The sequence below is a fragment of the Nocardia spumae genome (genome assembly GCF_020733635.1).
GTDB lineage: Bacteria > Actinomycetota > Actinomycetes > Mycobacteriales > Mycobacteriaceae > Nocardia > Nocardia spumae.
This window is the reverse complement of sequence record NZ_JAJFZL010000001.1, coordinates 1095136-1152806: the sequence shown is the minus strand read 5'-3', so window position 1 is coordinate 1152806 and position 57671 is coordinate 1095136. Positions and strand designations below refer to the sequence as shown.

Annotated in this window: 19 protein-coding genes (2 of these 19 only partly in view); 11 read left to right on the top strand and 8 right to left on the bottom strand. The window is 68.6% G+C overall.

Annotation, left to right across the window (positions count from 1 at the left end; genetic code table 11):
- The 3 genes in view from LKD76_RS04725 to LKD76_RS04715 are tightly spaced (at most 36 nt apart) and all read left to right on the top strand, a layout consistent with a single transcriptional unit that may run on beyond the window.
- Positions 1-7159 carry the 3' end of an amidase family protein gene (locus tag LKD76_RS04725; RefSeq protein WP_227985501.1) on the top strand. It extends 28172 nt beyond the left edge of the window, so the window shows 7159 of its 35331 coding nt (coding positions 28173-35331); its start codon lies off the left edge, out of view; its stop codon occupies positions 7157-7159.
- 36 nt (positions 7160-7195) lie between these two features.
- Positions 7196-7441, top strand: a complete 246-nt coding sequence (locus LKD76_RS04720) for a DUF2630 family protein (RefSeq protein ID WP_227979719.1) — start codon at positions 7196-7198, stop codon at positions 7439-7441.
- A 16-nt stretch (positions 7442-7457) separates the two neighbouring features.
- Positions 7458-8963 (top strand): carboxylesterase/lipase family protein, encoded by a 1506-nt coding sequence (locus LKD76_RS04715; protein WP_227979717.1) that lies wholly within the window; start codon positions 7458-7460, stop codon positions 8961-8963.
- 4 nt (positions 8964-8967) lie between these two features.
- Here the strand turns inward: LKD76_RS04715 and LKD76_RS04710 are convergent, their stop codons facing one another.
- The 3 genes from LKD76_RS04710 to cobF all read right to left on the bottom strand — a co-directional run bounded on the left by LKD76_RS04710 (position 8968) and on the right by cobF (position 11711).
- Positions 8968-9834, bottom strand: coding sequence for an Fpg/Nei family DNA glycosylase (locus LKD76_RS04710; RefSeq protein ID WP_227979716.1), 867 nt, complete (start codon positions 9832-9834; stop codon positions 8968-8970).
- 55 nt (positions 9835-9889) lie between these two features.
- On the bottom strand, positions 9890-10840 hold the full coding sequence (locus LKD76_RS04705; protein WP_227979714.1) for a hypothetical protein: 951 nt from the start codon (positions 10838-10840) through the stop codon (positions 9890-9892).
- A gap of 118 nt (positions 10841-10958) precedes the next feature.
- Positions 10959-11711, bottom strand: a complete 753-nt coding sequence (cobF, locus tag LKD76_RS04700) for a precorrin-6A synthase (deacetylating) (protein ID WP_227979712.1) — start codon at positions 11709-11711, stop codon at positions 10959-10961.
- A gap of 20 nt (positions 11712-11731) precedes the next feature.
- Between cobF and LKD76_RS04695 the strand changes: the two genes are divergently transcribed.
- The 7 genes from LKD76_RS04695 to LKD76_RS04665 all read left to right on the top strand — a co-directional run bounded on the left by LKD76_RS04695 (position 11732) and on the right by LKD76_RS04665 (position 16891).
- Positions 11732-12595, top strand: a complete 864-nt coding sequence (locus LKD76_RS04695) for a thymidylate synthase (protein ID WP_227979710.1) — start codon at positions 11732-11734, stop codon at positions 12593-12595.
- Positions 12592-13098: a dihydrofolate reductase gene (locus LKD76_RS04690; RefSeq protein WP_227979709.1), complete on the top strand. Its 507-nt coding sequence runs from the start codon at positions 12592-12594 to the stop codon at positions 13096-13098. The genes LKD76_RS04695 and LKD76_RS04690 overlap by 4 nt, the downstream gene beginning before the upstream one ends.
- A 141-nt stretch (positions 13099-13239) precedes the next feature.
- A complete protein-coding gene (locus tag LKD76_RS04685; protein ID WP_227979707.1) occupies positions 13240-13566 on the top strand; it encodes a cupin domain-containing protein in 327 nt (108 codons plus the stop codon).
- Between the two features lie 92 nt (positions 13567-13658).
- A complete protein-coding gene (locus LKD76_RS04680) occupies positions 13659-14705 on the top strand; it encodes a Dyp-type peroxidase (protein WP_227979706.1) in 1047 nt (348 codons plus the stop codon).
- A gap of 74 nt (positions 14706-14779) precedes the next feature.
- Positions 14780-15580, top strand: coding sequence for a family 1 encapsulin nanocompartment shell protein (locus tag LKD76_RS04675; RefSeq protein ID WP_227979704.1), 801 nt, complete (start codon positions 14780-14782; stop codon positions 15578-15580).
- A 253-nt stretch (positions 15581-15833) separates the two neighbouring features.
- Positions 15834-16430 carry a hypothetical protein gene (locus LKD76_RS04670; RefSeq protein WP_227979702.1) on the top strand — a complete coding sequence of 199 codons (597 nt, stop codon included), beginning with the start codon at positions 15834-15836 and terminating at the stop codon, positions 16428-16430.
- Between the two features lie 62 nt (positions 16431-16492).
- On the top strand, positions 16493-16891 hold the full coding sequence (locus tag LKD76_RS04665; protein WP_227979700.1) for an NUDIX hydrolase: 399 nt from the start codon (positions 16493-16495) through the stop codon (positions 16889-16891).
- A 16-nt stretch (positions 16892-16907) separates the two neighbouring features.
- Here LKD76_RS04665 and LKD76_RS04660 read toward each other — a convergent pair whose 3' ends face one another.
- Together LKD76_RS04660 and LKD76_RS04655 are read right to left on the bottom strand one after the other, a co-directional pair.
- The gene (locus LKD76_RS04660; RefSeq protein WP_227979699.1) at positions 16908-18650 is read right to left on the bottom strand and encodes an MFS transporter; all 1743 of its coding nucleotides are present in this window, start codon (positions 18648-18650) and stop codon (positions 16908-16910) included.
- 157 nt (positions 18651-18807) lie between these two features.
- Positions 18808-19287 (bottom strand): MarR family winged helix-turn-helix transcriptional regulator, encoded by a 480-nt coding sequence (locus LKD76_RS04655; protein WP_227979697.1) that lies wholly within the window; start codon positions 19285-19287, stop codon positions 18808-18810.
- Between the two features lie 103 nt (positions 19288-19390).
- Between LKD76_RS04655 and LKD76_RS04650 the strand changes: the two genes are divergently transcribed.
- The gene (locus LKD76_RS04650; protein ID WP_227979696.1) at positions 19391-20506 is read left to right on the top strand and encodes a GDSL-type esterase/lipase family protein; all 1116 of its coding nucleotides are present in this window, start codon (positions 19391-19393) and stop codon (positions 20504-20506) included.
- A gap of 13 nt (positions 20507-20519) precedes the next feature.
- Here LKD76_RS04650 and LKD76_RS04645 read toward each other — a convergent pair whose 3' ends face one another.
- The 3 genes from LKD76_RS04645 to LKD76_RS04635 form a co-directional block, all read right to left on the bottom strand.
- A complete protein-coding gene (locus LKD76_RS04645) occupies positions 20520-22097 on the bottom strand; it encodes a hypothetical protein (RefSeq protein WP_227979695.1) in 1578 nt (525 codons plus the stop codon).
- A complete protein-coding gene (locus LKD76_RS04640; RefSeq protein ID WP_227979694.1) occupies positions 22082-22849 on the bottom strand; it encodes an ABC transporter ATP-binding protein in 768 nt (255 codons plus the stop codon). Before LKD76_RS04640 ends, LKD76_RS04645 begins: the two co-directional genes overlap by 16 nt.
- A gap of 158 nt (positions 22850-23007) precedes the next feature.
- A protein-coding gene (locus LKD76_RS04635; RefSeq protein ID WP_227979693.1) for a non-ribosomal peptide synthase/polyketide synthase crosses the window boundary here: on the bottom strand, positions 23008-57671 show its 3' portion. 15820 nt of this gene lie beyond the right edge of the window; 34664 of the gene's 50484 nt are visible here — the last part of the coding sequence; the start codon falls outside the window, past its right edge — the gene reads right to left on this strand; its stop codon occupies positions 23008-23010.

Sequence of the window (57671 nt, the reverse complement as noted above, 5' to 3'; positions counted from 1 at the left end):
CGACCAGCTACGGCCCCGGATGCCCGGAGAAATGATCGTCATCTACAAGTTCCGGACGATGCCGATCAGCGAACGGGAGCAACCCAGCGGCCGCGGCACCGCGGCACGTGCCAGCGCCATCGGCCGAGCCACGCGGGACCTGTCGCTGGACGAGCTTCCGCAGTACGCGTATATCGCGATGGTCGCCGCCCGTCCGATACTCCAGGTCGATCGCGACCTGACACGACCATTCCTGACACCAGGTGAGTTCGAGTATTTCGATTCGATTCCCCGAGACGGGGTGTACGGGCTGAACTATCCGGGCTGCCGAGTACTGGAGCGAGAAGCACCGGCGTACTTCCGAGCGCGGTATGCCGGTGACAGCCTGCTACCCCAGATCGCCTGCCGGCCGGTGTACGACCGCTTCCTGAACCACTGGATCGAGCCGTATCAACGTCGGCACGCCATGCGATTGCGCGATGGATTCCAGGGCGCGGCCTCGTCGCCGGAGAATCGAGTTGCCCAGTGGTTCACCTCGGTCGTCGCGGACACACTGGTCGCGCCACCCGACGCCGCCCCTGACATTCTCGACCGCGCGCTGCGCGCGCACCTGCGCCGCCGCACCGGCACATCGGCGCCCGCCGACGATACGCTCTGGCGGTTCGTGTCGACGACGAAGGAGTTGCTCGCCGGCGACTACGACTTCGGTCACTACCTGCGACGCCGCGAGCACCCGGAAACCGAGGGTTATGCCCGGACCGTCCGCACGGTGGTCCTGCACCGCCATCCAGCGGCGGCGGTCGCCCGTGTGCCGTTCCTCGCCAACGTCATCGACGCGTTTCCCCCCGACCGGGCCGTCGATCGTCGGCCGTCCGGGTCCAACGGCCCGCGGCCAGGTCCGGTGGCCACGTTCGCCCCCGAATTCGATCCGGCGGTGCTCGACCGCCCCGCCCGCGCTACCGACCAGCGACCGATCGGCCACGTCCCCGCGGAACCGCAGTGGGCCATGGGATTCCACCACCGCCCGGACGGACAACCATGGCAAGCACCGAAGGCTCCGGCCGGCGCACCCCGACCAGCGAAGCAGCCTTCCACGCAGCCCATCCGCGAGGCGGATGCCGAACAGCAGCTCGACCGCGAGGCCGCCGCACGAGAACCCGGACAACCGGCGACATCTCGCCGCCCGTCCGGCACTGTCGAGCAGGCACGTCGGTTACACGACACGTTTGCGAAAGTTGTGCTGGGACAGATTGTTCCGCGCGCACATGGCGATCGAGACCTCGTGCGGGACGTCCTGCGGGAAACGTTCCTGCGCTTGGCCGGAGAGGTGGCCGAGCGGGGCGCGGCCGCTGGCACCGCGGCACGCGCTCTGGCCATCGCGGTGGAGGCATTCGAATTCGAGGAATTCCGGCGCGGCTTCCCCGATTTCCGGAGCCGGATCGCCGCCGCGGCAACGAACAGGGCGGCCGCCGCCGCATTGACCCGCGCCGACGCACGCCGGATGTGGCAAGCGATCGCCGGGCTCCGTCCGAACGAGCGCCGAGCGGTTCTGTTGCGGTACTCCGGGATGAGGTTCCTGTCGCTCGTCGAGGTGATGAACTGCGCCGAAGCCGATGCCGAAAGCATGCTGAAACGCGGCGTCGGTCAGGTCTCGGCGGCATTACCGCCTGCCGAATCCCTCGCATCCGAGGAAAATTCGCCCCAGCGGGTCACGCTGGCGGATGTCGCGGCGGCTGCCGGGGTCTCGATCACCACCGTCCACTTAGCGGTGAACGACCGGCAGGTATCGAACATCTCGGCGGAGACGAAGCAGCGGGTCCGCGCCATCGCCGCAGACCTCGGCTATCCACTCGACAACGACACGGTGCCGAGGGCCGACGGTGTTCAGGAGCGCGCAACGCAACTGGATCTCGCCGAGGCCACCGGCATGGGCGTCGACCAGGTGAACCGCGCGCTGGCCGGCAAGACGAAGGACTCCACTCGCGAAGTGGTCGAGGCAGCGGCCGCCGCGATCGGCTATCACCGACGCACCGGGGCGGCCGGCGCGAAGCGCGTCACGCTGGACGACGTAGCGCGCCACGCGAACACCAGCCGGACGACGGCAAGCCGGGTGATACGCAACGAGCCGGTGCCGCCGGACATCACAGCTCGCGTCATGGCCGCGATCGCCGAGACCGGCTACGAGGCAAGCGTCTATCACCGCCGCGCATCCCCCGCGGCCCCGGGTCCCGAACACGACCCCGGCACGTCCGGGCCCGATCCGACCCCGGCTCCCAATACTTCCGCGCCGGAGGCGAATCCGGCGCCGGCGATGGCGCTCGGGATCGGCGACGCGGGAAATGTGCACCCGGCAACCGCGGGCGTCACCGAACTCGTGGATCTGATGAATCGTGGACTGATCACCAGCGAGTGGCTCACCCGTTGGTATATGGCGCGCATCGAAGCCGTCGATCCTCAGCTGCACGCGGTCGCCGCGCTCAACGACCGCGCGATAGCCGAGGCTCGTGCCGCGGATGCCCGGCGCCGCGCCGGCGGCCCGCACGGACCGCTGCTGGGGATCCCGGTTCTGGTCAAGGCGAATATCGATCTGGCCGGTACGCCGACGACAGCCGGCACGGTGGCCCTCGCCCGATCCGTCCCCGCCGCCGACGCATGGCTGATACAGCGCCTGCGCGCGGCCGGGGCGGTCATCCTCGGAACCACCAACATGACCGAGCTGGCCAACTTCGTGGACTCTTCGATGCCCCTCGGCTACAGCTCGATACTGGGCGACGAAGTGGTCAGTGCCTACCACCCGACATGGGATGTGGGTGGTTCCAGTTGCGGCTCCGCTGTGGCGGCGTCGGCGGGACTGGCACCGCTCGCCATCGGCACCCAGACCTTCGGATCCATCATTCACCCGTCCATCGCGAACTCGCTGGTGGGGATGAAACCAACGGTCGGACTGATATCCCGGACCGGGATCGTCCCTCTCGCGAACTGCCAGGACACCGCCGGTCCGATGACAAAGACGGTCAGCGACGGGGCAGTTCTACTGACTGCCATGACGGGCATCGATCCGGACGATCCCGCCACGGCACGAAATCCACTGGCAGGCCATGACTTCACCCTGGATCTGAACCCGGACGCGCTCCGGGGAGCTCGAATAGGAGTGCTGTCGAACATGATTCCCGCCGAAGAATCGGCGGAACGGCCGCTGTGGGATGCGGCGATCGCGACGTTGCGGGCACAGGGCGCGACCGTCGTTCCTGTCACGCTCGACACCGAGCTGAGCGAGTCCAGCGTGCTGGTCTACGAATTCAAACGGGATTTCAATACCTACCTGTCGCGGCTACCGGACTCTCCGATCGGCTCGCTCGCCGATCTGATCGAGTTCCACAACGCTCATCCGGAGCAGACATTGCGGTACGGCCAGGGCCAGTTGCTGGCAGCACAGGCGATCGATCTCAGCCCCGGCAGCCCCGACACCGCGAAGTATCTGACGGACCGAGCGCGGGATATCGCCGAAACCAAAGGCCGGATCGACCCGCTGATGGCTCAGCACGACCTCACGGCATTGGTGTCCTGGAACACGTGGTGGTTCGGCGGCGACCGAGCCGGCTATCCCTGTTTCACTGTTCCCGCCGGGTACCGTGCGACCGACGGGAAACCCTTCAACCTGACCTTTGTCGGCCAGTCTTGGAGCGAGCCGACCCTGATCGGGTACGCCTATTCCTACGAGCAAGCGAGCCGGCTGCGTCAAGCTCCGCCCGAGCAGGTCGAGGGCGTGCGAAAGCCCAGTGGCGGACAGCTCGGCGCCCCCTCCTTCGGATCGGTACCCGAATCACCGCTGAGCGACGGCATACGACTGCGCGCCCACCGCCGCGACATCGAACAGCTCCCGCTCGTGCACATGGCCGGTGAACACGGATTCGGTCCGGGCACGCACCGGTTCTCCGGCACACTCACCGCCACGGACCTCCACATACTCGATCGCCTCGCGGCGGGATGGGATATGTCCGCCATCGCATCGGAGCTCGGTATGACGCCGTCGGCGGCACAGTTCGCCGGACGCCGTATCCGCCGGTACCTCAGCTATAGGCGCCGCGCCGGACACACGGCCGACCAGCCGGCCGAAGACTCGGCAGCGTTCACCCTGCCGAATCCCGAGTCGGCGACATCGCCCGAGGAAGGTCAGTTCCTCGAGTGGTGCCGCGATCGGCTGTCGGCCGAGAGCGGACAGCCGCAACAGGGCGTGACCCACTACGCGGAGATGCGGCGATTGGAACAGTCCCAGATCGATCGCTGGCTCGCGCGTGCCGGACTCGAACCTGCGATGTTCGAGGCCCCCGGCAGTGCCCGGTTCCCGAGGCCCGGTGCCGATCCGACCCAGTGGCACCGCGGCGTCCGCCGATATCTGGCGCTGACCGCGAAGGATATGGACGGGCTGATCGACGCACCGGCCGGGACGTGGGCAGCGGCCGAGCAGGGCGGGCTGCTCGAGACGACGCAGGTCCGGGCGCTACTACGCCGCGTCCCGGGAGCGCGCGATGCGTACCGCGCAGTTGCCCGCCACTATCCGGATCTGCTCACCGAGAGCGGTGCGCCGAAATATCCGGAGGGGCACCCCGGACTCGGAGAGTTTGTTGTGAGTTTCGGGGACTCGCACAGCTGGACGACAAGTCGGCTTGCCGCGGCGATCGCAACAGATAAAGCCCGGATCCGCGAATGGTGTAACGGCCGGAGACCTGCCCCGGGCATCGCAGCCCGTGTATCGGAATCGATCTCACGATACCTTCCGATAACTTACGCTGAAGTCGCCGAATGTTATGGATATCCGATGTCGACGATCAGATATCCCAGCTTCACCTCGACACGCTCTTTCGGTGAGTTCTCCCGCGTCTTCCGGTACCTGAACAATCTGACGGCACCGGAGGCTGCCCGAATCTTCGGCGCACCGACGACTTTCGTCCGGAAACAGGAGACCGAACAGCAGATAGCGAGTTACGACTTGATCATGGTGCGCGCCTATCGGCGCGGCTTGCATCACGCGGGATCGTGGAATGACATGGCCCGCTCCTGGGGGTTCCTGCACCCATTGGATCCCATGTCCGACGCCCCTCCCGAACCGGTATACGACGATATTCATCAATGGTTGCGCGCGCTGCGGATCCACGCCGGCCTGACCACCAGACAGCTGGAATCCCGCACCGGGATACCACGAGTACAGCTACAGGGCTACGAAGACGGCCGGATACCGAACCTGGTGCGATTGCGGAAGTTGCGAGACGCCTTCGGGATGGAAAACGCTACGCTGCGATCCGCACTCAACCGCTATTGCTTGCGATTCGGCCCTGCCCTGAACGACCGAGACGCACAGCTCGCCTGGGAACTGATTGCCACTGAGCCCGGCTCCGCCGAGGAGCGAGCCGCAGTGCGGCGTTTCACCGAACGTTTCGTGTGGGTCGCGCAGGCGGCAGCGAGGACATGCAAGATCCCGGGTCACCAGTACGACGATTTGGTCCAAGCGGCCGCCGAGGCGATCACTCGCGGAGCCTACAAATGGGTTCCCTCCGGAGATTTCACGCCTTATGCATGGTTCAAGGCAGTCAATGAGCTGCGGAAGTTGAGCTATGCAAGCCGATACCCGAACCTCGATGCCGCGTCCCGGATACGCCTCGGCATCGTCAATTCCTATATCAAGCGTCGCCGCGACGAGACAGGCGCCGAGCCCGATAACGACGAAATCGCGGCCGCGGTCCGCATACCGGTCGCGGAGGTTGCCGAACTCCGCGAAATCCATCCACACGGGGCGGTCTCGTTCGACTCTCCGGCGGAAGAGGGCTCCCGGCCGATCGGCGACAAGATCCCCGACAATTCCGGGACCTTCGACCGTCCCGAGGATGTCGATCGTGACGAAGCATACGAATGGGACACGCGGTTCCTCGCCGATCTGCGACGTTCACTCGCACTCATGCCGGATCCCGAACTGGCGGAGCGGATCGTCATGCTGCGCCTCGGCGAGGCGATCACACCGCAGGAAGTCATCGCCCGCCTGCGGCTCGATATGACCATCGAGGAGATCGACCGAATAGCCGCATCAGCCTTGGAGGATATGCGGCAACGGTTCCCCGACCCGGAAATCGAAGAGCATCCCCGAACCCGGAACGAGATCGAGCGGCGAATACCCGAGAGCGCCGGTCGCACCGCCCGGCCCGGAATCTACCGACCCCGAATATCGTCGGAAGAGGCCCGAGAACTGTGCGAGCAGGTCCGGAATCGAGAGCCGAATTTCGATGGCACCGACAACAAAGTCTATCGAGTTGACACACGTTCGGGCCCAGCGGTGCTCAGAGTAGCAAAAGAAGAACTGCACGAGAGTTTCCTGAAGAAATGGATGCCCGAGAACACAGCCATAGAATACGCACACGAGTGCGGTGTGCGAACCCCCGAAATCCTCTACGCTGGAGTCGACCCCACCACGGGCCACGAATTCACAATAATGCAATATATTGACGGCGAAACACCGGCCAGTGACGCTCCCGACCTGATCGATTGGTTGCCCGATCTCATGGGCCAGGTTCAATTGACGTCGGCACACCCCCTTCCGAAAGACTTGAGGATGGACATTCCAACGTGGCAGCAGCTGGTGATCCAACGTGCCGACAGCGCGTATCACAGCCTGCCGCAAGATCAGATGTCGAGGCTCCGGGAGATCAGGGTCGGCCCATTGTCGGAATATATTCAGCCGGATTCCGGTCGCGCCGGCGAACCGGTGATCTTCGCACACAACGACCTTTATAATTCGAACATTCGAATCGATTCTCGCGGGAAGATATGGATTCTCGATTGGGAATGCGCCGGCCCCAGCGACCCGCTCTATAACGCATCGTTCTTCCTCGAGCGTATGTGGGGAATGGAGGAGGCGACCCGCGCTCGGGCCACTGCGATGTGGATCGAGCGGTCTTCGCCCGCGAATCCTGCCGTCGATCCCGAAGCGGTGCTTCGCGTATACAGAATGCTGGCAGACTGGAGAGGAACGGTAATGAGCGCTGAGGAACTGCCTCGCACAGTCCGCGCGGACCCGGCCACCATGGAGAGCTGGGTCGACCTGTTCCACATGCGGTCTTCTCGGCAATCCAATTTTCTCGACTATTCACGGGACGAACTGCGCGCACGACTCAGCCGATGGGTCGGATGACCACCCGACCTACCTCTCCCGCCGTACCATGGCCTCATGACCGAACAGGACATCCTCGCCCATATCCAGGACCTGGTGAAGCAGGAACATCAGCTGCGGTCCAAGGCCACCAGCGGAGAGCTCGACCCGGAGGCCGAGCGTGCGAAGTTGGCCGATCTCGAGGTGATGCTGGATCAGTGCTGGGATCTGCTGCGGCAGCGTCGCGCGCGGATCGACCAGGGCGCGAATCCGGACGAGGCCCAGGCCAACCCCGTCAAGCAGGTCGAAGGGTATCTGCAGTAACGGTTACCATCGGTCAATGGTTGACATCACGACCGCCGACGGCGTTGTCCGCGGTCTCCGCCGGCGTCGGATCGCACAGTGGCGATCCATCCCGTATGCCGCACCGCCGGTAGGTGACCTGCGTTTCCGGGCTCCGCAGCCGGTGGAGAGCTGGTCGGGCGTGCGCCCGGCCACCGAGTACGGTTTCGCGGCGATGCAGCAGCGCGACGGCGCCCGGATCGGGCCCCGGCAGCCACAGCCCACCAGCGAGGATTGCCTGACGCTCAATGTCACGGCACCCGCGGAGCCGGCCACCGCGCCCCGGCCGGTCATGGTGTTCATCCACGGCGGCGGATACGTACTGGGCACCTCGGCGCTGCGGCTGTATTCGGGCGCCCGGCTGGCCCTGCGCGGCGACGTGATCGTGGTGTCGCTGAATTATCGGCTGGGCGCTTTCGGCTATGTCGATTTCAGCGAGTTCTCGACCGCGACACGGCCTTTCGAGTCCAACCTGGGGCTGCGCGATCAGGTGGCGGCGCTGCAGTGGGTGCAGCGCAATATCGCGGCGTTCGGCGGCGATCCGAACAATGTCACCGTCTTCGGCGAATCGGCCGGAGCGCATGCGGTGGTGAGCCTGCTGGCCACACCCGCCGCGGCCGGGCTCTTCCATCGCGGTATCGCCCAGAGCGCGCCGGCGGACTGGTCGCTGACCTCGGCGGCGGCCCGGGTTTTCGCCCGGCGCTGTCTCGACAATCTCGGCGCTACGCCGGATCGGGCCGTCGAAGCCCTGACCACGGCCGGCTCCAACGACATCCGCAAGGCCGCCGATCGCGCGATCGGCGAGGTGCTGTGGCAGCAGCCGGGCAGCTTCCCCGCGGCCCCGGTCGTCGACGGCGAATTCCTGCCGCTGGATCCGATCGAGGCGATCAGCACCGGGCAGGCCCATGCCGTCCCGCTGATCATCGGCACCAATCGCGATGAGGCGACGCTGTTCAAACGCTACGATCGGTCCCTGCCCACCACCGCCGGCCAACTCCACGTCGCGCTGTCGCGCTGCGGTGATGCCGAGATCGAGAAGCGTGTCGTGGCAGCCTATCCCGGTTATCCCGATCGGCGGGTGGCGGTGCGCATGGGCGGTGACTTCGTCTTCTGGCGGCCCACCATCGAGGTGCTGGAGGGCCACAGCCGCCACGCTCCGACCTACGCCTACCGCCTCGACTTCGCCCCGCGCGCAGTCCATCTCGCGGGTTTCGGCGCCACGCACGCCTTGGATCTGATTCCGGTGTTCGGCGGGGTGGACAGCGCCATCGGGCGCGGGCTCACCACGCTCGGCGGGTATCGGGACTTCCTGCAGGTGCAGCGCGAATTCCAGGACAACTGGCTGTCGTTCGCGCGCAAGGGGCAGCCGTTGCCGTCCTGGCCGCAGTACACCGAGCAGCGCCGCAATACCCGGATCATCGACAGTCCCGCCCGGGTGGAGGTCGATCCGAATCAGAGCAAACGCCTTGCCTGGCAAGGGGTTCGGGTTCCGGCGCTGGTCTGACCGGTTATTTGAGCAACCGGGACATCCGCCGGTCGGCGAGGATCTTGCCGCCGGTCTGGCAGGTGGGGCAGTACTGGAAGGATTTGTCGGCGTAGGCGACCTCGCGGACGGTGTCACCACAGACCGGGCACGGCAGCCCGGTCCGCGCGTGCACCTGCATACCCGAGCGCTTCTCCCCCTTGAGCCGGGCCGCGTCCTGGCCGACGGACCGGGTGATCGCATCGGTGAGGATGTCTCGCATCGCCCGATACAGCTCGGCGGACGCATCCGGACCCAGGGTGGACGCGGTGGCGAACGGGGAAAGCCTTGCGGCGTGCAGGATCTCGTCGGAGTAGGCATTGCCGATCCCGGCCAGCACCGTCTGATCGGCCAGCACTGTCTTCAACCGCTGCGAGGTTCCGGCCAGTAGTTCGGCGAACCGGTCTTCGGAGACCTCGAGTGCGTCGGGGCCCAGCCGCGCGATCCCGGGAACCGACCGCGGGTCGGCGGTGATCCAGACCGCGAGCCGCTTCTTGGTTCCGGCCTCGGTGAGATCGAAGGCCGGGGTAGCGCCTTCCGGGGTGAAGAAGTGGACGCGCAGGGCCAGCGGTCCCTTACCCGGTTTCGGTGGTGCCGCGCCGGGTTCGTCGATCCAGCGCAGCCAGCCGCCACGCGACAGATGGGTGATCAGCCACAGCCCGTCGCAATCGAGACCGAGATGTTTACCCCAATGCCCGGCACCGGTGACGTCGCGGCCGGACAGCGCGGTCACCGGCGGGTCGAATGTCTTCAGCACACTCAGTGCCGCGACATCGACCCGCCCGACGACCGCGCCGACGGCATGCTCGACCAGAAACTGTTCGAGCGCCACGATCTCCGGCAACTCGGGCACTCCCGCAGCTTACCGGCGAGCACCGACAATCCGGCGGCTCGCGCCGCGCGGCGTACTACACCGCGGCGGGAGCCGTCTGCTGCGGTGCGGCGACACCGGGGGCGACCGCGCCCTCGATCGCGCCCACTCCGGCGCCGATCGCGGCGCCCGCGGCCGCGGCCGGTGCCGCGATCACGGCGTAACCGATGGCGGCGCCGACAATCGGCATCACGACCAGGCCCGCGGGCAGGAACGGGACACCGGCGATCAGTCCGGCGACACCGCCGATCAGCGCGCTGGTGGATGCGATCGGGCTGCTGACGATGTTGCCGACACTGGAACCGATCACGGCGCCGCCGAGAGTGTCCGCGGCGATACGATCCGACCGCGACGGCTCGAATCCGGCGGAGTCCAATCCCTGCGCCAGCCCGGCCTCGGTCTGCGCCGCGGAATCGTTGATCTGCGCGGTGAGCTGCGGATCGAGGAAATCGGGCCGCGGTGTCACGACCGAACCGATCCGGATCGTATTGTCGGGCGCCTTGATCGGCGCTACGGCCGGCGCCATATGTCCGAGGTCGGGCATATGCAGCGCGCTGGGATCGACCGGGGCCGGTGCGGCGAGATCGGGAACCGCGCGAGTGCCGTTCACCACGTTACGGCCCGATCCGGCGCCGGCCGCCGCCACCGCGGGATTCGCCGCCGGGGCGGGCTGAGCGTCGGCGATCGGCGCGACCGACGGATCGGCGGCCGACGCCGGACGGAACTGCCGCGGCCCCGGGGCGGTGGCCTGCGCGAGGGCCTGCGCGGCCGCGCCGAGCGGATCGGGCTGCGACAGGATCTGAGTGGCGGTGGCCAGCGCGGCATCCAGTGACGCTGCGCCGGGCTGGGCGGCCGGCGCGTCGGGCGCTTCCGCCCCCGCGGGTGCCGTCTGCCATAGCGCCACGCTCAGTGGCAGAGCGCCGATGACCAGTAGAGATCCACCGCGCTTGTACCACTGTCCCGATGTCGCCGAGTGCCGCCCTGCCATGAACAACCTCCAAGTCGGATACCGATTCGATGACAGTTATTCGCACCGGACGGTGGTATGGATCACATCGAGATCGATATATTCCGGAGAAGACGAATTCCCGCGGGGATGTCGGCGACTAAACCGCCCGGCGCAGCAGATAGATATCCATGATCCAGCCTTTGTCCGCGCGCAGTTCGTCGCGCCGCCGCACGATCGAATCCGCCACCGCGCGCAGCGGGCCCTCGATGAGCGTTTCGTCCGGCATGCCCAGATAGGCGCCCCACCAGATATGCAGATCGTCATCGGGCAGGTGCGTGAACGAGCATTCCCCGTCGAGCATCACGACCGTCGCTCCGTCCGCGGCCGCTCCCTCGGACCGCAATCGGCGACCGGTGGTGATGTGCACCGGTTCACCGATCTCGTGCAGTACCACCCGATGGGCGGCGGCGAGCGCCTGAGCGCTGGTCACGCCCGGAATCACCGTGTACTCGAATTGCGCGCCCCCGTCGAGGACGCGCTGCACCATGCGCAGGGTGCTGTCGTAGAGCGACGGATCGCCCCAGACCAGGATTCCGCCGATCCCGGCTGTGCCGTCGAAGGCATCGGCCAGCAGCCCGGCCCGGCGCCGGTGCCAGTCGGCGACCACCTCGCGGTAGTCATCGGCGTCGTCGACGCGACGATCGCGGGGCGGATCGGCGATCTCGATCACCCGGTGCGCGGGATCGGCGTATTCGGCCAGCATGGCGGCGCGAACCTCGGCCAACTCCCGTTTGCGCTCGCCCTTGCCGATGACGAAGAACGTCTCGACCTGCCGGATCGCCTCGATCGCCTGCACCGTCAACTGCCGGGGATGGCCGGCGCCGATTCCGATCACATAGAGCTTTCGCACGGTGACTAAGCTTGCCAGTCATGGACGGCGCACCAACCAACCCCACCGCTTCCGGTGCGCACACCACCGGCGGCGTCGAATCCGGGAGACCGGACACACAATACGAGGACCTGTTGCGACTGGTCCTCGAGCACGGCACTCCGAAGGCGGATCGCACCGGGACCGGCACCCGGTCGGTCTTCGGTCACCAGCTGCGCTACGACCTGTCGGCGGGATTTCCGCTGATCACCACGAAGAAAGTGCATCTGAAATCGATCGTGTACGAACTGCTGTGGTTCTTGCGCGGCGATTCCAATATCGAATGGCTGCACGAACACGGCGTGACCATCTGGGATGAATGGGCCGATCGGCACGGCGAACTCGGCCCGGTGTACGGGGTGCAGTGGCGTAGCTGGCCGACCCCCGACGGCAATCACATCGATCAGATCTCCGAGGTGCTGCATACGCTGCGCACCGATCCGGATTCGCGGCGCATCATCGTTTCCGCGTGGAATGTCGCCGAACTGGACAAAATGGCGCTGGCACCGTGCCACGCCTTCTTCCAATTCCATGTGGCCGACGGCAGATTGTCTTGTCAGTTGTATCAACGCAGCGCGGATCTGTTTCTGGGTGTGCCGTTCAATATCGCCAGTTACGCGCTGCTGACCCATATGGTCGCGCAGCAGACCGAACTCGAACCGGGCGATTTCATCTGGACCGGTGGCGATTGCCATATTTACGACAATCACGACAATCAGGTGCGGGAACAACTGACCCGTGACCCGTATCCGTTCCCTCGGCTGCATCTGCGGCCCGCGCCGACGCTGTTCGATTACGCCTTCGAAGATGTCGAAGTACTCGGCTACCGCCACCATCCGGCGATCAAGGCACCGGTGGCGGTATGAGCCGGGTCGGATTGATCTGGGCACAGACGGCCGCCGGAGTGATCGGCGCCGACAACACCATCCCCTGGCGGGTGCCCGAGGATATGGCGCATTTCCGAATGGTCACCGGGACGCATCCGGTACTGATGGGACGGCGCACGTGGGATTCACTGCCCGCGAGGTTCCGGCCCCTGCCCGGCCGGCGCAATATCGTCATCACCCGCCAACCGGACTGGTCGGCGCCCGGAGCCGAACGCGCCGATTCGATCCCGAACGCGATCGCACTGGCCGGCGCCGAGACCGTCTGGATCATCGGCGGTGGCGAAATCTATCGCGAGGCAATGGATTACGCGACCGATCTGATGGTGACCGATATCGATGCCGAGATCTCCGGCGATGCGTACGCGCCCGCGATCGAGGGTGATTGGCGCGTCGAGAGCTCGCCGTGGGCGCAGTCGCGTACGGGGCTGCGCTACCGCATCCGGCGCTTCGCCCGCGACAGCGCACCCGCTACCGTCGGCTGATCCGGCGCTCGGGCGGCACGGCAGGTATCGAACCCGAATCGCATCGGCGAAACGCCCGACCGTGCGAGATGGGTCCGGCATACTCACCGATATCCAGCCTGTGACCAGAGCCCGATCCGGCGGAACCGCGAGAGGCAGATCATGGATAAGAAATCGCTGACGGCGGTGGCTCGCCAGCAGCTGAAAATCGCCGCATCCGCCACGAGTGGACGTAGTTCGCAGACCATCTACGGTGGCCACACCCACAGCCTGCGCCAGACCGTGATCGCGCTGACCGCCGGACAGAGCCTGGCCGAACACGAAACCCAGAGCGAGGCCACGCTCCAGGTCCTCACCGGAACTCTGATCATGATCAGCGGCACCAACGAGTGGAAGGGATCACCGGGCGATCTGCTGGTGATTCCCTCGGCGCGGCACAGCGTGAAGGCGATCGACGATGCGGCATTCCTGCTGACCGTTGCGAAATGAGCCCGCTCGGCCACCGGAGGTAGGGCGCCCGGGCACCGCCGGCCGCCGACCGTGCGCGCGGACTGTCGGCCGGGCACCGTACCCTGTTGATCATGGGTGAGCCGCAGCCGATCCTCGATCCGCTCTCGCGTGCCGCGACCTTCCTCGTCGCCACCATCGACGAGGGCGGCGAGCAGGCGGTTCGCGATTTCCTCGCCGATCTCGCCGGTTTGCGCCGGTCGGTCGGATTCCGGGTGCCGGATGCGCACCTGAGCTGCGTCACCAGCATCTCCTCCACGGCCTGGGACCGGCTCTTCGCCGGCCCGAAACCCGCTGAACTGCACGAATTCCCGGGATACGCGGGTGAGCGCCATCAGGCCCCGGCTACCCCGGGCGATCTGCTCTTCCACATCAAGAGCGATATGCCGGATGCCTGCTTCGAGCTGGCGATGGTGATCGACTCGCGCCTGCGTGGCGCGGCCACGATCATCGACGAGACGGTCGGGTTCCGCTACTTCGAGCAGCGCGATCTGCTCGGATTCGTCGACGGCACCGAGAATCCCGAGGGTTCCGACGCCGTGGCCGCGGCCCTGATCGGCGACGAAGATCCCGAATTCGCCGGTGGCAGTTACGTTATCGTGCAGAAGTACCTGCACGATCTGGACGCGTGGAGTGCGCTGACGGTCGAGGAGCAGCAGCTTGTCATCGGCCGCACCAAACTCGAGGATCTGGAGCTGTCCGACGAGGACAAACCCGCCGATTCCCATGTCGCGGTGAACACCCTCGTCGACCCCGACGGCACCGAGCGGCAGATCCTGCGCGCCAATATGCCTTTCGGCAGCGTGCGCGAGGGCGAGTTCGGCACGTACTACATCGCGTACGCGGCCACGCCGGATGTCACCGAACGCATGCTGGTGCGGATGTTCCTCGGCAGCGACGAGGCGCCCTACGACCGCATTCTGGACTTCTCCACCGCCATCACCGGCACCCTGTTCTTCACCCCGCCCGTCGGGTTCTTCGACGAACTCCCGGATGCCCCCGTCCGGAACCGGGAACAGGACCTCGTGGACGAGGCATCCGGTGTGGCAGAGCTGTCCGCGCCCGCGCCGCCCGGCGACGGCTCCCTCGGAATCGGCACCTTGAGAAGAACTCCGGGATGAGCGGTCAGGCCCCGTAGGAGGCGGCCCGCGTCACCACGTAGGGCCCAGAGCTCGTACCGAGAAAGGACACAGCAATGAACAATCTGCACCGCGAACTCGCGCCGATCACCTCCGAAGCGTGGTCGGCCATCGAGGAGGAGGCGACGCGCACCTTCCGGCGTCATATCGCCGGGCGCCGGGTGGTGGACCTGTCGGGTCCGCACGGCACCGACTACTCCGCGGTCGGATTGGGTCGAACCACCGTGATCGACGCTCCGGACAAGGATGTGCAGGCTCGGCAGCGGCTCGTCGCACCGCTGGTCGAGCTGCGGGTGCCGTTCACCCTGTCCCGGAACGAACTCGACGATGTCGAACGCGGCGCCCAGGATGCCGATCTGGACCCGGTCAAGGATGCGGCCAGGAAGATCGCCTTCGCCGAGGACCGCGCGGTCTTCGAGGGCTACCCGGCCGCCGGTATCACCGGTATCCGGGCGTCGGTCTCCAACGCCCCGGTCACCGTCCCGAGCGAGACGCGGCTGATCCCCGAGGCGATCGCGCAGGCATTGAGCAAACTGCGTCTGGCCGGTGTGGACGGTCCGTATTCGGTACTGCTGAGCGCCGAGCTGTACACCGCCGTCAGTGAGACCTCCGACCACGGCCATCCGATCCGCACGCACATCGAGCGCCTGATCCCCGAGGGCGAGATCATCTGGGCGCCGGCCATCGACGGCGCGTTCGTGCTGACCACGCGTGGCGGGGACTTCGATCTGCAATTGGGCCAGGACCTGTCGATCGGCTATCTGTCCCACGATGCCGAGACCGTGCAGCTGTACTTCCAGGAAAGCCTGACCTTCCTGGTCTACACCGCCGAGGCGGCGGTCCCGCTGCGCGGCTGAGCCGGGTCGCACCGCCCGGCGCGCGCCGCGCCGGCCCGCACTCGCCGTATCCGCCGCACCTGGCGGATGGACAACGGTGGCGGAATCGGTACCGTGGACGCGAGATATCGGCGGGTGCACCGCACCGTGTAGATGTGGTGCACCGCACCGTGTAGATGTGGTGCACCGCACCGTGTAATTCGGGAGGCGGCGTGGACGACAGCGCACTGCCCGCTGTGGCGGACCGGGCGCCGGCAGGCGCGCGGGCGCGACGATGAGCGACGAGGTGACGCCCACACCGGGCGAACGATCCGATATCGCGCGCCTGCCCGACGATCCGCCGCGTCCGGTGCGGGCCGGAGTCGTCACCGGCCGCCGGACTCTGGCGTACGGTGCACTCGCCGCCGGGGCCGTACTGGTGATCTGCGGCGCGATGGTGGCACTGTTCGGCTGGGGGCGGATCTTCACCGGTCTGCTCATCGGTGTGGTCGCGGCGGTCGCCCTGCTGGTGGCCTTGTTCGGCCGCGATGTTGTGGTCCTCACCGATCGTGCGATCTACCGCCGGACCCCGTGGGCCGAATCCCGCCTGGAGTGGGATCGGGTGGTGGCCGGACGGTTCGCCCTCGACGAGCGGGCCCGCTGGTCGCTCGCGCTCGATCTGACCGGGGGCGAGGACGGCCATGACGAACTGGTGTTGCTGAACATCCCGCCGGTCGAGCATCCGGTGTCGAACGCCTACGAACACCGCAAGTGCGAGCAGGTCGCCCAGGTTCGACGCATGCTGCGGCATAAGCGAATCCCGGTCACCCTGCTGCCCGAGATCGCCACAGCACTGCACGAACACTGGAAACTCGCGCCCGCCGCCCGATGACGCGCCGCGGCGGGCGCCGCCGGTCCCCCACCATCCATCCCGATTGTGAAGGCGTCTTCCCGATGATCCGCACCGCCGCGCTGGCTCACGTTCGCGATCGCCGTCTGCTGCAGGCACGGTCGTCCGGTAAGGACGTGTTCTACATGGCGGGCGGGAAGATCGATCCGGGCGAGTCACCCGTGCAGGCGCTGTATCGCGAGGTCCGCGAGGAACTCGGCGTCGATGTGTCGGCCCACGACGAACTCGGCGTCTTCGAATGCGAGGCCTACGGCCACGCGCCCGGCACCGCCCTGCACATGACCTGCTTCACCGCCGATCTGACCGGTGAGCCCACACCGACGAGCGAGATCGCCGAACTGCGTTATTTCACCGTCGGCGAGTACGCGGCCATGTCACATGTCGCACCCGGCTCCATGCTGGTCTTCCGCCGGTTGCACGAACTCGATCTGATCGACTGGTAGCGGCCCCGCGAGCTCGCTAGGTCAGCCCCGGATCGGACCGGATCGCCTCGCCTGCCCGCGTCTGCGTATCGCCGGTCACCGCGCCGGCCGCTGTGCCGGGCGGCTGCCCGTCCTCCGGGCCCGGGCCACCCACCGGCTCCGGAGCGCGGTCGAGCTCCATGGGGATCCGGGTGGATGCCAGCAGTGCGAACAGCAGCACCACCGCGGCGCTGAGCAGGGCGACCCTGGTCGCGTCGGCGAATCCGGCGGCCAAAGCATCGGTGACCGCGGCCGGCGCGTGCTGGTTGCGCAGACCGGTGATCGCGCCACCGGCCGAATCACGGGTCGCCTCGGTCACGGTGTCGGCGGCACGCGGGACCAGTCCTCGCACCGTGGCGAGCCGATCGGGCAGGAAGTGGCCGAGCGCGATGGAGAGCGCGCCGCCGAGCACCGCCACACCGAGGGCCGCGCCGGCGTGCCGGGCCGTCAGCGTGATCGCCGAACTCGCGTCCGAGGCCGCTGCCGGGGCGGCGACCGACAGCCGGCCGGTCAGCGGCGGGGTTGCCAGGCCGATGCCGATCCCGTAGCAGGCGAGCAGGATGGCCGGGACCCAGACCGAAGTCGTCGCGGTGAGCGCGAAGGCCGTCACCGCGATCGTGATCACCGCGATCGCCAGCCCGACCCGCACTCGCCACACCGGATGCAGAGGCCGTGCCGAGCCGATACTCATCAGACCCGCCACCAGGGCGGCGCCGGTCAGCCCCGCGAGGACGAAACCGGTTCGCAGCGTGGACAACCCGAGGCTGTTCACCAGATACAACGGCAGTGCGAACAACACTCCGAACTGCGCGAGCGAGACCAGGAACATGGCGGCGTCGCCCCATCGGCGCGGATCGCGCACTCGCGAGAAGTCCACCAGCGCAGCGTGTTCCACCTTCACCCGGTGGCGTTCCCAGAACACGAACAACACCAGGAGCAGGACGCCCACGACGAGGACGAGGGGCATCGGAGAGGTCGACGCGCGCATCGACCAGGTCGTCCCGATCACCGTGAACTCGCGACGCGGCGGTCCCCACCCGTAGTGCTGAGCCTCGATGAGCGCGTAGACCACCAGCGCGAACCCGGCCGTGGCGAGTAGCCAGCCGTCCACATCGACCCCGGACGCCTGTGTGCCGATGCGGGTTTCGGGAATCGCCAGCAACGTCCCGACCAGCACCACTACACCGATCGGGATATTGATCAGAAATATCCACGGCCAGGTGAACGAGTCGGTGAACCAGCCGCCCAGCAGCGCGCCGGCGACCGCGCCCGTGGCCAGCGCCACGCCCCAGACCGTGAAGGCCACCGCCCGATCCCGGCCGCGGAATACCGCCGCCACCGTCGACAACGATCCGGCGAGTACGGCCGCGGCCCCCAGGCCCTGCACGAAGCGGCCCCAGATCAGCGGGCTCGGCGTATCCGCGGACGCGGCGAGCGCGCTGCCGCCGACGAAGACCACCACACCGAGCCCCAGGATCGCGCGACGGCCGAAACGATCGCCGAGGCGCGTCAGCACGATCAGCAGCACCGCGACCACGATCGAATACACGCAGAAGACCCACTGCGCTTGGGTGAAGTCCAATCCCACGTCGGCGATGATCGTGGGTAGCGCGACTCCGACGATGGTGCCGTCCAGCGTCACCATGGCCACGCCCAGCGCGACGACCGCGATGATCAGCCCGCGTCTGGCACCGGCGGGCGGCGAAAGAACTTCAGCGTCTGTTCGAACGTGATCAGCCATGCGCCGCTCCCGTCGTCGACCCGGTTTTGCTGGGAAGTAACCGGTACCGATCGAGTCTACGAGTCGAACCGGGCGAATCTCGGCAATAGCGACAGGGCGATATGGGACCGTGCGATGATCGCGAGCATTCGGCTACCCAACACGCGGGCGACCGGGATCAGTCGCTGACTCGGCCCGCCTCCGGGAAGGTGGCGTCGCGGATGATCCGCAGGCCGGCGATCAGTGCCTCACACTGTTCGGGCGTGAGCCGGCCGTAGAACCAGGTGTCGAGGATCTTCAGATATTCCGGCAGCACCTTCGCCAGCCGGGCCGCACCGGCCGCGGTCAGCGCGGCGTAGGAGCTGCGCCGATCGTTCGGATCGGGCTGACGACGGGCGAATCCGTTGCGCTCGAGCCGATCCACCAACCGGGTCACGCCACTGGTGGACAGCTGAGCCTGGTCGGCCAGATCGGTCATGCGCAGACGCTTGCCGGGCGAGCGGCTCAGCCGCATGAGCGCCGCGAAATCCAGTAGCGACAGGCCGTTCGCGGACCAGCTGGGCTCGAGCTTGCGGCGGATCCCACTGGTCGCCTCGAACAGTATCCCGATATCGCCGAGCCGGGGGTCGTCGAAAACGTCGTCGTTGATGTGGTCCACCCGTTCACCCTACAGCGAAGTTGTTGCGCGGATAGTTGACATGAGGAACATCTTCCATATTATTGCTGCGAGGATATTCCTCGCAGCAACTAAAGGAGACGTCATGACCAGCACCTGGCTCGCCGGATTCCGTTCCGCGATCATCAGCCCCTACGAGCAGTTCCAGCTGACCGAACCGCGCGGATTCAGCGACGCGACCGTGCGGCAGGTGCTGCACATGGCCGGCGGCGGGCGGCAGCTGCGGGTCCGGCTGAGCAATCGGTACGGACGGGATCCACTGGATATCGGCGCGGCCCGTATCGCCCTGCGCAAGTCGGGCTCCACCCCGATCGCCGAGACCGACACGGTGGTGCGCTTCGGCGGTGCCGAACGGGTACGCATCCCCGCGGGCGGCGAATTGATCAGCGATATCGTCGATCTCGCGGTCGACGGCGGTGACGATCTGCTGCTGAGTCTGTACCTCCCGGGCGATACCGGACTCGCCACCTTCTCCCATCAGCCGATGGAGATCGGCTACGTGGCCGCCGGTGATCGGACCGCGGATCTCGAACTGCCCGAGGCCGAGGAGGTGGCCTCACGCTTCTACGTGACCGGCATCGATGTGCTCGCCGAGACCGATACCCCGGTGGTGGTGGCCTTCGGCGATTCCTGGTTCGAGGGCACGGGGACCACCGTCGGCGCGAACCACCGCTCGATCGATGAGCTGAACGCGCTGCTGTCGCGGGGCTGGGTGGTCAATCAGGGCATCGGCGGCAACCAGTTGCTCACCGATGAGGTCGGCGAGCACGCACTGGGCCGATTCGACCGCGATGTGCTCGAGGTTCCCGGTGTCACCGATGTGGTGGTCAATCTGGGGATCAATGATCTGGCGCTGGGCGAACCGGCCGCCGTCGGCGATCTGATCGCCGGGTACACCGAACTGGCCGCGCGCGCTCACGCCGCGGGCCTGCGCATCTACGCCAATACGGTCGGGCCGTTCGCGGGCGTGATCTATCCGATGGTCGACGCCGAACCGGCGATGCCGGTGCGCGCCGAGATCAACGAATGGTTGCGCGGGGCCACGGTGTTCGACGCGGTATTCGATGTGGCGGCAGCGGTGGCGGATCCGGAGCGGCCCGATTTCATCCGGCCGGATCTCGACAGCGGTGACGGTCTGCACCTCAACGATGCCGGAGCACGGATCATGGCGCAGACGATGCGGCTACCGCTGGCCGGATGAGTTCGCCCGCCCCTCAGCGAGGTTCGACCTCGGCGAGCAATTCCGGTCCGCGAGACTCCACCCGATCCGACACCACGTGCGCGGCCAGCACCGCCGCACCGACGCCCAGAGCGATACCGACGGGCAGCGCACACCATTGGATCAGCGCATTGTGCAGGTAGGCGCCGAGCAGGAGCAGGCCCAGTACCGGCAGGTTGACCACGAGTTGACCGAAGCCGACGGCCAGTTGCGTCAGGGCCCGCGCACATCCCGGATTCCCGGAATTGCTCGCGAAGGGGTTACCCCGTTGCTGCGGAAGCGGATACGCGGCATAGACCGACAGGAAGATCGCGGCCGCGATCCCGACGCCGAGCACCACCGGCAGGGTCGACACCGCCCAGGGATACAGCTGCCACCGGCCGACCGCACCGGGCAGAACGAGGGTGAGTACCACCGCCGGCGGGCTCACCACCACCAGCCAGGCGATCATCCGGCCGCGCACATCCGCCCGGACGGCACCGGGAATGACCAGGGTGTGCCAGAGCGCGGTGCCGTCGAAGGCATACATGTTCGCACTGGCCATCGCGGCCAGCCACACCACGAACACCCCGGCGAACGGCAGACTGGCCCCGCCGTTCCGAAGGCCCAGGAAGATCGGCAGCACGACACCGATGAGCATCAGCGGCAACAGCGCCGCGCGCCGCCTGCCGTCACGCCACCAGGTGCGTAGCTCCTTGAGCACCACCGCCCCGACCGGAGTCGGCCGGACCACGCGTTCCAGGCGTCCCGAACCGGCCTGGGCGCGCACCGGTCCGGCGGGCGCCGCGGTGGTGGTCAGACGACGTTTCAGTAGCACGGCCCATGCCTGCCACAGCAGTCCCGACAGCGCGGCCAGCCCCGCCAGCGCGAGCAGGCCGAACCACCAGGCACCCTCGGCGGCGGTCTGTACCGCGTACGGCGCCCAGCCGGAAGGCAACGCTCGCAAGGTGATCCCGACGCCGGGAGACACATGCTCCAGGCGCGGGCCCAGATAGGAGATCAGCAGTTGCAGCGGGTAATAGGCCAGACCCGTCAGCCCCGCCAGCACCACACCCAGATCGCGACCGCGCCGCGAGCGCATGGCCGCGCCGATCCAGGCCAGCACTACCCGCGACAACATCACCACGAAGATCAATTGCAGAGCCGTGCCCACGACGGCGAACAGCGTTGGCAGGACACCCAATTGGGCTGCCACGGCCACCAGTCCGGCGAAGGCGATGAGGTTGACGACGCCCGCGGGCCCGGTGAAGGCGACCGCCGCGAGCCCGATCGCCAGCTGCCGATAGCTCAGCGGCAGCAGCAGGAAATGCTCGGGCTGCAAGGTTTCGTCGCTGCTGCCGGTGATGACCGGCCCGCACAACCAGCCCAGCGTCCACACCGCGTAGAGACTGGCCGCCACATTGACCGCGGCACGGGTATCCCAGCCGTGGCCGGCCGATGCCATCAGGACCACCGTGACCGCCGCGGCCAGCAGTCCGAAGGCCAGGCCGAGCCAGAAGCCGACCGCGGCCCGTCCGTTACTCATCGCGCGGGCGGTGAGCCGCCAGCGCATACGGATCAGGACGCCAACCACGACAGCCCCTCGTCTCCCCCGATCCGTCCGCCCACCAAGCGGACGAATGCCTCCTCGAGACTTCCTTCGCCGCGGACCTCGGCAACCGATCCGGCGGCCACCACCCGGCCCTTGTCGAGGACCGCGAGGTGATCGCAGAGGTTCTCGACCAGGGCCATCACATGACTGGACAACACCACCGAACCGCCCGCGGTGACGAATCGCCGCAGAATGGTGCGAATCGTGCTGGCCGACACCGGATCCACCGCCTCGAACGGTTCGTCGAGTACGAGCAGTTTCGGCCCGTGCAGCAAAGCCGTGGCGAGACCGATCTTCTTGCGCATCCCGGACGAATAATCCACTACCAGAGTGTTTTCCGCGTCGATGAGTTCGAGGACGGCGAGCAGCTCCTGCGTTCGTTCGGCCACCGTCGCCTGCGGCATACCCCGCAACAGGCCGGTGTAGGTGAGCAATTCGCGCCCGGTGAGCCGCTCCGGCAGGGCCAGGCCGTCGGGCAGGACACCGACGATCGTCTTGGCCCGCACCGGATCCGACCACACGTCGAATCCGAAGACGTGCGCCTGCCCGGCATCGGGCCGCAACAGGCCGACCGCCATCGACAGCGTGGTGGTCTTACCCGCACCGTTGGGGCCGACGAGTCCGAAGAACGACCCGGGTGGCACCGAGAGACTCACCCCGTCGACCACCCAGGGCCCGTCGAATCGCTTGTACAGCCCGCTCAGCTGCAGGGCAGGTGCGCTATCGGCTTGCATATCCCCTCCTTCGCGAGCCACAGGACCGCGCTCACGACGGTACCCGCTTCCGCCTGTCGGGAGACCGTCGTTCACTCGACGAGCACCGGCCCCTCGGGCCCGTGCCGGAAAACGGCCGCACCCCGTTCGAGGTGCGGCCGTTGCCCGGCACGACAGGGTCACTCCGCGACGATCACCTGGATGTCGTCACCACCGGCATCGTCGGGCTCACCCACAGCTACGAACCAGTGGCTCACCTCGCCGTCCTCCAGATCACCGCCGATATCCCCGGTCGGCAGAACCGACAGGGCACCCGCCGTCGCGACCGCCAGGAATTCCGCCAGCGCCGCCGGACCACCCGCCGCCGTGGTGTACGTGGTCGACTCGTAGTCGATCTCGTACTCCCCGCGCATCGTGTCGGCGTGGTCGAGCGCCTGCTCCTGGGTGAGGGTGCGCAGACCACCCTCGGAGGTGCGGATCACGAAGGCCGGATGATCGTCGGCCAACGGCCGGACCCGATCGGCGTAGGAGACCGGATGCGACTGTGCCGCATCGATTTCCGCACGCACCTTCGGATCGGTCGGTACCAGCCACCGCACCGACTTGGCGGCCGGTTCCAGCGTGATACCGAATCCGGCTCCGGCGGAGACGATCTCACCGAAGGACAGACCGTCGGCGAACAGCGCCGCCGCCCCGGCCTTCTGGATCGCCCACAGCGCGACCACCGCATCCACCGAACGCGGCAACGTCACCGCGACGATGTCACCCGGTCCCACACCGCGGCCGATGAGCACCCGCGCCAGCTTCGACGACCGCGAATCGACCTCGTGGTAGGCGATTTCGGCGTCACCGTCCAGCAGCGCCGGCGCCTGCGGATCCTCCTCGACCACCTTGCCGAGGACGTTGGCCAGCGTGCGGGTGCCGACCCGGGCGGGCTCGGCCGCCGCCGCGGTGCCGACCTGCGACTCCGCGAGGATGCGGTCGCGCTCGGCCTGATCGAGGATGTCGATCGCACCGACCGAACGCTCGGGATCGTCCAGCACCGCGGTGAGCACCCGGACCAGGCGATCGGCCAGCGTCCGCACGTCCTCCGCGGAGAAGCGGCTGGTCAGATACTCCAGGTTCAGTCCGATGGTCGCTTCCGCGGTCACCCACAGGGTCATCGGGTAGTGCGTGGCGCCGGCGAAGTCGACACCGGTCACCGACATCCCGTCGATCGAGGTGACCGCCTCGATCGATTCCCGATCCACCGGATAGGACTCGAAGACCACCAGCGAGTCGAACGCGACGGCCGGACCGCTCACCCGCTGAATATCGGTGAGCCCCACATAGTGGTGGTCCAGCAGCGCGGCCTGCTCCCGCTGCAACGCCGTCAGCATCTCCGCCACCGTGTTCCGGTCGTCGAGATGCACCCGGACCGGCAGCGTGTTGATGAACAGGCCGACCATGGATTCGACACCCGGCAGCTCCGGCGGACGGCCGGAGACGGTGGCGCCGAACACCACGTCCTCGCGGTTGGTCAGGCGCCCGAGCAACAACCCCCACGATGCCTGGACCAGCGTGTTCACCGTGATGCCCAGATCCGCGCAGAACTTGTTCAAGCGCTGCGTGAGGCTGGTGTCCAGTTCGGTGAAGAACTTCTCCGAGCCGTAGGTCTCGGCCGACTGCGACTGCGAGGCCAGCTGGGTCGGCTCGGTGACCCCGGACAGGGCCTCCTGCCACGCCCGCAGCGAATCCTCGATATCGCGGGTCGACAGCCAGGCCAGGAAATCGCGATACGAGTTGACCTGGGGCAACGCGGAGGCGTCACCGCCGGTGGCGTACAGCACCAGCAGATCGCGCATCAGCAGCGGCATCGACCAGCCGTCGAAGACGATGTGGTGCGCGGTGATCGCCAGCTGCCACTGCTGCGCCTCCGCATCCCCGATCCGGTACAGCGTGAACCGCAACAGCGGTGCGGTCGCCATATCGAAGCGGCGGCGCCGGTCCTCGGCGAGCTGATCCCGCAGTGCCGCCGCACCCTCGGACTCCGGCAGCCCGGTCAGATCCACGTCCTGCCACGGGACATCCACCCGGTCCTGCACCAGCTGCACCGGACGGCCGTCGGCATCGGCGGCGAAGGCGACCCGCAGGTTGTCGTAGCGGTCGAGCATCGCCTGGGCGCCGGCCCGCAACCGCTCCACGTCCAACGCGCCCTCGAAGGCGATGATCGCCTGCTGGCCGTACACGTCGACGGTGGACTGAGTCATCATCGCGTGGAACAGCAGACCCGACTGCAGCGGCGACAGCGGCCACACCTCGACCAGGCCCGGATAGTCCCGCTCCCACTGGCGCATGTCCTCGGGCCCGACCTCGACGAGCGGGCCGGTCGGCAGTTCCAGCTGGGTCCCCTCACCGATCTCGGCCCCCGCGGCCAGTGCCGCGATGGTGCGGCGCTCGAAGACGTCACGGGCGCGGAAGTTCACGCCCTGCACCTTCGCCCGCGCCACCAGCTGGATCGACAGGATGCTGTTACCGCCGACGGCGAAGAAGTCGTCGTCGACGCCGATCTCGTCGTTGCCCAGCATCTCGGTGATGATCCCGGTGAGGACATGCTCGGCCGGAGTTGACGGCGCCCGGTACCGCGTGGTGCGGAACTCGGGTTCCGGCAGTGCCTTCCGGTCGAGTTTGCCGCTGCTGTTGAGCGGCAGTTCGGCCAGCACCACGAAGGCCGCGGGCACCATGTACGACGGCAGTGCCTCCGCCAGCTCCGCGGCGACCGCCTCCGGATCGAGACCGGCGTCGGCGTCGGCCGGGACCAGGTAGGCCACCAGTCGATCACCCAGGCGCTCATCGGTCTTCGCGAGGACCGCGGTCCGCGCGACCGAACCGAGCGCGAGGATCGCGGCCTCGATCTCGCCCAGCTCGATGCGGAATCCGCGGATCTTCACCTGGAAGTCGGTGCGGCCCCGGTAATCCAGCTCGCCGTCGGCGGTCCAGGCCACCAGGTCGCCCGTGCGGTACATCCGCTCCCCGGCGACGAACGGATCGGCCACGAACCGGTCCGCGGTCAGATCCGGGCGGCCGAAGTAGCCGCGCGCCAACTGCACACCGCCGAGATACAACTCGCCGGAGACACCGTCGGGCACCGGGTGCAGACGCGAATCCAGCACGTAGACCCGGCTGTTCCACTCCGGCGCGCCGATCGACACCGACGCCTGGTCGGCATCGGTCACCAGATGGTTGGTGACCGAGACCGCGGCCTCGGTCGGACCGTAGACGTTGAACAGCCCGGCCGCGTTCGCCGCGCGGAACCGCTGCGCGGTCGCGGCGGGCAGCGCCTCACCGATGGTCAGCACCCGGCGCAGCGAATCCGCCAGCTGCCCACCGGAATCGATCAGCAGCGCATCCAGCAGCGACGGCACCAGGTGCAGGCTGGTCACCGATTCCCGGGCCATCAGCGCGTTCAGATACTCCGGATCCCGCTGTCCGCCCTCGCGAGCGATCACCATGCGCCCGCCGCTCACCGCCGGGGACCAGTAGGCCCACTCGGAGATGTCGAAGGTCGCCGGTGCCTGCAGCAGCACCACATCGTCGGTATCGAGTTCGAATTCGCCCGCCAGCCACAGCATCTGGTTGACGATGGCGGCGTGCGGCACCGCCACACCCTTGGGGCGGCCGGTGGAGCCGGAGGTGAACAGCACATAGGCGGTGTGCTCCGGCAGCAGCGGCGCCGTCCGGTCGGCATCGGTGACCTCGGCCGTGGAGTACTGCGACAGATCGAGTGCGTCCACCGTGATCACCGGCGCGTATTCGGTCTCGAATCCCGTCTCGGCATCGGTCAGCACGCAGATCGGCGCGGCGGTCTCGAGGATGAAACCGGTCCGCTCGGCGGGCTGGTCGGGGTCGACCGGCACATAGACGCCACCGGCCGTGGTCACCGCGTACATGGCGGCCACCAGTCCGGCGGACCGGCGCATGGCCAGCACCACCCGGACCTCCGGCCCCACACCCAGCGAGATCAGATGCCGGGCAAGGGTGTTCACCCGATCCGACAGCTCGCCGTAGCCGACGTTCCCGACGCCGTCCTCGGTCAGTGCCACCGCCTGCGGGTCCGCCGCCATCGAGGATCGCAACAGCGAGGCCAGCGTGGCCGCGCGATCGGTCTCGTGCGCGGTCTCGTTGCGGGCGGCCAGTGCCCGACGCTCGGAGCCGTCCAGGATCTCGAGCTCACCCACCGCCAGATCCGGCGCGGCGACGATGCCGCGCAGGATACGGACGAACCGATCCACGAAACCACGCACGGTGGCCTCGTCGAAGACGGCGGTCGCGTAGGTGAGCGCACCGGTGATGCCGGTGGGCGCGCCCGCGGTGTCGTAACCGTCGGTGATCAGCAGGTTCAAGTCGAACTGCGAGAGCTCGGTGTCGAGTTCGACGCCGGACAGCGTCAGTCCGGGCAGCTCCAGGCTCGCCGAACCCTGGTTCTGGAACGACAGGCCCACCTGGAACAGCGGGTGGTGCGCGGTCGACCGGACCGGGTTGAGGATCTCCACCAGGCGTTCGAACGGCAGATCCGCGTGAGTGAACGCCTGCAGGTCCGCGTCACGCTGCCGGGCCAGCAGTTCCACGAACGGCTCACCGGAGTCCACCCGGGTGCGGAACACCAGGGTGTTGACGAACATACCGATCAGATCGTCGAGTTCACGCTCGCCGCGACCGGCCATCGGAGTGCCGATGGCGATGTCGTCGGTCCCCGACAGCCGCGCCAGCAGCAGCGCGAAGGCGGTGTGCACCACCATGAACAACGTCGCGCCGCGCTCGCGCGCCAGTTCCACCAGCGCCCGGTGCAGCTCGGCATCGATATCCACCGTGACCGTCGCGCCCACGTAGGACTGGGTGGCCGGGCGCGGGCGATCCAGTGGCAGATCCAGCTGATCGGGCAGATCGGCCAGCGCCTCGGTCCAGTACGCGACCTGCTTGGCGGCCAGCGAATCCGGATCGTCCTCGGGGCCCAGCAGCTCCCGCTGCCAGACGCTGTAGTCGGCGTACTGGACGGGCAACGGCTGCCAGGTGGGCGCCTCGCCGACCGAGCGGGCGGCATAGGCGGTCATCACATCGCGGGTCATCGGCGCCATCGAGGAACCGTCACCCGAGATGTGGTGGACGACCATCGACAACACGTATTCCCGTGCGTCGGTGGCGCTTGCGTCGGTGATCTCGAACAGCACCACCCGCAGCGGCACCTCGGCGGTGATGTCGAACGTCGTCGACACCACCTCCAGCAGGGACGCTTCGAGTTCGGCCGAGGTCACCGCGCGCAGCTCCAGTTCCGGAACCGCCCGGCCGACCGGCAGGACCACCTGCACCGGATCGAGTGCGGCAGCACCGGATTCGTCGGTGCCCAGCGGGTAGACGGTCCGCAGCACCTCGTGGCGAGCCACCAGGTCGCCGATCGCCGCACGCAGCGCCGCGACATCGAGCTCACCGGTCAAGCGCACCGCGACCGGCATGTTGTAGGCGGCCGAATCCGGATCGAACCGGTTCAGGAACCACATCCGCTGCTGCGCCAGCGACAACGGAATCCGTTGCGGCCGTGCCAGGCTGCCCAGCACCGGGGCGCCGGATTCGCGGGTGTGCGATTCGATCGCCGCCGCGAATCCCGCGACCGTCGACCGTTCGAACAGCGCCCGCACCGCGACCCGGGTGCCGACCGCGGTGGCGACTCGCGCGATCACCTGGGTGGCGATCAGCGAGTTGCCGCCGAGCTCGAAGAAGTCGTCGTCGGCGCCGATCCGCTCGACACCCAGTACCTCGGCGAACACGCCCGCCACGATCTCCTCGATCGGGGTGGACGGGGCCCGGAACTCGCGGCGGCTGAACGTCGGCGCGGGCAGCGCCTTGCGGTCCAGCTTGCCGCTCGGGTTGAGCGGGAACGCCTCCAGCTCGATAATCTGCGACGGCACCATATAGGCCGGTAGCCGCTGTCCCGCCGCGTCGAGCAGGGCCGCCTGGTCCAGTCGCAGACCGGGCTTCGGCACCGCGTAGACCACCAGCTGATCGCCCAGCTCCGAATCCATCACCAACGCGACGGCCTGGCTGACCGCCGGCTGTGCCAGCACCACCGACTCGATCTCGCCCAGCTCGATGCGCTGACCGCGGAACTTCACCTGGAAGTCGATGCGGCCCAGGTAATCCAGGACACCCGTACCGTCGGTCTCGCGCCAGCGCACCAGGTCACCGGTGCGGTACATACGGTCACCGGCACCGAACGGGGAGGCCACGAACCGCTCCGCGGTCAGATCCGGGCGACCCGCGTAGCCACGGGCCAGCTGATCGCCGGCCAGGTACAACTCGCCGACCACGCCCGCGGGCACCGGACGCAACCGCGAATCCAGCACGTAGACCCGGACGTTGCCCTCCGGGCGCCCGATCGGGACGCTCAGCGGCTCGGCACCCGTCGCGGCCCAGTGCGTCACGCTGACCGTGGCCTCGGTGGGGCCGTAGAGGTTGTGCACCCGGGCATTGCTGATCGCCTGCACCGCCGCGACGGTTTCCGGCGGCAGCGCCTCACCCGCGGCGAGGATCGTGCGCAGGGTCGGAATCGCACCGGCCGGGGTGTGCGCGGCGAGCACCGTCAGCATCGAGGGCACGAAGTCGGAGATCGTGACCCGCTGCGCGGCAATGGTTTCCGCCAGGTACAGCGGATCGCGGTGGCCGTCCGGGGTGGCCACGACCAGTTTCGCGCCCACCCGCAACGTCATGAAGTAGCCCCACAGCGAGATGTCGAATGTGGTGGGCGTCTTCTCGAGATAGACGTCGTCGGCGGTCATCGGGTACTGCACCAGCATCACGCTGATCTGGTTCTGGATGGTGCGGTGCGAGATCGCCACACCCTTCGGCCGTCCGGTCGAACCCGACGTGAAGATCACGTAGGCCGGGTTGTCCGGATGGATCGGCGCCAGCAGTTCGTCCGCGCGCACCGGAGTGGTCTCGAAGCCGTCCAGATCCACGGTGTCGAGGTTCATGACCTCCACGCCGTCGGGCACCGGTACCGCGTCGGCGGTGCGGGTCAGCACACAGACCGGTTGCGCGGTCTCGAGCACGTGCGCGATCCGCTCCGCGGGGTGGTCCGGATCCAGCGGCACGTAGGCGCCACCGGCGGTGACGATCGCGTACATCGCGACGACCTGTTCCAGCGACCGCCGGATCGCCAGCCCGACCAGTGACTCCGGGCCCACGTCCTGCCAGATCAGCCGGCGGGCGAGGAGGTTCACCTTCTCGTCGAACTCACGGTAGGTCAGCTCGGCGCCCTCGAAGGACACCGCGACCCGATCCGGGTACTCGGCGACCGCACGGCGGTAGCCGTCCAGCAGCAGACCCGGCTCGACCGGCACATACCTGTCGTTCCAGTCCACCAGGATGCGATGGGCCTCGTCCGCGCCGAGCAGCACATCGATATCGACCACCCGGTCCTGCGCGGGACCGGCCAGTGCGGTCAGCACCCGGACCAGGCGGGCTCCCAGCTCCGCCACCTCGGCCTCGGTGAAGCGGCTGGTCAGGTACTCCAGCCCGATCTCGATGACGGATTCGGCGGTGACCATCAGGGTCAGCGGGTAGTGGGTGTTGCCGACGAAATCGACACCGGCCACCGACATCCCGTCGATCGCGCTGGCCGCCGCGATGGCGTCGGCGTCGACCGGATAGGACTCGAAGACCAGCAGCGAATCGAATTCGACACCGTCACCGGCGACCTGCTGGATATCGGCCAGTCCGAGGTAGTGGTGGTCGAGCAGGGCCGCCTGCTCACCCTGCAGGCGGGTGAGCAGTTCACCGGTGCTCACCTGTCCGTCCACCCGCACCCGCACGGGCAGCGTGTTGATGAACAGACCCACCATGGACTCGATACCCGGCAACTGCGCCGGGCGTCCCGACACCGTGGCGCCGAACACCACATCGTCACGGCCGGTCATGCGGCCGAGCAGGATGCCCCAGGCCGCCTGCATCACGGTGTTGACGGTGACGCCGAGTTCCGCCGCGCGCCGGGTGATCCGGCCGGTGGTCTCGGCATCCAGGACGACCTGATGCTTGCCGACCTCCAGGCTTCCGCTGCTCTCCTCCACCTTGGCCTCGGCGGCGAGCCGGGTCGGTTCCTCGACCCCGGCCAGCGCCTGCTGCCACGCGCGCATCGACTCGTCGCGATCCCGGATCGACAGCCACGCCAGGAAGTCCCGGTAGGAGGTGAGCTCGGGCAGTGCGGAGCGGTCGCCGTGCACGGCGTAGAGCACCAGCAGATCCCGCATCAGCAGCGGCATCGACCAGCCGTCGAACAGGATGTGGTGCGCGGTGATCGCCAGCCGCCACATCGGGTCGGCGTCCGCGGCCGAGACGGTCCGGTACAGCGTGAAGCGCACCAGCGGCGCGGTCGCCATATCGAAGTGCGAGGCCCGGTCCTCCCGCAGCTGCCGCTGCAGTTCGGATTCCCGTTCGGTCTGCGCCACTCCGGTCAGATCGATCTCGCGCCACGGCACCCGGACCTCGTCGAGCACGATCTGCACCGGCTGACCGTCGGCATCGGCCGCGAAGGCCACCCGCAGGTTGTCGTAGCGATCGAGCAGACCCTGCGCAGCGGCCCGCAGGCGCTGCGCGTCCAGCGCACCGGTGAAGTCGATGACCGCCTGCTGGGTGTAGATGTCGACCCCGGACGAGGTCAGCATCGCGTGGAACAGCAGACCCGACTGCAGCGGCGACAGCGGCCACACCTCGGTCATACCCGGGTAGGTCTGCTCCCAGCGCCGCAGATCGGCGGCGTCCGGCTCCACCAGCGGCCCGGTGGGCAGCTCCGGCTCGTCGGCGTCGGTGTCGACCGAGACCGCGGCCAGGCCCGCGATGGTGGGATGTTCGAACACGTCCCGCGCGCTGAACCGCACCCCGCGGGCCTTGGCCCGCGAGACCACCTGGATCGACAGGATGCTGTTACCGCCCAGGCCGAAGAAGTCGTCGTCGATACCGATCTCGTCGCGGCCGAGCACCTCGGCGAAGACCTCGGCGACGGCCCGTTCGGCCGCCGTCGACGGCGCCCGGTACGGGGTGGACTCGAATTCCGGTTCCGGCAGGGCCTTGCGATCGAGCTTGCCGTTGACGTTGAGCGGCAACGCCTCGAGGACGACCCACGCGGCCGGGACCATATACGACGGCAGCGCGGCCTGCAGCTCCGAATTCACCCGGGCCACATCGACATCCGCACCCGCGGCGGGAACCAGATACCCAACCAGACGGTCGCCGAGGCGCTGATCGGACGTGGCGATCACCGCCGCCGAGCCGATCTCCGGCAACGCCAGCAGCGCGGCCTCGATTTCGCCCAACTCGATGCGGAAGCCGCGAATCTTCACCTGGAAGTCCACGCGGCCCCGGTAATCCAGCTCGCCGTCGGCGGTCCAGGCCGCGAGGTCACCGGTGCGATACATCCGCGCACCCGCGTCGAACGGATCGGCCACGAAGCGCTCGGCGGTCAGATCCGCGCGACCGAAGTAGCCCCGGGCCAGCTGCGCGCCGGCCAGATACAGCTCACCCGCGACACCGCGCGGAACCGGCCGCAACCGCGAATCCAGCACGTACACCCGGGTATTCCACTCGGGCGCGCCGATCGGCACCGAGCCGGTGTCGGCGGCGGTGACCTCGTGGCTGGTGACCGAGACCGCGGCCTCGGTCGGGCCGTACAGGTTGAACAACCGCGCGGTGTTCGCCCGGCGGAACCGCTGCGCGGTCGCACCCGGCAGCGCCTCACCGATGGCCAGCACCCGCCGCAGCGAATCCGGTAGTGCCCCGGCGGATTCGGTCAGCAGCGCGTCCAGCATGGAGGGCACCACGTGCAGGGTGGTCACCGACTCCCGGCGCATCAGCGCGTTCAGGTACTCCGGATCCTGGTGACCGTCGGCCGTGGCGACGACCAACCGGCCACCGCAGACCGCGGCGGTCCAGAACTCCCAGACCGACAGGTCGAAGGTCGCCGCGGTCTTCAGCAGGACGGCGTCGTCGGCGCCGAGTGTGAATTCGTCGACCGCCCAGAGCAACTGGTTCACGATCGCGGCATGCGGTACGGCCACGCCCTTGGGGCGGCCGGTAGAACCGGACGTGAAGATGACATACGCCGTGTGCTGCGGGCTCAGCTCACCCAGCAACTCGTCGGCACTCAGCGGAGCGCCGTCGAACTCGACCGGCTCGTCGATGCGCACCAGCGGTGCGGCATCGGTATCGAATCCGGACCCGGCGATGGTCAGTACACAGACCGGTGCCGCGGTGCGCAGGATGTAGTCGGTGCGCTCGGCGGGCTGATCCGGATCGACCGGCACGTAGGCGCCGCCGGCGGCGGTGACCGCGTACATGGCCACCACCAGGTCCACGGAGCGGCGTAGCGCCAGCGCCACCCGCGACTCCGGACCCACGCCCAGCGAGATCAGATGCCGGGCCAGCCCGTTCACCCGCTCGCCGAGTTCGGCGTAGGACACGGTGCCGCCGTCGGAGTCCACCAGCGCGACCGCCTCGGGGGTCGCGGCGATGCGATCCGCGAGCAGCGAGGTCAGTGTCGCGCCGGTGTCGACGGCCCGATCGGTGGCGTTGTGGCCGGAGATGAGCTCCCGCCGTTCGGCCGCCTCGAGGAATTCGAGATCACCGACCGCGGTACGCGGCGCGGCGACGATCGCCTCGAGCAGGCGGACGAACCGGCCGGCGAATCCGGCGACGGTCTCGGCGTCGAAAAGGTCTGTCGCGTACGTGAAGTGACCGCCGATGCCATCTGGCGCGCCGGACTCGTCGTAGCGGTCGAACACGATCAGATGCAGATCGAACTGCGATACCTCGGCTTCGGCGCCGAGCCCGGACACCGTCAGGCCCGGCAGTTCCAGGCTGGTCTGCGCCAGGTTCTGGAACGACAGGCCGACCTGGAACAGCGGATGCCGCGCCGTCGACCGGACCGGGTTGAGCACCTCCACCAAGCGCTCGAACGGCACATCCGCGTGGGCGAAGGCCGCGATATCCGATTCCCGTTGGCGCGCGAGCAGATCCGTGAACCCGGTGCCGCCCTCGACCCGGGTGCGGAACACCAGGGTGTTGACGAACATACCGATCAGATCGTCGAGCGCCGCCTCACCACGACCCGCGACCGGAGTGCCGATCGCGATGTCGTCGGTGCCCGACAGCCGGGCCAGCAGCACCGCCAGCGCGGTGTGCACGACCATGAACAGCGTCGCGCCCTCGGCCCGCGCCAGATCCACCAGCGCGGCGTGGGTTTCGCTGTCGATTCGCACGTCCACACTGCGACCGGCGAACGACTGCACCGCCGGGCGCGGACGATCCGCGGGCAGATCCAGCTGATCGGGCAAGTCGGCCAGGGTCTCGGTCCAGTACGACAACTGCTTGGCGGCCAGCGATTCCGGATCGTCCTCGCTGCCGAGCAGTTCCCGCTGCCAGATGCTGTAGTCGGCGTACTGCACCCGCAGTGGCGCCCAGGCCGGCGACTCGCTCGCGGACCGGGCGGCGTAGGCGGTCATCAGATCGCGGGTCATCGGTCCCGCGGAGGAACCGTCACCGCTGATGTGATGGATGACGATCGCCAGCACGTGATCGCCCGGAGTGCCGGCGATCTCGTAGAGCGCCACCCGGATCGGCACCTCGGTGGTGACATCGAAGGTGGTACCGAAGAATTCGGTCACGGCGGCGGCGACCTCGTCGGCGCCGATGACCCGGCGCTCGGGCGCGGCGACCGCGCGTCCCGGCGGCAGGATCAACTGCACCGGTCCGCTGTCGGTCTCCGGGTACATGGTGCGCAGCACCTCGTGCCGGTCGACCAGATCGCCCAGTGCGGCCTGTAGCGCGTCCACATCGAGATCGCCGCTCAGCCGCAGCGCCATCGGCACGTTGTAGGCGGTCGATTCCGGATCGAAGCGGTTGAGGAACCACATCCGCTGCTGCGCCAGCGACAGCGGAATCTGTTCCGGCCGGGCGATACTGCCCAGTTCGGCCACCCGCGCACCACGGGCCGAGGACTCGATGGCGGCCGCCAGCGCGCCGACCGTGGGGGTTTCGAACAGTGTGCGGATCGGCACCCGGGTATCCACCGCCGCGCCGAGGCGGGCGACCACCTGGGTCGCGATCAGCGAGTTACCGCCGAGGGCGAAGAAATCGTCGTCCACACCGACCCGTGCGACACCGAGCACATCGGCGAAGACACCGGCCACGATCTCCTCGATCGGCGTCGTCGGAGCCCGGAACTCGGTCCGGGTGAACGTCGGCGCCGGCAGCGCCTTGCGATCCAGCTTGCCGCTGGTGTTGAGCGGGAACGCGTCGAGTCCGACGATCACCGCGGGCACCATGTAGCTCGGCAGGACCTCCCCGATGGCGGCGAGCAGTTCGGACTGCTCGATCCGCGCGCCGGGGACCGGCACGGCGTAGGCCACCAGCTGATCGCCCAGTTCCGAATCCATCACCAGGGCGACCGTCTGGCTCACCGACGGCTGTGCCAGCAGCGCCGATTCGATCTCACCGAGTTCGATGCGCTGGCCGCGGAACTTGACCTGGAAGTCGGTGCGGCCGAGGTATTCGAGGACACCGGCGGTAGCTCCAGGCCCGGAAGCGGCAGCCCGCGTAACCACGGCGGGCTCGCGGACGCCGCCGTCGACACCGGGCTGCTCCGCACGCCACCGCACGAGGTCACCGGTGCGGTACATCCGCTGACCGGCGGCGAACGGGTCGGCGACGAAGCGGTCCGAGGTCAGATCCGGACGCGCCACGTAGCCGCGCGCCAGCTGATCGCCGGCCAGGTACAACTCGCCCACGACGCCCGCGGGCACCGGGCGCAGCCGCGAATCCAGCACGTACACCTGCGAATTCCACTGCGGGCGTCCGATCGGCACGACCGCGGTGTCGGCGGCGGTGGCCGGCCAGTAGGTGATCGAGACGGCGGCCTCGGTGGGTCCGTAGAGGTTGTGCACGACGGCATCGGATATCGCGCTGACCGCCGCGACGGTCTCCGGCGGCAGCGCCTCGCCGATCGCGAAGATGTCACGCAGGGTCGGGATCGATCCGGCCGCGGTGTGCGCGGCGAAGACCGTGAGCATCGACGGCACGAAGTCGGTCACCGTCACCCGCTGCGCGGCAATGGTTTCCGCCAGGTACACCGGATCGCGATGGCCGTCCGGCGTCGCGACCACGAGGGTCGCGCCGACGCGCAGCGGCATGAAGTAGCCCCACAGCGACACGTCGAAGGTCGTGGCGGTCTTCTGCAGATACACGTCGCCGGTGGACATCGGATATTCGGCGAGCATCCAGGTGGTCTGGTTGTGGATCGCCGCGTGCGACACCGCGACGCCCTTGGGCCGTCCGGTCGAACCCGACGTGAAGATCACGTAGGCCGGGTTCTCCGGGCGGACCGGGCGCAGCAGTTCCTCGTCGCGCACGGTGGTGCCCTCGAAGCCCGACCAGTCGACGGTGTCGATGGTGATCACATCGAGTCCATCCGGGACCGGCACGGCGTCGGCGGTGGTGGTGACGAGACAGACCGGCTGCGCCGTCTCCAGCACGTGACCGATCCGCTCGGCCGGATGGTCCGGATCCAGCGGCACGTAGGCGCCGCCCGCGGTGATGATCGCGTACATCCCGACGACCAGATCCAGCGAACGCCGGACCGACAGCGCGACCAGCGATTCCGATCCGACACCGCGCTCGATCAGCAAGCGCGCCAAGCGGTTGACGCGCTCGTCGAACTCGCGGTAGGTCAGTTCGGAGCCCTCGTAGGCGACCGCGATCCGATCCGGATGCGCCGCCACGGCGGCGCGGTAGCCGTCGAGCAGCAGCTGCGGCTCGATCGGATGGCGAGTGTCGTTCCACTCCACCACGATTCGATCGCGTTCGGCGGAGTCGACCAGGATGTCGAGCTCGCCCACCTGTGCGGCGGGCTCACCGAGCAGCGATTCGAGCACCCGGATCAACCGGTCCGCGAGCGTCTGCGCCTGTTCGGCGGAGAAGCTGCCGAGCTGGTACTTCAGCGCGATCTCGATGGTCGATTCGGCCGTCACCAGGACCGTGAGCGGGTAGTGGGTGTTGTCGTCCACGCGGACGCCGGTCACCGCCATACCGTCGATGGAGCTGGCGGCGGCGATCGAATCCCCGTCGATCGGGTAGGACTCGAAGATCAGCAGGGTGTCGAACAGCGCACCGGCGCCGACCGACTGCTGGATCTCGGTGAGGCCGATGTAGTGGTGGTCGAGCAGATCGGCCTGCTCACCCTGCAGTCCGGTGAGCAGGTCGGCGACCGTGGCGTGGTCGTCGATCCGCACCCGCACCGGCAGGGTGTTGATGAACAGGCCCACCATCGACTCGATATTCGGCAGCTCCGCGGGCCGGCCGGAGACGGTGGTGCCGAATACGACATCCGAACGTCCGGTCAGCCGGCCGAGCAGAATGCCCCACGCCGCCTGCACCAGGGTGTTCACCGTGACGCCCAGTTCGGCCGCGCGGCGGCCGATGTGCGCGGTGCGCTCGGCGTCGATGTCGACGACCAGCTTGCCGATCTCGTCCTGCTCATCGGCGCCGCGCTTGGCCTGGGTGACCAGCTGGGTCGGTTCGGTCACGCCGGACAGCGTGCGGGTCCACATCCGCAGCGACTCCGCCCGGTCGCGGCCCGCGAGCCAGACCAGGAAGTTGCGGTAGGACGGGATCCGCGGCAGTGCGGCCTGATCACCGCGAACGGCGTACAGCACCAACATATCTCGCATCAACAGCGGCATGGACCAGCCGTCGAGCAGGATGTGATGGGTGGTGATGGCCAGCTGCCAGGTGTCGGCGGCGGTCCGGAACAGCGTGAATCGCATCAGCGGCGGGGACGCCAGGTCGAAATGGGTCTCCCGGTCGGCGACGCTGCGACGCTGGAACTCCGGAATCCGCTGCGCCTGCGGCAGTTCGGTGAGATCCACCGACTGCCACGGCACCTCGACCCGATCCAGCACGACCTGGACGGCGCGGCCGTCGGCATCGGTGACGAAGGCCGTGCGCAGGTTCGGATAGCGGTCCAGGATGGCCTGCGCGGCGGCACGCAGCCGCTGCTCGTCCAGTTCACCGGTCAGTTCGACCGTCGCCTGCATGGTGTAGACGTCGACGGTCGACTGGGTGAGCAGGGCGTGGAACAACAGGCCGGACTGCAGCGGCGACAGCGACCACACATCCGACAGCGACGGGTAATCGCGTTCCCAGACCTCGATCTCGGACTGGCCGACCCGCACCAGCGGCAGATCCGACGGGGTGAGCCCGCCGGCCTCGGGACGCTGCGCGTGGCGCGCGAGCGCGGTGAGTGCCGCGGTCCACAGATCGGCGAACTCCTGTACCCGCTCGCGGGTCAGCAGTCCGGACGGGTAGGCGAACGAGGCGCCGAGCTGCGGGCCGTCCGGACCGTCGGTGACGATCGCGTTGATCGAGATCGCGCCGTGAGCGGGCATATCCGCATCTCCGGCGGCCTCGAACTGACCGAGGTCGTCGACCGGAGCCCAGCCCAGCTCACGCAACTGCGCGGCCAGATCGCCGGTGTCGGCGGCCGCACCGGTGGCGACCCGGCCCAGGTAGTTGAAGCTGATCTGGGCGCTGTCGCCGAGCTGTGCGGCGGTCTCCGGGTTCAGATAGCGCAGCAAACCGTAGCCGATGCCCTTGTCCGGCACCGCCAGCAACTGCTCCTTCACCGATTTCACGATGTCGCCCAGGGCTTTTCCACCCGCGAACGCCTCGTCGAGATCGGCGCCGGCGAGGTCGAGCCGCACCGGACCGGCGCTGGTGAACCAGCCGATCGTGCGCGACAGGTCGGCACCGGGTGCCACCTCTTCCTCGCGGCCGTGGCCCTCCAGATGCACCAGCACCTGGTCGAGCGACTCCCGGCGCCACCGCGATATAGCCATGGCCAGTGCCGACAGCAGACCGTCGTTGACGCCGCCGTGGTACAGGGCGGGGGCCGCGGTCAGCACGGCGTCGGTCACCTCGGTCGGCAGGGTCACCTCGACCTGCTCGACCGTCGCGATGGTGTCCACCGCCGGATCGAGGGCGCGCGATCCCAGCAGCGGATCCGGCGTCGCGCAGACCTGTTGCCAGAACGGCAGTTCCGCTCGCCGCTCGGGGCTGCGCGCCGCGTCGACGAGGGCGTGCGCCCAGCGCCGCATCGAGGTGCCGTTGGCCGGCAGCGCGACCGCCTGGCCGGCGCTCAGCTGCGACCACGCCGTGGCGAGGTCAGGCACCAGAATGCGCCAGGACACTCCGTCGACGACGAAGTGATGCGCCACCACCAGCAGCACATCGCGGTGGCCCGCGGCCCGGCCCGCCTCGTCGAAGGCGAACCAGACGAACTGCAGCATCACCGCGGCGGCGGGATCGAGACGATCCAGGGCGGCATCGGCCTCGCGGCCCGCCAGTGCCGTCAGTGCGGCGGCATCGATGTCGGCGGGCACGTCCACGCGATGGACGAACGCACCGACCTGGAGGACGCCCGGTTCGAGCGCTTCGAAGTTCCAGCCGCCGACGGCGTCGGAACGCAGCCGGCCGCGCAGCACATCGTGGTGGTCGACGACGGAGGCGATGGTGGCGACGAGGGTGTCGCGATCCATGCCGTCGGGCAGGCGCAGGGCCACCGACTGCGAGAACCGGCGATAGGACGCGCCGCTGGACAGCACCGAGGCCATGATCGGGGTGAGCGGGATCTCGCCGACCCCGCCGCCGGGCAGCTCCGCCAGCCGCGGAACGGCTGATTCCCCACCGCGAGTGGCGATTTCGGCCAGCGCGGCCACGGTGCGGCGTTCGAACACATCACGCGGCGTGAAGACCACCCCGCGCGCCTTGGCCCGCGACACCAGCTGGATCGACAGGATCGAATCACCGCCGAGCGCGAAGAACGAATCGTCCAGACCCACCTGATCGACACCGAGCACCTCGGCGAACACCGCCGCGACGATCGCTTCCACCTCGGTGGACGGCGCCCGGAATTCTCGCGGCGCGAGCTGCGGTTCGGGCAGGGCCTTGCGGTCGAGTTTACCGACCGGGGTCAGCGGAACCTCGTCCAGGACCACGATCGCCGAGGGCACCATATGCGGTGGCAGGCTCGCGGCCACATGATCGGTCAGCCGTGCCGGATCGGGCGCGCGCCCGGTGGCGCCGAGGACGTAGGACACCAGAATCGTGGCGCCGGCCTCGGTTTCGCGCCCCATGGTGAACGCGAACTCGACATCGGGGTGGTTGCCCAGAACCGCGTCGATCTCGCCGAGTTCGATGCGGAAGCCGCGGATCTTCACCTGGAAGTCGCTACGGCCGACGTAATCCAGCTCCCACGGCACCGACGCGCGCGCGATATTGCCGCCCCGCACCCCGGGTTCGGCGTACCACCGCACCACATCGCCGGTGCGATACATCCGGGTACCCGGTTCGCCCCACGGGTTGGGGACGAAGCGGTCTGCGGTGAGCCCGGCGCGGCGCTGATAGCCGCGCGCGAGCGCGCCACCGGCCAGATAGAGCTCACCCGCGACACCCGGCGGGACCGGGTTCAGGCGCGCGTCCAGCACCAGGGCCGACATGCCGTGCACCGGCGTGCCGATGGTGATGTGCTGCCCCGGGAACAGGCGCGCGTAGGAGGAGATGATGGTGGTTTCGGTCGGGCCGTAGGCGTTGAAGTACTTGCGCCCCGGCTGCCACTTGGCCAGCAGCTCCGGCGTGGTGACATCGCCACCGACCGAGGTGACCAGCAGCGGCTGGCCCTCCGGATCCATCGTGCCCAGCACCGCGGGCGTGATGATGGTGTGGGTCACCTGCTCCGTGCGCAGCAGCTGCGCCAGATCCGGACCACCGATGATCTCCGGCGGCACGATGACCAGGGTGGCGCCGGTGTAGAACGCGCACACCCATTCCAGCACCGACGGGTCGAAGCTCGGCGAGCAGATCTGCAGGAACCGATGCTGCGGTTCCAGTTCGTACAGTCCGGTCGCCACATCGGCCAGACCGCCCAGACCGGAGTGGGTGACGGTGACGCCCTTGGGCAGACCGGTCGAGCCGGAGGTGTAGATGACATAGGCCGGATGCGACATCCGCAGCGGCACCGTGCGATCCGCGTCGGTCACCGGCTTCGCCGGCTGCGCGGCGCACAGCTCCGCCGTGGAATCCGCGTCGAGCACCAGCCAGTCCACGTCGGCGGGCAGGGCGTCGACATGCGCCGACCCCGTGATACCCAGTACCGCGCCGGAATCGGTGAGCATATGCCGCACGCGATCGGAGGGGTAGGTGGGATCAACCGGAACGTGCGCACCGCCGGCCTTGGTCACCGCGAGTACGGCCAGCACCATCTCGAACGACCGCGGGAACGACACCGCGACCAGCTTCTCCGGTCCGACACCGCGATCGATCAGGACCCGCGCCAGTCGCGAGGACCGATCGTCGAGTTCGCCGTAGGTGACCGAACGGCCGTTGTAGCGCACCGCGATGCGATCGCGGCCCAGACGCACGCCGTGGCTCATGAGATCCGGCAGCAGACCGGTCGCCATCACATCGTCGCCGTGCACGTGGGTGAGCAGCTGGTACTCGGTGTCCTCCAGCAGCGGCAGATCGCCGACCGGGGTCGCCGGCTCGGCGATGATCGCCGCCAGCAGGCGGGTGAACCGCCGGGCGAACACGGTGACCGTCTCGTCGTCGAAAAGATCACGCGCATAGGAGAATTCGGCGTACATGCCGCCGTCCTCGCCGTTCTCGCGCACGGTCAGCGACAGATCGAACTTCGCGGTGTCGACATCGAAGTCCACCCCGGAGACCCGCAGCCCGGGCAGCTCGAAGGAGCCCTCGGGCAGGTTCGCGAACGACAGCGCCACCTGGAACAGCGGGTGGCGAGCGGTGGAGCGCTCGGGGTTGAGCAGTTCCACCAGCCGCTCGAACGGGATGTCGGCGTGCGCGAAGGCCTGCAGATCCGCATCCTTGGCGCGCGCGAGCAGTTCACCGAATGTCGATCCGCCCTGCACGTGGGTGCGCAGGACCAGCGTGTTGACGAACATGCCGATCAGATCGTCGAGTTCGGCCTCGCCGCGGCCCGCGATCGGGGTGCCGATCGCGATGTCGTCGGTACCGGACAGCCGGGCCAGCAGCACCGCGAGCGCGCTGTGCACCACCATGAACATGGTGGCGTTGTGCTCGCGCGCGATCCGCTGCAACTGTTCGTGCACCGCGGGTTCGATATCGAAGGTGACGCGGCCACCCCGGAACGACTGCACGGTCGGCCGGGCCCGGTCCGCGGGCAGGTTCAGCTCGTCCGGCAGTCCGGCAAGGGCAGCGGCCCAGTAGTCGGCCTGTGCCCGCAGCAGGCTCTCCGGATCGTCCTCGGAGCCGAGCAGATCGCGCTGCCAGATGCTGAAGTCGGCGTACTGCACCGGCAGCGGCGCCCACGCCGGGTCGGCGCCTTCGGCGCGAGAGGCGTAGGCCACCATCAGATCTCGCGTCAGCGGGCCCATCGACCAGCCGTCGGCGGCGATGTGCTGGGCCACGAAGACGAGTACGAACTCGGTGGCGCTCACCTGCAGCAACCGGATCCGGAACGGGATCTCGGTGGTCACGTCGAATCCGGTGGCCACCACCTCGGCGACCGCGGCCATCACCTCGTTCTCGGTGACGGGCACGATGTCGAACCGCACCGGCACCTCGGACGGCGACAGCACCCGCTGCACCGGCCCGTCGGCGGTTTCCGGATAGACGGTGCGCAGAATCTCGTGCCGTGCGACGAGATCGCCGACGGCGGCCCGCAGCGCGGCCACGTCCAGCTCACCCGAGAGCCGGATGGCGGCGGGGATGTTGTCCACCGCCGAGGTCGGGTCGAACTGGTTGAGGAACCACATGCGGTTCTGCGCCAGCGACAGCGGGACCCGATCGGGACGCGGCGCGGCGGTCAGCGCCGGGCGGCCACCGCCGCCCGCGTGCTGGGCCAGGTTGGCGGCCAGGCCCGCGACCGTCGAGGCCTCGAACAGCGCCCGCACGGGCACCTGCGTGTCCAGCAGCGCGCCCAGCCGGGCGGCGACCTGCGTCGCCAGCAGCGAGTTACCGCCGAGGGCGAAGAAATCGTCGTCCAGACCGACGCGATCGACGCTGAGCACCTCGCCGTAGACGGAGGCGACCGCTTCCTCGATCGGTGTCTGCGGCGCCCGGAAGGCCGCCGATTCGAATTCGGGCTCGGGCAGTGCGCGCCGGTCAAGCTTGCCGTTCACGGTGAGCGGCAGCTCGGCCAGTTCGACGAAGGCGGCCGGAACCATGTAGGAGGGCAGTGCCGAATGCAGTTCGGCCTTCACCCGTTCCACATCGATCGCGCCGTCGGCGGGGACCAGATAGGCCACCAGGCGATCGCCGAGATGCGGATCGGCCTTGGCCACCACCGCGGTCTGCGCGATGCGCGGCTGCGCCAGCAGCGCCGCCTCGATCTCGCCGAGTTCGATGCGGAAACCGCGAATCTTGACCTGGAAGTCGATACGGCCGCGGTACTCCAATTCGCCCGCGTTGTTCCAGGCCACCAGGTCACCGGTGCGGTACATCCGCTCACCGGCGCCGAACGGGCTCGCCACGAACCGCTCGGCGGTCAGATCGGCGCGGCCGAAGTAGCCGCGCGCCAACTGCACACCGGTCAGATACAGCTCACCCGACACCCCGGCCGGAACCGGGTGCAGACGATCGTCGAGCACGTAGACACCACTGTTGGCCTCCGGCACACCGATCGGCACCGAGGTGGTGTCGGCGGCGGCGACCCGGTGAGTGGTGATCGAGACCGCGGCCTCGGTCGGCCCGTACAGGTTGAACAGCTCGGTGCGCGGCAGTTCGGCCCGCAGCCGCTGCGCCAGGCCCGCCGGCAGCGCCTCACCGATGGCCAGCACCCGCCAGACCGAATCGGGCAGGCCGTCGGCCACCAGGGCGTCCAGCATCGACGGGACCACGTGCAGGGTGGTGACCCACTCGCGCTCCATCAGCTGGTTCAGATAGGCGGGGTCGCGATGCCCGTCGGGCGCCGCGATCACCAATCGGCCACCGCAGACCGCGGCGCTCCAGAACTCCCAGACCGACAGGTCGAAGGTGGCCGCGGTCTTCAGCAGCACCGCATCGGAGGAGTCCAGCCCGAATTCCGCTGCCTTCCACTGCAATTGGTTCGCGATCGCGGCATGTGAGACGGCCACACCCTTGGGCCGGCCGGTCGAGCCGGAGGTGAAGATCACGTACGCGGTATTCGCCGCGCGCAGCGGCGCGAGGCGATCGGCATCGGTCAGCGGGGCTGCCGAGCGGCCGGACAGATCCACCTCGTCGATCCGCAGCACGGGGGCGAGTGCGGTCTCGAACGCGGTATCGGCATCGGTCAGCACACAGACCGGTGCCGCCGAATCCAGGATGTAGTCGGTACGTTCGGCCGGCTGATCCGGGTCCACCGGCACGTAGGCGCCACCGGCCGCGGCCACGGCGTACATGGCCACCACCAGATTCACCGACCGGCGCAGCGCCAGCGCCACCCGCGCCTCCGGGCCGACACCGGCATCGACCAGCTGCCGCGCCAGGGTGTTCACCCGGTCGCCGAGTTCGGCGTAGGTCAGCGTGGTGCCGTCGGGGTCGACGAGCGCTTCGGCCGTCGGATCCGCGGCCACGGTGCGCGCCAGCAGTGATGCCAGCGTCGCATCGCGATCCATCGCCCGCTCGGTCGCGTTGCGCCCGACCACGAGGGCCCGGCGCTCGGCCGGTTCGAGCAGTTCGTAGTCGCCGACCGGCTCGTGCGGCGCGGCGACGACGGCGGCCAGCAGCCGCTGGAACCGGTCGATGAAACCGGCGACCGTGTCGTGGTCGAAAATATCCGTGGCATAGGTGAATACACCACTGAGGCCCTCGGGCGTACCGGATTCGCCGTAGGTGTCGGCGATGATCAGGTGCAGATCGAACTGCGACAGCTGGGTGTCGAAGTCCACGCCGGAGACCGTGAGGCCGGGCAGTTCGAGGTTGGTCTGCGCCAGGTTCTGGAACGACAGGCCGACCTGGAACAGCGGATGCCGCGCCGTCGACCGGACCGGGTTGAGCACCTCGACCAGCCGCTCGAACGGCACATCCGCGTTCGCGAAGGCCTGGATGTCGATATCGCGCTGGCGCGCCAGCAATTCCACGAAGGATTCGCCGCCGCCGACCCGGGTCCGGAAGACCAGGGTGTTGACGAACATACCGACCAGATCGTCGAGCGCCGCCTCCCCACGGCCCGCGATCGGCGTGCCGATCGCGATGTCGTCGGTACCCGACAGCCGGGCCAGCAGCACCGCCAGCGCGGTGTGCACGACCATGAACAGCGTCGCGCCCTCCGCGCGCGCCAATTCGGCGAGCGCGCTGTGGGTTTCGGCGTCGATCTCGACGGCGACCTTGCCGCCGGCGAACGTCTGCACCGCCGGGCGCGGGCGATCGGCCGGCAGATCCAGCTGATCCGGCAGATCGGCCAGTGCCGCACTCCAGTAGTCGATCTGCTTGGCCGCCAGCGATTCCGGATCGTCCTCGCTGCCCAGCACATCGCGCTGCCAGATGCTGTAGTCGGCGTACTGGACCGGCAGGGCCGCCCAGCCCGGCGCGGCACCGGCGGAGCGAGCCGCGTACGCCGTCATCAGATCCCGGGTCAGCGGGCCCATCGAGGAACCGTCACCGGAGATGTGGTGCACCACCATCGCGAGGACGTACTCGGTGGTGTCCTGTCCGGCTTCGCCGGCGATCTCGAACAGCGTCACCCGCAGCGGAACCTCGCTGGTGACATCGAAGATCGTCGAGCTCAGTTCGACGACCGCCGCCTCGATCTCGGCGGCCGCGAGGGTGCGGACCGCGAGTTCCGGACCGGCCTGCGCGGCGGGCAGGATCACCTGCACCGGTCCGCTGTCGGTCTGCGGATAGACCGTCCGCAGCACCTCGTGCCGGGCCACCAGATCGTCGATCGCGGCGCGCAGCGCGGCGATATCGAGCGTGCCGGTCAGCCGTACCGCCATCGGCACGTTGTAGGCCGCGGACTGCTGGTCGAAGCGGTTGAGGAACCACATCCGCTGCTGTGCCAGCGAGAGCGGAATCCGATCCGGGCGCGGGCCCGCGACCAGTTCGCGGCGGCCGGCCCCGGCCTCACCCTCGACCCGCGCGGCCAGCGCGCCCACGGTCGGCGCCTCGAACAGCATCCGGACCGGAATCCGGGTGTTGAGCGCGCTACCCAGGCGGGCGACCACCTGGGTGGCGATCAGCGAGTTGCCGCCGAGCTCGAAGAAGTCGTCGTCCACACCCACCGCGCGAGTGCCGGCGTCGAGGCCGAGCACATCGGCGAAGGTGTTGGCGACGATCTCCTCGATCGGCGTCGACGGTGCCCGGAATTCGCGGACCTCGAAGGACGGTTCGGGCAGCGCCCGGCGATCGAGTTTGCCGTTCGCGCTCAGCGGCAGTGCGTCCAGGACCACGATCGCTGACGGCACCATGTAGGACGGCAGCATGGCGGCCAGGTGGGTCCGCAGCGTCGCGTCCAGCTCGCCGTCGGCGGCCGCCGGATCGGTGGGGACGACGTAGGCCACCAGCCGGTCGCCGCTGCGCTCACCGGAACGCACGACTGCCACCGCCTGTGCGATCGAATCATGTTCGCGCAGCGCGTATTCGATCTCGCCCGGTTCGATGCGCAGACCGCGCAGCTTCACCTGGAAGTCGCTGCGGCCGCGATAGAACAGCACACCCTCGCCGTCGCGGGCGACCAGGTCGCCGGTGCGGTACAGGCGAGAACCACCGGCGCCGAACGGATTCGCCACGAATCGCTCCGCGGTGAGCCCGGCGCGGCCGACGTACCCACGGGCCAGCTGTTCGCCCGCCAGATACAGCTCACCCGCGACACCCGGGGGAACCGGATGCAGACGCGAATCCAGCACGTAGGCCTGCGTGTTCCACACCGGCGCACCGATCGGCAGCGTGGCCGGGCGGATATCGGCATCCGCCGCCGGCGCCACCGCATAGGTCGCGTTGACGGTGAATTCGGTCGGGCCGTACAGGTTGACCAGTGCGACATCGGACAGGCCGAGTCGCCGGAACGCGCGCACCGTATCGCCGGTGAAACTCTCACCACCGACCAGCAGTGCCCGCAGCGAGCCCAGGGCCGCCGCGTCCGCGGTGCCCGCGAACACCGTCAGCAGCGACGGGACGAACGAGGCCAGGGTGATCCGCTCGGCCGCGATGACCTCGCGGAGGAAGTCGGTGTCGCGATGTCCGTCGGGGCTCGCGACCACCATCCGCGCACCGACCAGCAGCGGCGCCAACGGCTCCCAGACCGAGGCGTCGAAGGTGGCCGGGGTCTTGTACAGCACCACGTCCTCGGCCTGGATGCCGAATTCCGAGATGAGCCAGTGCATCTGGTTGTACAGCGCGGCGTGCGGGACGCCCACACCCTTCGGGCGACCGGTGGAACCGGAGGTGAAGATCACGTAGGCCAGATGCTGCGGGCGCAGCGGCGCGATCCGCTCGGCGTCGGTGACCGGCGCGTCGGAGTACCGCGACAGGTCCAGCTCGTCCACCAGGACGGTGGGCACGTCCGCGACGGTGAAGTCGTCGCGCGAGGTGGTCAGCACACAACCCGGCGCCGCGGTCTCCACGACGTAGGCGATGCGCTCGTCCGGCTGGTCCAGGTCCAGCGGCACATAGGCGCCACCGGCGGCCAGCACGGCGTGGATGGCGACCACCAGATCGACCGAGCGCCGCATCCCCAGCACGACCCGCACGTCGGGGCCGACACCGGCGGCGACGAGATGGCGGGCCAGGCGATGCACCCGGCCGGTCAGTTCCGCGTAGGTCAGGGTCGGGGCGACCGATCCTGCCGCCACCCGATCGGCGGTCGAACGGTCCACGACCGCGACGGCGTCCGGCGTGGCCTCGGCGCGGGCGTCCAGCAGATCGGACACCGGAACCGGCGTCCCGACGGTGACGGCGGTGGAGTTCCAGCCCCGCAGCTGCTGCGCGGCTTCCCAGGTGTCCAGCAGCGGCAGATCGCCGACCGGGCGATCCGGAGCCGCGGTGACGGCCTTGAGGATTCGGAGGAACCGCTGCGCGAACCCGGCGATGGTCTCGGGATCGAACAGATCGGTGGCGTAGACGAACTTCGCGGTGATGCCGGCCGGAACCATCCCGCCGTTACCGGTGGAGTCGGCCGCGCGCAACCGCTCGGTGAGCTCCACCGCGAGGTCGAATTTGGCCGTCTCGATCGGCAATTCGACCCCGCCGACGGTCAGCCCCGGCAGTTCCAGGGTCGTCTGGCGGGTGTTCTGCAGCGACAGCAGCACCTGGAACAGCGGATTGCGGGCCTGCGAACGGCGCGGGTTGAGAATCTCGACCAGTCGCTCGAACGGCAGATCCGCATGTCCGAAGGCCGCGATATCGCCGGTACGCACCGTCTGCAGCAACTCGCCGAAGGTGGTGGCGCCGTCGATATCCGTGCGCAGTACCAGCGTGTTGACGAACATGCCGATCATGTCGTCGAGCGCCTTGTCGCCACGGCCCGCCACCGGCGTGCCGATGGAGATGTCGGGCTCACCGCTCAACCGCGCCAGCAGGACCGCCAGCGCGGCGTGGACCACCATGAACATGGTCGCGCCGCGATCACGGGCGAGGTCGGCCAGCCGCGTCTGGACATCCGCGCCGATCTCGAAGGTGTGGATACCACCGCGTCCGGAGGCCACCGCCGGCCGCGGGCGATCCGCGGGCAGGTCGAGCTGTTCCGGCGCACCGCTCAGCGTCTGCTTCCAGTACGAGATCTGCTGGGAGATGGTCGAATTCGGATCGTTCTCGGATCCGAGCGCGGCCCGCTGCCACACCGCGAAATCGGCGTACTGGACCTCGAGCGGGCGCCAGCCCGGCTCGCCACCCTCGACCCGCGCGCCGTAGGCGGTCATCACATCGCGTGCGAACGGGCCCATGGAGAAGCCGTCACCCGAGATGTGGTGCACCACCACGGCCAGCACGTGTTCGGTCGGGCTGATCTCGAACAGCCGCGCGCGGAACGGCGGCTCGGCCGTCACATCGAATCCGGTCAGCACCAGTTCCGAGAGCCGCAGCGGCAGTTCGGCTTCCGACGCCTCCACCGGAGTCAGATCGGGGATGACGCCCGCGGTGGGCATGATCTCCTGGAACGCCGACCCGTCGATCTCGGGATAGCGGGTCCGCAGCGATTCGTGCCGGGCGATCACGTCGGCGACCGCGATGTGCAGCGCCTGACGATCGAGCAGGCCCGACAGGCGCACCACGATGGGGATGTTGTCGACGGCCGATTCGGGATCGAAGCGGTTCAGGAACCACATCCGCTGCTGCGCCAGCGACAGCGGAATGCGATCCGGGCGAGGCTGGGGCACCAGTGGCATCCGGGCCACGGTCCCGGCGCCGGATTCCGCCCGGGCCGCCAGGGCGGCCACGGTGGACGCCTCGAAGATCTCGCGGACACCCAGCTGCGCGTCCAGTGACGCCGACAGCCGCGCGGCGACCTGGGTGGCGATCAGCGAGTTGCCGCCCAAGGCGAAGAAGTCGTCGTCCAGGCCGACCCGGTCCACACCCAGCACCTCGGCGAAGGTGGTCGCGACGATCTCCTCCACCGGGGTGGTCGGGGCGCGGAATACCGCGGCCTCGAAGACCGGCGCGGGCAGCGCCCGGCGATCGAGCTTGCCGGAGGCGTTGAGCGGCAGTGCGTCCAGCACCATCACCACCGACGGCACCATGTAGGCGGGCAGTCGCTGCGCGAGTTCCTCGCGTACGAGTTCGGGTTCGACCGTGCAGCCCGGCGCGGCCACCACATAGGCCACCAGATGATCACCGGTGTGCTGATCGCCGCGCACCACCACGACCGACTGGGACACTTCGTCCAGTGCGGCCAGATCGGCCTCGATCTCACCGAGTTCGAGACGCTGACCACGCAGCTTCACCTGGAAGTCGGTGCGGCCCAGGTATTGCAGCTCACCGTCGGCGCTCCACATCACCAGGTCGCCGGTCCGGTACATGCGCGCACCGGTCGGGGCACGACCGGCGGGCCCGGAGGCGGTAGCGGAGCGTGACCCCGCAGGGCCCTCGGGAGTGCCCCCATCGGATACGGCGAACGGGTTGGCGACGAAGCGGTCCGCGGTCAGCTCCGCACGGGACACGTATCCGCGCGCCAGCTGATCGCCCGCCAGATAGAGCTCACCCGCGACACCCACCGGTGCGGGCCGCAGGCGCGCGTCCAGCACATAGACCCGGGTGTTGTAGACCGGCCGGCCGATCGGTACCGAATCCACGTCGGCGTCGACCACACGGTGGTAGGTGACGTCGACGGCGGCCTCGGTCGGGCCGTACAGGTTGTGCAGCTCGGCGCCGGTGAGTTCGCGCAGCCGATGCGCGGACCGCGGGCTCAGCGCCTCACCGGAGGCGAAGACCATGCGCAGCGAAACACACCGCGCGACCGTGGATTCCATCACGAACACGGTCAGCATGGACGGCACGAAGTGCGTCACGCTCACCTGCTCGGCGGTGATCAGCTCGGCCAGATAGCTCGGATCCCGGTGGCCCTCCGGCTTCGCGACCACCAGCCGCGCGCCGATCTGCAAGGGCCAGAAGAACTCCCACACCGAGACGTCGAAGGTCGCCGGCGTCTTCTGCAACACCACATCGGTCTCGGTGAGCCCGTATTCGGCCTGCATCCACACCAGGCGGTTCACGATCGCCGCGTGCGGGACCGCGACACCCTTCGGACGTCCGGTCGATCCCGACGTGAAGATCACGTAGGCCGTGTTCTCCGGCCGCAGCGGCGCCCGCCGGTCGCGGTCGGTCACCTGCTCGGCCGAATAGCCCGACAGATCCAGCAGATCGATACGGACCTGCGCGGTATCGATTTCCAGATCCGCGCCGGAGGTGAGCACACACACCGGGTCGGCGGTCTCGAGGATGTAGCGCGTGCGCTCGACCGGGTGATCGGGGTCCAGCGGGACGTAGGCCGCACCGGTGGTGGCCACCGCGTACATCCCGACCAGCAGATCGAGCGACCGGCGCATACCCAGTGCGACCAGCGACTCGGGTCCGACACCGCGTTCGATCAGCCAGCGCGCCAGCGAATTCACCCGCGCGGCGAATTCGGCATAGGACAGACTTGTCCCCTCGAACGTCACAGCGGGCGCGTCGGGCGTGCGGGCCACCTGCGCGGCGAACATCGCGACCAGGTCGGCGGCGCCGACCTCGCGCTCGGCCAGTGCGGCGGCCAGGTCGAAATCGGTGGTGTTCCACCGCGAGACGAGCGTGTCGCGTTCACCGGATTCGAGCAGATCGATATCGCCGAGCGCGCTGTCCGGCTCGGCGGTCATCGCCTCGAACACCCGGACCAGGCGATCCGCGATGCGCTCGACCGTGCTCTCGTCGAACAGATCTCGCAGGTAGCCGGCCCGGATCCGCAGGTTCTGGCGCGGTCCGTCGGCCCCGTCCCCGGCGATGGTGTCGAGCTGCACGATCAGCGTCAGCGGATAGTGCGTGGCATCGGTGGCGTCGAGGTCGGTGACGGCCATCCCGTCGATATCGGCGGCCTGGGCCTGGATACCCTCGGCGTCGACCGGATACGACTCGAACACCACCAGGGTGTCGAACAATCCGCCGATACCGGCCGCGGCCTGGATCTCCGCCAGCCCCACGTAGTGGTGGTCCAGCAGATCCGCCTGCTCGCCCTGAATCCGCAGCAGCAGATCGCGCGGGGATTCCGATTCGTCGAAGCGAACCCGCACCGGCACCGTGTTGATGAACAGGCCGACCATGGATTCGACGCCGGACAGCTGCGGCGGGCGGCCGGACACCGTGGTGCCGAACAGCACGTCGGCGTGTCCGGTCCAGCGGCCCAGCAGCACACCCCAGGCCACCTGCAGCACCGTGTTCACCGTGACGCCGAGTTCACTCGCCAGCGCGGTGAGCCGTCCCGTGGTCGCCTCGCCGAGTTCGAACACGTACTCACCGGACAGTGCGGTGATCTCGCGTCCGGCATCGGGCCGGGTCAGCAGGGTGGGCTCGTCGACCCCGGACAGCGCCTGCGTCCACGCCTGCACCGACGCCGAATGATCCTGCTGCGCCGCCCATTCCAGGAAGTGGCGGTAGGACCGGACCGGCTGCAGCGCACTGGCGTCGCCGTGCGTGGCGTAGAGCACCAGCAGATCCCGCATCAGCAGCGGCATCGACCAGCCGTCGAGCAGGATGTGATGGTTGGATACGGCCAGTCGCCAGCTGTCGGCGCCGACCTGGATGAGGGTGAAGCGGATCAGCGGCGGCGCCGCCAGATCGAACCGATCCATCCGATCGGCCTCGATCAGATCGGCGAACTCACCACTGGCGCGGCGGTCGTGTTCGATCCAGGCCAGGTCGACCTCGTCGAGTACCACCTGCACCGGATTGCCCTCGGCATCGGAGACGAAGGCGGCCCGCAGCACATCGTGCCGATCGACGAGAGCCTGTGCGGCCGAACGCAACCGGGACGCGTCGACCCGGCCGGTCAGGGTGAGCACCGCCTGCGCGGTGTAGACGTCGACCGACGCCGACGCCAGCTGCGCGTGGAACAGCAGTCCGGCCTGCAGCGCCGACAGCGGCCACACATCGGTCAGCGCCGGGAAGCGACGCTCCCACTCGTCGACATCGCGCTGCGTGCTCGGCACGAGCGCGAAGTCCGACGGCGTATGCCCGCCGGCCTGCGCCGATTCGGCGTGGTGCGCGACCGCTTCCACCGCGGTGGCCCACAGTCGCCCGAATTCGGCGACGGCCTCGCCGTCGAGCAGGGTGCGCGGATAGCCGATGGTGGCGATGAGTTCGTCGCCGACCACGATGGCGTTGATGTCGAGCGGGGCCATCGCCGGCATATCGGCGTCGTAATCGCCACCGAGCGAACCCAATTCGGGTGCCGGGATCCAGCCGAAACCACGCAGTGCCTCGGGAATCGCACCGTCGGCGACGCGGCCCAGATAGTTGAAGCTGATCTGGCCCGGCTGCTGCGCCGGCAGTCGCGCGGCCGTGTCCTCGTTCAGGTATCGCAGTAGCCCGTAGCCCAGACCCTTGTCCGGTACGGCCCGCAACTGCTCCTTGATCGCCTTGATCGCGGCGCCCATCGCCGGGCCGCCGGTCAGCGCGGCATCGATATCGATACCGGTCAGATCGAATCGGACCGGGAAGATCGAGGTGAACCAGCCGACCGTGCGGGACAGGTCCGCACCGGGCACCAGCTCTTCCTCGCGGCCGTGGCCCTCCATGCGCATCAGCAGCGAATCCGAGGACGCGTCGCGGCCGGTCCGCCACGCGGCGGCCGCCAGCACCAGGGCGGTCACCAGACCGTCGTTCACACCACCGTGGAACAACGCCGGAACCGTCGTCAGCAGGGTCCGCGTCACCTCGGTCGAGGTCTGCACCCGATGCCGTTCCAGCACCCGGGACACATCGATCCGCGGGTCCATGGGCCGCCGGGTGAACAGCGGATCCGGCCCGTCGACCACCGCGAGCCACCGGTCGAGTTCCTCGGCGCGGTCGGCGGCGACCCGCTCCAGGGCATGGGCCCAGGTGCGCATGCTCGTCGCCGGCGGGGTCAGCTCGGGAGTCTGCCCCGACGAGATCTGTCCCCAGGCCATGACGAAGTCGGGCACCAGGATGCGCCAGGACACACCGTCGATCACCAGGTGGTGGGCGACGACCACGAGGCGGCCGGTCCGGTCGCCGGCGGTCGCCGGATCGAGCCAGACGAACCGGATCACCACGCCCGCTTCGGGATCCAGGCGATCCAGGGTCTCGTTCAACGCCCCGGTCGCGATGTCGAACAAAGTGTCGTCGTCGACCGCCGGATCGAATTCGACCCGGTCGATCAGCGCGTCCACATCCACCGTGCCGGGTTCGGCCGTCTCGACGATCCACTCCGCACCCGCGTGCCGGCGCAGCCGTGCCCGCAGCATGTCGTGGCGATCGATGACGGCGGCCGCGGTCGCGGCGATCCCGGCGCGGTCGATACCCGCCGGAAGCTCCAGTGCCACCGTCTGATTGAAGCGCCGGATCGATCCCGGACGCTCCATCATGAACCGGACCACCGGGGTCAGCGGCATGGTGCCGACACCACCGCCGGGCAGTTCCTCCAGCCGCGCCGGCCCGGCGCCCTGGGCGTCGCCGGACTGCGCGATGGCCGCCAGCCCGGCGACCGTGCGCTGTTCGAACACATCGCGCGGGGAGAACACCACGCCGCGCGCCTTGGCCCGCGACACCAGCTGAATGGACACGATGCTGTCGCCGCCCAGTGCGAAGAACGAGTCGTCGATACCGACCCGATCCAGCCCGAGCACCTCGCAGAAGACCTCGGCGATGGTGTGTTCCAGCGGATTCCGCGGCGCCTGGAAGGCCACGTCGGAGGCGAAGACCGGCTCCGGCAGCGCCCGGCGGTCCAGCTTGCCGGCCGGCGTCAGCGGGATCCGGTCCAGCACCATGATCGACGAGGGCACCATGTAACCGGGCAACCGCTCGCCGACATGTTCGGTGACCGCCGCGACATCGAGCGAATATCCCTGTGCGGCAGTGACATACGAGACGATGGACACCGCACCAGCGGCGCTGCGGTGACCGATGGTCACGGCGAATTCCACCGACTCGTGCGAGGTGAGGGCGGCGTCGATCTCACCCAGTTCGATGCGGAAACCGCGCACCTTCACCTGGAAGTCGGAGCGGCCGATGTATTCGAGACGGTGCTCGACACCATCGGTCTGCTGCCGCGAGGTCCAGCGCACCACGTCACCGGTGCGGTACATCCGCTCCCCCGGGACGAACGGGTTGGCCACGAACCGGTCGGCGGTCAGCGCGGCGCGGCCCAGATAGCCGCGGGTCACCGCGATACCGGAGACGTACAGCTCGCCGACGACACCGTCGGGCACCGGCTGCAGCAGGTTGTCCAGCACCAGCGACTGCACGCCGCGGGTGGGCCCGCCCATGGTGACCGGATCGCCCGGCAGCAGCGGCTCACCGATATTGACCACGATGGTGGCCTCGGTCGGGCCGTAGATGTTGAAGAAGTCGCGTACGGCGCCGTCGCCGATCGGAATCGCCCACTTCGCAATGAGTTCCGGCGAGAAGGACTCGCCGCCGACCGCGATCATCCGGACGCTGTCCAGGCCGTCGGGCTCGATCGTCGCCAGTACCGCCGGGGTGCTGAACAGGTGCGTGACCTGCTCGCGCCGGATCAGCTCGTAGAGCTCGGTACCGCCGAACACACCGCCCGGGACCACGATCAGGGTGCCGCCGGGGCCGAGTGCGAACAGCAGCTCCATCACCGAGGCGTCGAAACTGGGCGAGGAGAAGTGCAGGGTGCGCGACTCGGTGTTCAGGCCGTACCGCGCGATCTGCTCGGCGTTCAGGGTCGCCAGACCGGTATGGGGTACGACCACGCCCTTGGGCACACCGGTGGAACCGGAGGTGTAGATGACGTACGCGGGGTGCTGCGGATGCAGCGGGCGTACCCGATCCGCGTCGGTGACCGGCTCGGCCGCGAACGAATCGAGTTCGGCCTCCATGAGCGTTCCGAGCACCAGCCACTGCACCGATCCGGGCAGGCCGTCGACCGCGTCGGCGGTGGTCAGGCCGATCCTGGTGCCGGAATCGGTGACCATGTGCAGGATGCGGTCGGCCGGATAGGTCGGGTCGATGGGCAGGAAGGCCGCACCGGACTTCGCCACCGCCCACTGGGCGATATAGGAGTCCGCCGAGCGCGCCGCCGCGATCGCGACCAGATCCTCGGGACCGACGCCGCGCGCGATCAGCGACCGCGCCAACCGGTTGGACCGCTCGTCGAGTTCGCGGTACGTCAGCCGGGTCTCGCCGTGAACGACGGCCTCGCCCAACGGGTTCCGCGCCACCGCGGCATCCAGCAGATCCGGCAACCGGCCGCCGGGCAGTGCGGGACCGCCGGTGCGGGAGATCAGGTCGGCGCGCTCGGTGGCATCGAGGATATCGATGGCGCCCACCGGCGCGTCGGGGTCGGCGGCGACGGCCTCGAGGACGGCCAGCCAGCGCACCACGATCGAATCCGCGGTTGCCTCGTCGAACAGATCCGTGGCATAGGTCAGCGCCAGCGCCATCCGCGACGAGTCCTGCTCCGACAGCGTGAACTGCAGGTCGAAGCGGGCGATGTGCTCGTCGAGTTCGAGCGAGGACACGGTCAGGCCGGGCAGCTCCAGCGTCGCCCGCTCCATGTTCTGGAACGACAACGCCACCTGGAACAGCGGATTGCGGGCCTGCGAACGCTCCGGCGCCAGCACATCCACGAGTCGCTCGAACGGCACATCGGCGTTGCCGAAGGCCTCGAGGTCGACATGCCGGGTGCGGTCCAGCAGCGCCGCGAAGGATTCGGCGCGATCGACCTCGGTCCGCAGCACCAGCGTGTTGACGAACATGCCGACGAGATCGTCGAGCGCCGCCTCACCACGACCGGCGATCGGCGTACCCACCGCGATGTCGTCGGTGCCCGACATCCGGGCCAGCAGGACGGCCAGCGCGCTGTGCACGACCATGAACAGCGACGAACCGCGCCCGCGGGCAACCTCTTCCAGTGCCGAGACCAGTTCCGGCGACAAGGTGCGGCGCAGCGTGGCGCCGCGATGGGACGCCACCGTCGGCCGCGGCCGGTCGGTCGGCAGGGACAGTTCGTCGGGGACGCCCTCGAGCGCCTGCTGCCAGTAGGCGATCTGACGGGCCAGCAGCGATTGCGGATCGTCTTCGGTACCGAGGACCTCACGCTGCCAGATCGCGAAATCGGCGTACTGCACCGCCAGCGGCGCCCAGCCCGGCGCGCCGCCCTGGGTGCGGGCGGTGTAGGCGGTCATCACATCGCGGGCCAGCGGGCCCATCGAGATGCCGTCACCGGCGATGTGGTGCACCACCACGACGAGCACATGCTCATCGGACTGCACCTCGAACAGCCGGGCGCGCAACGGAACCTGCTCGGCCACATCGAATCCGATGGCGGCGAATTCCGCCAGAGCGCTGACGAGCTCGGCCTCGTCGATGGGATAGGCCCGCAGGTCCATCGGGATCTGCTCGGCCGGAACCACCAGCTGGGTCGGCGTACCGCCGTGCTCGGGGTAGCGGGTGCGCAGCGACTCGTGCCGGCGGATGACATCGAAGATCGCCAATTCCAGTGCGGCGGTGTCGAGTTCGCCGGACAACCGGATGGCCAGCGGCAGGTTGTAGGCCGCGGCCGAGGTGTCGTACTGGTTGAGGAACCACATGCGCTGCTGCGCGAACGACAGCGGCACCAGCTCCGGGCGCGGGCGGGCGACCAGTCGCTGCCGCGCCTCCCCACCGGTATGCGATTCCACCTTCGCCGCCAGGGCTTCCACAGTGGAGGCCTCGAACAGCGAACGCACCGCGACGGTGACGCCCAGCGCGTCCGAGATCCGCGCGACCACCCGGGTCGCGATCAGCGAGTTACCGCCCAGCTCGAAAAAGTCGTCGTCGAGCCCGACCCGCTCCAGATCCAGGACGTCGGCGAACACCGTGGCCACGGCCTCCTCGACCGGGGTCTGCGGTGCGCGGAAGGTCCGCGCTTGCGCCGCGGGTGCGGGCAGTGCCCGGCGATCCAGCTTCCCGTTGACGGTCAACGGGATTCGATCGATCACCACGAACGCGGTGGGCACCATGTAGGAGGGCAGCAGATCGGCCGCTCCGGCCCGGACCGCGTCCAGATCCGGCGCGGCGCCGCCATCCGGCACCAGGTACGCGACGATGCGCTGATCGCCGGGCTGATCCTCACGCACCACCACCGCGGTCTGCGCGACCGCGGGCTGGGCGAGTACGGCGG

Excerpts from the sequence above, each read along its gene's own strand:
- LKD76_RS04660 (WP_227979699.1), bottom strand. The coding sequence starts at position 18,650 with ATGGCTGATCACGTTCGAACAGACGCTGAAGTTCTTTCGCCGCCCGCC.
- LKD76_RS04695 (WP_227979710.1), top strand. The coding sequence starts at position 11,732 with ATGGACGGCGCACCAACCAACCCCACCGCTTCCGGTGCGCACACCACC.
- LKD76_RS04675 (WP_227979704.1), top strand. The coding sequence starts at position 14,780 with ATGAACAATCTGCACCGCGAACTCGCGCCGATCACCTCCGAAGCGTGG.
- LKD76_RS04685 (WP_227979707.1), top strand. The coding sequence starts at position 13,240 with ATGGATAAGAAATCGCTGACGGCGGTGGCTCGCCAGCAGCTGAAAATC.
- LKD76_RS04665 (WP_227979700.1), top strand. The coding sequence starts at position 16,493 with ATGATCCGCACCGCCGCGCTGGCTCACGTTCGCGATCGCCGTCTGCTG.
- LKD76_RS04670 (WP_227979702.1), top strand. The coding sequence starts at position 15,834 with ATGAGCGACGAGGTGACGCCCACACCGGGCGAACGATCCGATATCGCG.
- LKD76_RS04680 (WP_227979706.1), top strand. The coding sequence starts at position 13,659 with ATGGGTGAGCCGCAGCCGATCCTCGATCCGCTCTCGCGTGCCGCGACC.
- LKD76_RS04690 (WP_227979709.1), top strand. The coding sequence starts at position 12,592 with ATGAGCCGGGTCGGATTGATCTGGGCACAGACGGCCGCCGGAGTGATC.
- LKD76_RS04720 (WP_227979719.1), top strand. The coding sequence starts at position 7,196 with ATGACCGAACAGGACATCCTCGCCCATATCCAGGACCTGGTGAAGCAG.
- LKD76_RS04650 (WP_227979696.1), top strand. The coding sequence starts at position 19,391 with ATGACCAGCACCTGGCTCGCCGGATTCCGTTCCGCGATCATCAGCCCC.
- LKD76_RS04705 (WP_227979714.1), bottom strand. The coding sequence starts at position 10,840 with ATGGCAGGGCGGCACTCGGCGACATCGGGACAGTGGTACAAGCGCGGT.
- LKD76_RS04715 (WP_227979717.1), top strand. The coding sequence starts at position 7,458 with ATGGTTGACATCACGACCGCCGACGGCGTTGTCCGCGGTCTCCGCCGG.
- LKD76_RS04640 (WP_227979694.1), bottom strand. The coding sequence starts at position 22,849 with ATGCAAGCCGATAGCGCACCTGCCCTGCAGCTGAGCGGGCTGTACAAG.